The sequence below is a fragment of the Nocardia cyriacigeorgica genome, from assembly GCF_010868145.1.
Taxonomy (GTDB): Bacteria; Actinomycetota; Actinomycetes; order Mycobacteriales; family Mycobacteriaceae; genus Nocardia; species Nocardia cyriacigeorgica_D.
The window spans coordinates 228,686-285,275 of sequence record NZ_JAAGUY010000003.1 but is presented as its reverse complement, the minus strand read 5'-3'; the positions used below and the strand labels follow the sequence as shown (position 1 = coordinate 285,275).

General features: G+C 67.9%; 53 protein-coding genes (1 of these 53 only partly in view). 26 read left to right on the top strand and 27 right to left on the bottom strand.

All coding sequences use genetic code 11. The annotated features are described in order from the left end of the window. Positions 1-64: 64 nt before the first annotated feature. The 6 genes from GV792_RS07750 to GV792_RS07725 all read right to left on the bottom strand — a co-directional run bounded on the left by GV792_RS07750 (position 65) and on the right by GV792_RS07725 (position 5,856). Complete coding sequence (locus GV792_RS07750) at positions 65-841, bottom strand: MHYT domain-containing protein (protein WP_163823085.1); 777 nt, start codon at positions 839-841, stop codon at positions 65-67. A 292-nt stretch (positions 842-1,133) separates the two neighbouring features. After that, the gene (gene eutC / locus GV792_RS07745) at positions 1,134-1,961 is read right to left on the bottom strand and encodes an ethanolamine ammonia-lyase subunit EutC (RefSeq protein WP_163823083.1); all 828 of its coding nucleotides are present in this window, start codon (positions 1,959-1,961) and stop codon (positions 1,134-1,136) included. Next, a complete protein-coding gene (locus GV792_RS07740; protein ID WP_163823081.1) occupies positions 1,958-3,382 on the bottom strand; it encodes an ethanolamine ammonia-lyase subunit EutB in 1,425 nt (474 codons plus the stop codon). The genes eutC and GV792_RS07740 overlap by 4 nt, the downstream gene beginning before the upstream one ends. A 94-nt stretch (positions 3,383-3,476) precedes the next feature. Next, positions 3,477-4,661 carry a cation:proton antiporter gene (locus GV792_RS07735; RefSeq protein ID WP_163823079.1) on the bottom strand — a complete coding sequence of 395 codons (1,185 nt, stop codon included), beginning with the start codon at positions 4,659-4,661 and terminating at the stop codon, positions 3,477-3,479. A gap of 4 nt (positions 4,662-4,665) precedes the next feature. After that, a complete protein-coding gene (locus GV792_RS07730; RefSeq protein ID WP_163823076.1) occupies positions 4,666-5,148 on the bottom strand; it encodes a cation:proton antiporter regulatory subunit in 483 nt (160 codons plus the stop codon). 9 nt (positions 5,149-5,157) lie between these two features. After that, positions 5,158-5,856, bottom strand: coding sequence for a GAP family protein (locus tag GV792_RS07725; RefSeq protein ID WP_309138478.1), 699 nt, complete (start codon positions 5,854-5,856; stop codon positions 5,158-5,160). A 109-nt stretch (positions 5,857-5,965) separates the two neighbouring features. Here GV792_RS07725 and GV792_RS07720 point away from each other — a divergent pair, with 109 nt between their 5' ends. Together GV792_RS07720 and GV792_RS07715 are read left to right on the top strand one after the other, a co-directional pair. After that, positions 5,966-7,180 (top strand): sensor histidine kinase, encoded by a 1,215-nt coding sequence (locus tag GV792_RS07720; RefSeq protein ID WP_309138477.1) that lies wholly within the window; start codon positions 5,966-5,968, stop codon positions 7,178-7,180. Next, positions 7,177-7,824: a response regulator gene (locus GV792_RS07715; protein WP_163823072.1), complete on the top strand. Its 648-nt coding sequence runs from the start codon at positions 7,177-7,179 to the stop codon at positions 7,822-7,824. Before GV792_RS07720 ends, GV792_RS07715 begins: the two co-directional genes overlap by 4 nt. 206 nt (positions 7,825-8,030) lie before the next feature. Here the strand turns inward: GV792_RS07715 and GV792_RS07710 are convergent, their stop codons facing one another. Then, positions 8,031-8,390 carry a DUF952 domain-containing protein gene (locus GV792_RS07710; protein WP_163823070.1) on the bottom strand — a complete coding sequence of 120 codons (360 nt, stop codon included), beginning with the start codon at positions 8,388-8,390 and terminating at the stop codon, positions 8,031-8,033. 273 nt (positions 8,391-8,663) lie between these two features. Here GV792_RS07710 and GV792_RS29520 point away from each other — a divergent pair, with 273 nt between their 5' ends. After that, entirely contained in the window at positions 8,664-8,858 is a 195-nt protein-coding gene (locus GV792_RS29520) for a DUF7455 domain-containing protein (protein WP_029903635.1), read from the top strand. Between the two features lie 177 nt (positions 8,859-9,035). On the opposite strand, the gene GV792_RS07700 is transcribed toward GV792_RS29520, so the two are convergent. Beyond that, complete coding sequence (locus tag GV792_RS07700) at positions 9,036-9,812, bottom strand: TetR/AcrR family transcriptional regulator (RefSeq protein ID WP_163823068.1); 777 nt, start codon at positions 9,810-9,812, stop codon at positions 9,036-9,038. A gap of 130 nt (positions 9,813-9,942) precedes the next feature. On the opposite strand from GV792_RS07700, the gene GV792_RS07695 reads away from it, so the two are divergent. Together GV792_RS07695 and GV792_RS07690 are read left to right on the top strand one after the other, a co-directional pair. Further along, positions 9,943-11,709 (top strand): DEAD/DEAH box helicase, encoded by a 1,767-nt coding sequence (locus GV792_RS07695; protein WP_163823066.1) that lies wholly within the window; start codon positions 9,943-9,945, stop codon positions 11,707-11,709. Next, on the top strand, positions 11,709-12,269 hold the full coding sequence (locus tag GV792_RS07690; protein WP_163823065.1) for a hypothetical protein: 561 nt from the start codon (positions 11,709-11,711) through the stop codon (positions 12,267-12,269). The genes GV792_RS07695 and GV792_RS07690 overlap by 1 nt, the downstream gene beginning before the upstream one ends. 77 nt (positions 12,270-12,346) lie before the next feature. Here GV792_RS07690 and GV792_RS07685 read toward each other — a convergent pair whose 3' ends face one another. Beyond that, the gene (locus GV792_RS07685; RefSeq protein WP_175582955.1) at positions 12,347-12,916 is read right to left on the bottom strand and encodes a class I SAM-dependent methyltransferase; all 570 of its coding nucleotides are present in this window, start codon (positions 12,914-12,916) and stop codon (positions 12,347-12,349) included. A gap of 81 nt (positions 12,917-12,997) precedes the next feature. On the opposite strand from GV792_RS07685, the gene GV792_RS07680 reads away from it, so the two are divergent. After that, a complete protein-coding gene (locus GV792_RS07680) occupies positions 12,998-13,738 on the top strand; it encodes an AraC family transcriptional regulator (RefSeq protein WP_218581189.1) in 741 nt (246 codons plus the stop codon). Here the strand turns inward: GV792_RS07680 and GV792_RS07675 are convergent, their stop codons facing one another. Further along, complete coding sequence (locus GV792_RS07675) at positions 13,739-14,479, bottom strand: SDR family NAD(P)-dependent oxidoreductase (RefSeq protein WP_163823063.1); 741 nt, start codon at positions 14,477-14,479, stop codon at positions 13,739-13,741. A gap of 105 nt (positions 14,480-14,584) precedes the next feature. On the opposite strand from GV792_RS07675, the gene GV792_RS07670 reads away from it, so the two are divergent. Continuing rightward, entirely contained in the window at positions 14,585-15,199 is a 615-nt protein-coding gene (locus GV792_RS07670) for a TetR/AcrR family transcriptional regulator (protein WP_163823061.1), read from the top strand. Positions 15,200-15,220: 21 nt separating this feature from the next. On the opposite strand, the gene GV792_RS07665 is transcribed toward GV792_RS07670, so the two are convergent. Continuing rightward, on the bottom strand, positions 15,221-16,948 hold the full coding sequence (locus tag GV792_RS07665; protein WP_163823059.1) for a DEAD/DEAH box helicase: 1,728 nt from the start codon (positions 16,946-16,948) through the stop codon (positions 15,221-15,223). Positions 16,949-17,115: 167 nt separating this feature from the next. Between GV792_RS07665 and GV792_RS07660 the strand changes: the two genes are divergently transcribed. Next, positions 17,116-18,264: a YihY/virulence factor BrkB family protein gene (locus GV792_RS07660; RefSeq protein ID WP_163823057.1), complete on the top strand. Its 1,149-nt coding sequence runs from the start codon at positions 17,116-17,118 to the stop codon at positions 18,262-18,264. 34 nt (positions 18,265-18,298) lie between these two features. Here GV792_RS07660 and GV792_RS07655 read toward each other — a convergent pair whose 3' ends face one another. Further along, the gene (locus GV792_RS07655; protein ID WP_175582954.1) at positions 18,299-18,535 is read right to left on the bottom strand and encodes a DUF3039 domain-containing protein; all 237 of its coding nucleotides are present in this window, start codon (positions 18,533-18,535) and stop codon (positions 18,299-18,301) included. A 145-nt stretch (positions 18,536-18,680) separates the two neighbouring features. Between GV792_RS07655 and GV792_RS07650 the strand changes: the two genes are divergently transcribed. From GV792_RS07650 to GV792_RS07640, 3 genes are all read left to right on the top strand, one after another. Then, entirely contained in the window at positions 18,681-19,031 is a 351-nt protein-coding gene (locus tag GV792_RS07650; protein ID WP_163823253.1) for a DUF3099 domain-containing protein, read from the top strand. 76 nt (positions 19,032-19,107) lie between these two features. Continuing rightward, a complete protein-coding gene (locus GV792_RS07645; RefSeq protein ID WP_163823053.1) occupies positions 19,108-20,628 on the top strand; it encodes a DUF7782 domain-containing protein in 1,521 nt (506 codons plus the stop codon). Between the two features lie 186 nt (positions 20,629-20,814). Next, positions 20,815-21,783, top strand: coding sequence for a sigma-70 family RNA polymerase sigma factor (locus GV792_RS07640; RefSeq protein WP_163823052.1), 969 nt, complete (start codon positions 20,815-20,817; stop codon positions 21,781-21,783). Positions 21,784-21,957: 174 nt separating this feature from the next. Here GV792_RS07640 and GV792_RS07635 read toward each other — a convergent pair whose 3' ends face one another. Both GV792_RS07635 and GV792_RS07630 read right to left on the bottom strand, forming a co-directional pair. Further along, positions 21,958-24,633 (bottom strand): bifunctional acetate--CoA ligase family protein/GNAT family N-acetyltransferase, encoded by a 2,676-nt coding sequence (locus GV792_RS07635; RefSeq protein ID WP_163823049.1) that lies wholly within the window; start codon positions 24,631-24,633, stop codon positions 21,958-21,960. Beyond that, on the bottom strand, positions 24,626-25,894 hold the full coding sequence (locus tag GV792_RS07630) for an acetoin utilization protein AcuC (protein ID WP_163823047.1): 1,269 nt from the start codon (positions 25,892-25,894) through the stop codon (positions 24,626-24,628). Before GV792_RS07630 ends, GV792_RS07635 begins: the two co-directional genes overlap by 8 nt. A gap of 186 nt (positions 25,895-26,080) precedes the next feature. On the opposite strand from GV792_RS07630, the gene GV792_RS07625 reads away from it, so the two are divergent. Together GV792_RS07625 and galE are read left to right on the top strand one after the other, a co-directional pair. Next, positions 26,081-26,767, top strand: coding sequence for a metal-dependent transcriptional regulator (locus tag GV792_RS07625; RefSeq protein WP_163823045.1), 687 nt, complete (start codon positions 26,081-26,083; stop codon positions 26,765-26,767). A 3-nt stretch (positions 26,768-26,770) separates the two neighbouring features. Beyond that, positions 26,771-27,751: a UDP-glucose 4-epimerase GalE gene (gene galE, locus GV792_RS07620; RefSeq protein ID WP_163823043.1), complete on the top strand. Its 981-nt coding sequence runs from the start codon at positions 26,771-26,773 to the stop codon at positions 27,749-27,751. A gap of 29 nt (positions 27,752-27,780) precedes the next feature. Here the strand turns inward: galE and GV792_RS07615 are convergent, their stop codons facing one another. Both GV792_RS07615 and GV792_RS07610 read right to left on the bottom strand, forming a co-directional pair. Next, positions 27,781-29,229 carry a DUF4192 domain-containing protein gene (locus GV792_RS07615; RefSeq protein ID WP_163823041.1) on the bottom strand — a complete coding sequence of 483 codons (1,449 nt, stop codon included), beginning with the start codon at positions 29,227-29,229 and terminating at the stop codon, positions 27,781-27,783. Between the two features lie 303 nt (positions 29,230-29,532). After that, entirely contained in the window at positions 29,533-30,195 is a 663-nt protein-coding gene (locus tag GV792_RS07610) for a sensor domain-containing protein (protein ID WP_256670458.1), read from the bottom strand. 324 nt (positions 30,196-30,519) lie between these two features. On the opposite strand from GV792_RS07610, the gene GV792_RS07605 reads away from it, so the two are divergent. The 4 genes from GV792_RS07605 (at position 30,520) to speD (ending at position 36,449) form a co-directional block, all read left to right on the top strand. Further along, the gene (locus GV792_RS07605; protein WP_163823037.1) at positions 30,520-31,479 is read left to right on the top strand and encodes a proteasome assembly chaperone family protein; all 960 of its coding nucleotides are present in this window, start codon (positions 30,520-30,522) and stop codon (positions 31,477-31,479) included. A gap of 42 nt (positions 31,480-31,521) precedes the next feature. Then, positions 31,522-34,020 carry a DEAD/DEAH box helicase gene (locus tag GV792_RS07600; RefSeq protein WP_163823035.1) on the top strand — a complete coding sequence of 833 codons (2,499 nt, stop codon included), beginning with the start codon at positions 31,522-31,524 and terminating at the stop codon, positions 34,018-34,020. Positions 34,021-34,119: 99 nt separating this feature from the next. Further along, positions 34,120-35,232 (top strand): type III PLP-dependent enzyme, encoded by a 1,113-nt coding sequence (locus GV792_RS07595; RefSeq protein ID WP_163823033.1) that lies wholly within the window; start codon positions 34,120-34,122, stop codon positions 35,230-35,232. An 8-nt stretch (positions 35,233-35,240) separates the two neighbouring features. Continuing rightward, positions 35,241-36,449, top strand: coding sequence for an adenosylmethionine decarboxylase (gene speD / locus GV792_RS07590; RefSeq protein ID WP_163823251.1), 1,209 nt, complete (start codon positions 35,241-35,243; stop codon positions 36,447-36,449). 12 nt (positions 36,450-36,461) lie between these two features. Here speD and GV792_RS07585 read toward each other — a convergent pair whose 3' ends face one another. Together GV792_RS07585 and GV792_RS07580 are read right to left on the bottom strand one after the other, a co-directional pair. Further along, the gene (locus tag GV792_RS07585) at positions 36,462-36,881 is read right to left on the bottom strand and encodes an SDR family oxidoreductase (protein ID WP_256673778.1); all 420 of its coding nucleotides are present in this window, start codon (positions 36,879-36,881) and stop codon (positions 36,462-36,464) included. A gap of 46 nt (positions 36,882-36,927) precedes the next feature. After that, positions 36,928-37,836 carry a hydrogen peroxide-inducible genes activator gene (locus tag GV792_RS07580; RefSeq protein ID WP_163823031.1) on the bottom strand — a complete coding sequence of 303 codons (909 nt, stop codon included), beginning with the start codon at positions 37,834-37,836 and terminating at the stop codon, positions 36,928-36,930. 132 nt (positions 37,837-37,968) lie between these two features. On the opposite strand from GV792_RS07580, the gene GV792_RS07575 reads away from it, so the two are divergent. From GV792_RS07575 to GV792_RS07565, 3 genes are all read left to right on the top strand, one after another. Next, positions 37,969-38,556, top strand: coding sequence for a peroxiredoxin (locus GV792_RS07575; protein WP_163823029.1), 588 nt, complete (start codon positions 37,969-37,971; stop codon positions 38,554-38,556). A gap of 19 nt (positions 38,557-38,575) precedes the next feature. After that, complete coding sequence (locus GV792_RS07570; protein ID WP_163823027.1) at positions 38,576-39,115, top strand: carboxymuconolactone decarboxylase family protein; 540 nt, start codon at positions 38,576-38,578, stop codon at positions 39,113-39,115. Between the two features lie 140 nt (positions 39,116-39,255). Then, positions 39,256-39,930 (top strand): PhzF family phenazine biosynthesis protein, encoded by a 675-nt coding sequence (locus GV792_RS07565; RefSeq protein WP_163823024.1) that lies wholly within the window; start codon positions 39,256-39,258, stop codon positions 39,928-39,930. A 4-nt stretch (positions 39,931-39,934) separates the two neighbouring features. Here the strand turns inward: GV792_RS07565 and GV792_RS07560 are convergent, their stop codons facing one another. The 3 genes from GV792_RS07560 to GV792_RS07550 all read right to left on the bottom strand — a co-directional run bounded on the left by GV792_RS07560 (position 39,935) and on the right by GV792_RS07550 (position 42,597). Beyond that, positions 39,935-40,627 carry a DUF5134 domain-containing protein gene (locus tag GV792_RS07560; RefSeq protein WP_163823022.1) on the bottom strand — a complete coding sequence of 231 codons (693 nt, stop codon included), beginning with the start codon at positions 40,625-40,627 and terminating at the stop codon, positions 39,935-39,937. A 96-nt stretch (positions 40,628-40,723) separates the two neighbouring features. Further along, the gene (locus GV792_RS07555; protein WP_163823020.1) at positions 40,724-41,947 is read right to left on the bottom strand and encodes an aminotransferase family protein; all 1,224 of its coding nucleotides are present in this window, start codon (positions 41,945-41,947) and stop codon (positions 40,724-40,726) included. Further along, positions 41,947-42,597: a Pr6Pr family membrane protein gene (locus GV792_RS07550; protein ID WP_163823019.1), complete on the bottom strand. Its 651-nt coding sequence runs from the start codon at positions 42,595-42,597 to the stop codon at positions 41,947-41,949. The genes GV792_RS07555 and GV792_RS07550 overlap by 1 nt, the downstream gene beginning before the upstream one ends. A gap of 239 nt (positions 42,598-42,836) precedes the next feature. Here GV792_RS07550 and hrpA point away from each other — a divergent pair, with 239 nt between their 5' ends. Then, the gene (hrpA, locus tag GV792_RS07545) at positions 42,837-46,877 is read left to right on the top strand and encodes an ATP-dependent RNA helicase HrpA (RefSeq protein WP_163823017.1); all 4,041 of its coding nucleotides are present in this window, start codon (positions 42,837-42,839) and stop codon (positions 46,875-46,877) included. Positions 46,878-47,216: 339 nt separating this feature from the next. Further along, on the top strand, positions 47,217-47,447 hold the full coding sequence (locus GV792_RS07540) for a hypothetical protein (protein ID WP_163823015.1): 231 nt from the start codon (positions 47,217-47,219) through the stop codon (positions 47,445-47,447). A gap of 12 nt (positions 47,448-47,459) precedes the next feature. Here GV792_RS07540 and nrdR read toward each other — a convergent pair whose 3' ends face one another. The 3 genes from nrdR to GV792_RS07525 form a co-directional block, all read right to left on the bottom strand. Further along, positions 47,460-47,930, bottom strand: a complete 471-nt coding sequence (gene nrdR / locus GV792_RS07535) for a transcriptional regulator NrdR (RefSeq protein ID WP_163823013.1) — start codon at positions 47,928-47,930, stop codon at positions 47,460-47,462. A 208-nt stretch (positions 47,931-48,138) separates the two neighbouring features. Continuing rightward, entirely contained in the window at positions 48,139-49,395 is a 1,257-nt protein-coding gene (locus GV792_RS07530; RefSeq protein ID WP_163823011.1) for a hypothetical protein, read from the bottom strand. A 161-nt stretch (positions 49,396-49,556) separates the two neighbouring features. Next, the gene (locus tag GV792_RS07525; RefSeq protein ID WP_163823009.1) at positions 49,557-50,081 is read right to left on the bottom strand and encodes a hypothetical protein; all 525 of its coding nucleotides are present in this window, start codon (positions 50,079-50,081) and stop codon (positions 49,557-49,559) included. A 289-nt stretch (positions 50,082-50,370) separates the two neighbouring features. On the opposite strand from GV792_RS07525, the gene lexA reads away from it, so the two are divergent. Together lexA and GV792_RS07515 are read left to right on the top strand one after the other, a co-directional pair. Next, a complete protein-coding gene (gene lexA, locus GV792_RS07520) occupies positions 50,371-51,105 on the top strand; it encodes a transcriptional repressor LexA (protein ID WP_175582953.1) in 735 nt (244 codons plus the stop codon). 31 nt (positions 51,106-51,136) lie between these two features. Then, positions 51,137-51,841, top strand: a complete 705-nt coding sequence (locus GV792_RS07515) for a histone deacetylase (protein ID WP_163823007.1) — start codon at positions 51,137-51,139, stop codon at positions 51,839-51,841. A 135-nt stretch (positions 51,842-51,976) separates the two neighbouring features. On the opposite strand, the gene GV792_RS07510 is transcribed toward GV792_RS07515, so the two are convergent. Then, positions 51,977-52,861 (bottom strand): helix-turn-helix domain-containing protein, encoded by an 885-nt coding sequence (locus GV792_RS07510; protein WP_163823004.1) that lies wholly within the window; start codon positions 52,859-52,861, stop codon positions 51,977-51,979. A 94-nt stretch (positions 52,862-52,955) separates the two neighbouring features. Here GV792_RS07510 and GV792_RS07505 point away from each other — a divergent pair, with 94 nt between their 5' ends. Further along, on the top strand, positions 52,956-53,747 hold the full coding sequence (locus GV792_RS07505; protein ID WP_163823002.1) for an SDR family oxidoreductase: 792 nt from the start codon (positions 52,956-52,958) through the stop codon (positions 53,745-53,747). A 10-nt stretch (positions 53,748-53,757) separates the two neighbouring features. Further along, positions 53,758-54,843: an NAD(P)H-dependent amine dehydrogenase family protein gene (locus GV792_RS07500; RefSeq protein ID WP_163823000.1), complete on the top strand. Its 1,086-nt coding sequence runs from the start codon at positions 53,758-53,760 to the stop codon at positions 54,841-54,843. A gap of 117 nt (positions 54,844-54,960) precedes the next feature. On the opposite strand, the gene GV792_RS07495 is transcribed toward GV792_RS07500, so the two are convergent. Continuing rightward, the gene (locus GV792_RS07495; RefSeq protein WP_163822997.1) at positions 54,961-56,106 is read right to left on the bottom strand and encodes an acyl-CoA dehydrogenase family protein; all 1,146 of its coding nucleotides are present in this window, start codon (positions 56,104-56,106) and stop codon (positions 54,961-54,963) included. A 149-nt stretch (positions 56,107-56,255) separates the two neighbouring features. Continuing rightward, positions 56,256-56,590, bottom strand: partial view of a lysophospholipid acyltransferase family protein gene (locus tag GV792_RS07490; RefSeq protein WP_256667996.1) — the 3' portion only. The gene runs 613 nt beyond the window's last position; only the last 335 of its 948 coding nucleotides appear in the window; the start codon falls outside the window, past its right edge; its stop codon occupies positions 56,256-56,258.

Genomic DNA, 56,590 nt, shown 5'->3' with positions numbered 1-56,590 from the left:
CTGGTGCTGGGCGGAACGCGGGCCGTAGTCGTCGGCAGGGCCGGGGCGCCAGGGCTCGGGTGGGTCAGTCCTGGGTTGGCCAGTAGCGGGCCGGTCGCCGTGACCGTACGGGGCGGGCCTCGGATCCCCCGGCTTCGGTCATGGCGAGATGCAACAGCAGGACGACCGTCACCATGCTGACGCCGACCGTCAACGGGGTCAGCAGTTGCCCGGCACCCGCACCGGATGGCTGATGCATGTGCGCCGCGTGCTGCACGCGCATGGCGAACATGCCGGTGTAGTGCATTCCTGAGACGGCGATTCCCATGACGACGGCGGCGCCGACGGTCGCGAGGGTGCCGCGCACGTGCAGTGCGAACCACAATGCCGCCGTCGCCGCGATCACCGCGATCACGATGGACACGAGGACGATCCACCCGTTGTAGTCGAGCGCGGCATCGGATTTCATCGCATACATGCCGCAGTAGTGCATGGTGCCGACGCCGACGCCGGTGATCGCGCCACCGATCAGGAGCGCGCCAGGCCCCCAGTTGCGCCGTTGGGCCACGCCGAGCCCGATCCACACGACCACCATGGCGATGAGCGCGCTGATCAGCGTCATCGGCACGTTGTAGCGGATCGAGGCGCCCTCGATCGAAAAGCCGAGCATGGCGATGAAGTGCATCACCCAGACTCCGGTGCCGCCGATGGCGACTGCCGCCGCGATCATCCATCCGTCACGCATCGATGTCGACTGCGCCCTGGCCATGCAGCGTAGCCCTAGCAATGACCCGGTGAACGACATCAGGTACGCGACGACGGGTGTGAGCCACCCATAGCTGAAGTGATCGATCGTGGGCACACGAGCTCCCTAGCGTGCTTGGGCTCGAACCATGCGTCAGCATCATCCGAGCCGTAGATGAACAAGGATCCGCAGGTAGGGAATTTACAGTACTAATTTCCTTTTAAACAGGAAGGCGTTCGGCCGAAGAATGGGATGCCGGGAGCGGCGGACTCGGTGAGCGAAACGCCGGCCCACGCGATCCTGCACCCGCCGCCCGTGCGAGATCTACCGGGTGTCCCACGCACGCCACTGGCAACTCACCGGCGCGCGCGCCTGCTGGAATCGAGCACCGCCCAGCCGGCTGTAACGGTCAGGGTTGCGCGTCAGGTAGGACGGCGGGCTCTGCTGAGGTCAGGTCGGGGCCGGACAGATCCTTCAAATCCACACCCGAACGGCCCAACCGGCGCGCACCGGCCACCAGACCCACCACGACGCGTGCGGCCTGTCGGTAACCGAGGCCGTTCGGGCGGTGAATGTTGGATACGCAATTGCGGTCGGCGTCGGCGCAGTCGAGCCGCGGCTGGTGGGTCAGGTAGACGCCGAGGCTGTCGGCGACCGAGAGCCCGGGACGCTCGCCGATGAGGACCAGCACTGTCGCCACGCCGAGGGCGACAGCGATGTGATCACCGAGCGCAACGCGGGCCTGCGTCGCGATCACCGGCGGCGCGAACGACGCGCGCGGGCCGAACTCGGTGATGAGTGCGGCGACCATCGCGGGGCCATGCGCGAGCAGAGCGCTCGGGGAGAGCCCGTCCGCGAGGACGATCCCGATCTCGGCGGTGTCGCTGTCGCTCGCCGAAGCTCGGTCGTCGTCGCCGGTGAACGGCCACGACTCACCTGGCAGACGTCCCAGATCTGGGCGACGCAGATACTCGGCGCGGTCGCGCGCTCGGCTGCGCACCCTGAGCGGTTCGCCCAATCCCATGGTGACGATCCGCTCGTGCAGTGCGTCGACGTCCAGCGGGGTGTGCACCGCGTCGCGGGCGGCGGCGTGGGCCGCACGGAACTCGAGCACGTGCGCGGTGGGCAGGGCGTTGCCCGCGCGGCCGAGTCCTATCCGAGCCTGCGTCGTGGCGCGCAGATCGGTCCAGAATTGCCGCTGGTCGTCGGAGTCGGCCGGCGGGTGATCTCCGCTCATCGCCGCACTCCGGTCAGCGCGCGCAGCGGTGAGCTCAGCGGCGGCACCGCCAGCACCCGGCCCGCGTCGTCGATCATGCCGAGCCGGTGCAGCCACGCCTCGAACTCGGGGGCCGGACGCAGTCCGAATACCTGACGCGCGTAGAGCGCGTCGTGAAAGCTCAGACTTTGATAGCCGAGCATCGCATCGTCGGCACCGGGCACCGCGATCACAAAGGCGCACCCCGCGGCGCCGAGCAGCGTGAGCAGGGTGTCCATATCGTCTTGATCGGCTTCGGCGTGGTTGGTGTAGCAGACGTCCACACCCATCGGCAGGCCGAGCAGTTTGCCGCAGAAATGGTCCTCGAGACCGGCCCGGATGATCTGCTTGCCGTCGTACAGGTACTCCGGACCGATGAAACCGACGACGGTGTTCACCAGCAGCGGATCCAACGCACGGGCCACCGCGTAGGCCCTGGCCTCCAGGGTCTGCTGATCGACAGGGCGGCCACAGGCACCACGATGCGCGCCCGCCGACAGGGCCGAACCCTGACCGGTCTCGAAGTACATGACGTTGTCGCCGACCGTCCCGCGCCGCAACGCCCGCCCCGCGTCGTTCGCCTCCCGCAACAGCGAAATGTTCACACCGAAGCCGGCATTGGCGCCCTCGGTCCCGGCGATCGACTGGAAGACCAGGTCCACCGGCGCGCCTGCCTCGATCAGGGTGAGTGTGGTGGTGACATGGGCGAGCACACAGGACTGCGTGGGGATGTCGAAGCGGGTGCGCACCTCGTCGAGCAAGGCCAGCAGGTCGGCGGTGGCGCGCGGTGAGTCGGTGGCGGGGTTGATGCCGATCACCGCGTCACCACAGCCGAGTAGCAGCCCGTCGAGGACCGCGGCGGCAATGCCGCGCGGATCGTCGGTGGGGTGGTTGGGTTGCAGTCTGGTCGCCAGCGTGCCGGGCCGCCCGATCGTGGTACGGAATGCCGCGTGCACATGGACGGCCCGCGCGACGGCGATCAAATCCTGATTGCGCATGATCTTGCTGACCGCGGCGACCATCTCCGGCGTCAGCCCGGGCGCGAGGGCCCGCAGCGTCGCGGCCGCCTCGGTGCCGTTCGCGCCTGCCGCGACCTCGAGCAGCCGGTCCCGTAGACCGCCGACGGTCAGATGCGCGATGGTCTGGAATGCCGTCCGATCATGGGTGTCGATGATGAGCCGGGTGACCTCGTCGGTCTCGTAGGGCACTACCGGCTCGTTCAGGAATACCGTCAGCGGCAGATCGGCCAGCGCCCACTGGGCCGCGGCCCGTTCGGCATCGGATTCGGCGGCGCAGCCGGCCAGTTCGTCACCACTGCGTAGTGGCGTGGCCTTGGCCAGCAGATCGACGAGCCCGTCGAAACGGTAGGTCACGCCACCGGCGGTTGCGGCGTAGGACGCCATACGATTCCCTTCCGGCAGCGGGGGCGGCGCACTTGTCGTCGGGTGGAAGTAGAACATGCCACCGCCGGTTTCGGCCGATGCCGCGGCAGGGATGTCAGGGCTGAACAGCCGGCCCGGCGGATGCGGCCGGGAATCGGCTCAGCACCGGCTCCACGACACGCGCGGCGATGGGCCCGACAATCGCCATGATCAGCACGTAGGCCGACGCCAATGCAGCCAGTTTGCCGTCGATGGCCCCGGTGCTGACCGCGAGCCCGGCGATGACGATGGAGAACTCGCCGCGCGCGACCAGCGCCACCCCCGCTCTGGCCCGGCCGAGGCGGCGGATGCCCTGACTGCGCGCACCCCACCAGCCGGTGGCGATCTTGGTGATCGTCGTGACGACCGCCAGTGCGACCGCCCAGCCCAGCACCGGCGGGATGGCGGTCGGATCGGTGTTGAGGCCGAACGCCACGAAGAAGATCGCGGCGAACAGATCGCGCAACGGTTCCAACAGTCGCACCGCCTCCCGCGCGGTGGAGCCGGAGATCGCGATTCCCAGCAGGAACGCACCGACCGCCGCCGAAACGTTCAACGCCGAGGCCACACCCGCCACCAGGAGTGCCGCGCCGAGCAGCTTGAGCAGGAACACCTCGCGGTCGGTGCTGTCGACCACCGCCGAGACATAACGTCCGTAGCGCAGGGTTACCACCAGCACGATGGTGATCGCGATCAACGCCACGCCCAGTGATTGCACCCCGCTCACGAAACTCAGCCCCGCCAGCACCGTGGTCAGCACCGGCAGGTACACCGCCATCGTCAAGTCCTCGAACACCAGGATCGACAGCACCACCGGCGTTTCCCGGTTACCGAGCCGCCCCAGGTCGTTGAGCACTTTGGCCGCGATTCCCGACGACGAGATGTAGGTGACGCCACCGAGGGTCAGGGCGCCGACCGGTCCCCAGCCCAGCAGCAGCGCCACCACCGCACCGGGCGTCGCGTTCGCGACGATGTCGAGCAGACCGACCGGCCAGGAACGGCGCATCCCGGTGACCAGCTCGGCGGCGGTGTATTCCAGACCGAGCAGCAACAGCAGTAGAACCACACCGATCTCGCCGGCAATATGCCCGAACTCGTTGGCCGCGCCGAGATTGATCAATCCCCCTTGACCGAAGGCGAGGCCGCCGAGCAGATAGAGCGGTATGGGCGAGAGCCCGAACCGGCCCGCCACCCGCGCGAACACCCCGAGAGCGAACAACACCGCGCCCAGCTCGATGAGGGCGAGCGCGGTCGTGGCCACCGGATCAGCCGTGCGTGAGAATCTTCGCCGCGGCGTCAAGGCCGTCGGGTGTCCCGACGACGACGAGAAGATCACCAGTGGTGAAGGTGAAATCCGGCCCCGGCGAGGGGTGCAGCTGCCCCGCCCGCATCACCGCAACGATGGACACCTTGGTGCGAGTGCGCATCGCGGTTTCGCCGAGGGTCCGACCGCCGTAGGGCGATTCGTCCGAGATCGGCAGCTGGCGGGTGGTGATGCCGGGCATATCGCGATGGTCGTCGTTGAGCCGGGAAACCAGCTGGGGCGCACCGAGCAGATTGGCCAGCACGGCGGCCTCGTCGGTGCTCAACGCGACCTGCGCGGCACAGGCGTCCGGGTCCTCGACCTTGGACACGATCAGATCGATATCGCCGTCGCGATGGGCGACGACACCGATCCGGCGCCCGGACCGCACCTCGAAGTCTTTTCGCACCCCGATCCCGGGTAACGCAGTGACATCGACATTCACAAGTCCAGGCTAACCGCCCCCGAACAATCCGCCGAGCGCGCCACGAGCCACCACGATTCCGGCGATTGCCAGCGCCCATCCGGTGGCGCTGTCGGCATGGCGCGACAGCCAGTCGTTCAGCCGGATGAGCAGCGGTTCCACCTGCCGATGGGCCAGATTCCTGACCCCGATCAGTACCAGCGCGGGCACCACCATGACCGCGCAGTAACCGGCGAGCAGCGCCACCGACACACCACCGGGCAGGTCGGTCGAGACCAGCAATCCGATGGCGGCCAGATACGGAACCATCGACAACACTTCCAGCGTGCCCGCACTGACCGCGAGGACGGCGAGCCCACGACCCGAGGACTGGGTCTTCAGGGCGCGGTCGCGCCAGGCCGCGGTGCGATCGGCTTCGCCGCGTTCGCGTCGCTTCCTGGAATCGAACCGCCACGACACCGCGAACAGCGCGATGCCGAGCGCCAGCTGCGGCCACAGCACCCAGGGGCTGTCGGCGAGGTCGCCGAACCGAGCCAGGCCGGCCGAAGCGCCGAACAGCAGCGCCACACCGACCACGAAATAGAACCCCGCGATGGCGAGCAGATACACCAGCATGCGTCGTAGCGGAGGCCGGTCCGGCGCGAGCAACAACCACAGCGGGACGACGAGAGTACCGATGGAGGTGCTGTCCACCAGGGCGAGCGCGGCCAGACCCAGAATGAGCGTCACCGGCCGAGCTTCGCGCGGATCGGTGCTCACGCGCGTCGGTCGACGGTGGGATCGCCGCTCATCACTTCGGTGGACCCGCACCGGAGGTGAGCTGTGCTGAGATGGGTGCGTGAAGTGGTGGACGGCGTTGTCGGCGACGGCGCAGGAGGCGCTGATCGTCGCGTTCGTCTTCACCGTCGGCGCGGCGCTGTACGGCTTCGGCATGTACGCGATGACCGGACACAGTTCCGACACGCCGCTGACGGTGCGCATGGCGTTGCTCGGGTTGTTGTGCGCGACGAGCATGTTGCGCCGCCGCAAGCCGATGTGGGCTCTCTCGGCCGGTCTGGTTCCGCTGCTCATCGACTTCGCTCTCGGTCCGACCATCCCCATCTGGCTCGTCTACTCCGATCTCATCTATGCGAGCGTGCTGTACGGGACCCGGCGCCAGTCGCGGTTCGTGGTCGGCGCTGCCATCGCCGTCACGGCCGTCGGTTCGGTGGCCGCGTGGATCATCAGCGGCGAGTGGCGCGCCATGCTGATCGCCCTGCTTGCCGCCTCCGCGTTCGTCGGCACGTCGATCTGGTGGGCGTTGACCGTGCGTGCGCACAAGGAGACCGCACAGGCCGAACGGGCGAAGGCGCGCGCGCTGGAACTGGTGGCCGAGCTGGACCGCAGGGCGGCGATCGCCGACGAACGCAAGACCATGGCCCGCGATCTGCACGATGTGATCGCCGGGCATCTCTCGGCCATCGCCATCCAATCCGAGGCCGCGCTCGGGCTGCTGTCGCGCCGCGACGATGACGATCCCGCCTTGGCCGGCGTGGTCGAATCCATCCGGTCCAACAGCGTCAGCGCGCTCCAGGAGATGCGCATCATGATCGGTTTGCTGCGTCGCGACGACGGCGCCGAGGATCTCGCCGCGCCGCGCGGTCTTGCCCAACTGTCGTTACTGGTCGACGCAGCCCGTTCCGCGGGAAGCACCGTGCGAGTGCACGGTGCGGTAGACGGCGACCCGCTGCCGAGCGCGGTCGATCAGGCCGCCTACCGGATCATCCAGGAAGCGCTGACCAACGCCATGAAGCACGCCCCCGGGCAGGAGGTCGACATCGACATCGCCACCGAGGCGACGACGCTCACCGTCGCGATCCGCAACCCTCTGCCGCCGCAGCCGAACGGATCCGCCGCCGACCCGGCGGGCCTGTCGCACCGAGGCCTGACCAACATGCGCGAGCGAGCCGCAGCCCTCGGCGGCGAGTTCGCGGCCGGCCCCGCCGCCCGAGTGTGGACGGTGCGGGCGGATCTGCCGACCACCGTCGCTGTCTCCGGAGGTGAACCGCGATGACGATCCGGGTGCTGATCGCCGATGATCACAGCGCGATTCGCGCGGGCCTGCGCATGATCCTCGACGCGGCCGACGGTATCGAGGTGATCGGCGAGGCCGCCGACGGCGATGTGGCGGTCGCGCAGACCAGGGCACTGCGACCGGATGTCGTGCTGATGGACGTGCGCATGCCCGGCGTCGACGGCATCACCGCGACCGGCCGCATCACCGCCGACGGTTTGGCCAGGGTGCTGATCCTGACCACCTTCGATCTGGACGAATACGTCTTCCGTACCTTGCGCGCGGGTGCCTCGGGATTCGTGCTCAAGTCGGTGTCGGGGCAGGATCTGGTGGCATCCGTGCGCGCGGTCGCGGCGGGCGACGGTGTGCTCGCCCCCGAAGTGACTCGCGCGGTGATCGCAGCCTTCGCCGCTGCCCCCGACACACCGGCCGACAGCGCGCCCGACGGCCTGGCCGATCTCACCGAACGCGAACGTGAGGTGCTCGACTGCCTCGGCGACGGGCTGTCCAACGCGCAGATCGCGGGGCGACTGTTCATCGGCGAGACCACGGTCAAGACGCATGTCTCGCGGGTCCTCACCAAGCTGGGAGTTCGCTCACGGGTTCAGGCGGCGATCCTGGCCAGGGAGCTGCGCGGCGGTTAGGCGTACCTCCGCATTCGCTCCGGCCGTGCGCGGTCTGAAGACGGACTGCGTCCGGCAGCGCCCAACGTGCGTACCTCCGCATTCGCTCCGGCCGTGCGCGGTCTGCAGGCGGACTGCGTCCGGCAGCGCCCAACGTGCGTACCTCCGCATTCGCTCCGGCCGTGCGCGGTCCGACGACGGACTGCGTCCGGCAGCGCCTCTCGGGCTCAGTGGTCGAGCTCGGCGAAGACTCCGTCGGCGTCGGGCTGGAAGTCCTCGACGGCCACGACCGCGGCGGCGGGTAGTGGTCCGTACAGGTGGGGGAACCGCAGCTCCGGATCGTCGGACGGAACGCCCGGCTCCCATTTCACCGGTGACCCCAACCGGGCGGGATCGAGCCGCAGCAGAACCAGGTCGCGCCGGCCCGCGTAGAGCCGGTTGGCGGGCAGATGCACCTGCTGCGGTGTGGACAGGTGCACGAACCCCTCGGTGTCGAGCGAGGCGGGCCGATGCGCACCGGTGTGCCCGGCGGTCTGCCATTCGGTGGCGGTGCAGATATGAACCAGAGTGTGGGTGTCGTAGGTCACGGGTAATCTCCCGGTAGACAACTGGATCGGCCTTTCGAGTCGGTGATTCGAGTGACTTCCCAGCCATGACCAGTGAGGTTCGCGCAGAGCGAAAAGCGCTGGTCGTGTTAGGGAAAACACATCGATTCGCTTGCGGGAACAAAGCCCCCGTCCCGAACGTCTGACAGAGTAGTCATACCACTGCTGGGAAGTAGCGGTAGCGAGCCCGCGGAGTGACCACGGGCCCCACACCAGGTGAACGGTCTGTGTGCCGGGAGCCAGGACGGAGGAGTCATGCCAGGAACCCTGACAAGCACCCCACTGACCGCGGTCGATCGTTGCGACCGCTGCGGGGCGGCTGCCCGAGTGCGTGCCGTTCTGCCCGCAGGTGGAGAGTTGCTCTTCTGCCAGCACCACGCGAATGAACACATGGACAGGCTGCGCGAGCTCGAGGCCGTGATCGACACGGAATCCGCTCCCGCCCTCTGACCGCTCCTCGCGTCCGACACAACAGCATCGAACAACCGAATACCGCGTAATCCGCAGCGGGCGACCCGAACGGTCGCCCGCTGTGGTGTATCCGGGAGGGCATTTTGCCGACGGCCCCGGCACGTCGCCCCCGAACACGTCGGCGCCGGGCAGCGCATCGGACCTCAGGAGCGAGCCTCAGTCGCCCTTGACACTGCGGGCGGTGCCGAGAATTCCGTCCAGCATCGCCGCCAACCCGAACTCGAACGCACCGTCCGGATCCGCAGGTGCCTGGTACAGGTCCCCCACGGCCGCACCCACGCGCGACGCCAGCGGAAACGCCTGCGCGGACATGACCTGAGTCAACAGCGGACCGTGCACCTCCCACCAGCTGGCATCGCTCATCTCGGCCGCCTCCCGCGCGGCAGCCACCGCCATGCGCGCGTTGCCGGTGGCGAATTCGGTCAGCACTGCGATCGCCCGATCCATCTCGACATCGGTCAGCCCGATCCCGTCCAGTGCCGCGAGCTGACGTTCGTAGCGACGCATTCGCCCCGGCCCGAGCACCACGCGCCACGGCGAGACCTCCAGTAGCCACGGGTGTGCGATCACCTCGGCGCGCACCTGGCGCGCGATGGCCGCCATCCGCGTACGTGGCGGTGCATCGGTAGGCAGCGGCGCATCGGCGGCGGCCACGGCGTCGACCATCAACGCAGTCAGCGCCCGCATGCTCGGCACATAGGTGTAGAGGCTCATGGGGCGCAACCCCAGCTCACCGGCGACGGCGCGCACCGACAGTTTCGCCAGCCCGTCGCGGTCGGCCAGCGTGATGGCGGTCTGCACCACCTCGTCGACGCTGACCGTCTGCTTCGGGCCGCGGCCGCTGGGACGCGGTGGGAGCTCCCGGCGCCACAGCAGGGCGAGCAATGCCCGCGCCTGGTCGGCGGGCTCCTCCGATGCGCGACGATCGGCCATCGAACTCCTCGTGCCAACTGCGGAACAATTCCGGTACGGTATGCGTTACCACAATACTCCGTACACCATACGATGATTTGAGGGGTTCGCTCTGCCCAGCACACAGGCCACCTACCTGCCCGACCGGAACATGTTCGCGGTGTGGACCTGGACCGGTCACGGCCCGGGTCGCCCACCGCGCGATCTCGGCGTCGCAGCGATCCAGGCCCTGGCCGTCCCGACCGGGACCGCCGCACAGGCTGTAGCCGGCAGCTCGACGGTCGAGGTCGCCGACGTCGACTGCACACTGCTCGAGCCCGAAGAGTTCGCCACTGCCACCCTCCCCGAGCCGGGCGCCTCGGTCACGGCCTGGCGGCAGGCACTCTCGGACGCCGATCTCACGGGCGAAGACGTGCCGCTCCCCCGTGCCGCGCACGCGGTGCCGAACGCCACTGGCACCGCGATCATCTCGGCCCACCATGCGCTCACCGCGTACGCGGCAACCCAAGCGGTCGCCACTGGCCTACGGCAATCGCTGAAGGCCGAACTTCGCCCCTACCAGGCTCGCGGCGTGAGCTGGCTGCGCGCGACCACCGCCGAACACGGCGGCGCGGTCCTGGCCGACGAGATGGGGCTCGGCAAGACCGTCCAGACCATCGGCTTGCTGCTGGGCAGGGCCACCGAGGGGCCACAGGTCGTGGTGTGCCCGACCTCGTTGGTGGGCAACTGGGTGCACGAGATCCATCGGTTCGCACCCGGCCTGCACCCGATCGCCTGGCGCGGTGGGGAATTCGACGTCGAGGCGGGCACGGTCGTGGTCACCGGATATCCGACGCTGCGGCTGCACGGTGCCGGTCTGCGCGAGACCCGGTGGGCCACCGCCGTCTTCGACGAGGCGCAAGCGCTGAAGAACCCGCGGACACAGGTCTCCAAGGCCGCCCGCGCCATCGATGCCGCCGCGGTCGTTGCACTGACCGGTACACCGGTGGAGAACCATCTCGAGGAGCTATGGGCTCTGCTGAACCTGGTCGCGCCACGACTTTTCGGGCATCGCACCCAGTTCCGGCGTCGTTTCGTCCGGCCGATCCACGAAGGATCCGCGACGGCGGCCGCCCGGCTGCGTGAAGCCATCGAGCCGGTGGTGCTCGCCCGTCGGAAGGATCAGGTCGCCGCCTCGCTACCGGCCAAGATCCACACCGATCTGCTCTGCGATCTGACCACCGAGCAGGAACAGCTCTACGATCAGCTGCTCGACCGGGCCATCGAGGACGGATTCGGTCATGGTGTCCAGCGGCAGAGCCGGGTACTTGCGGCGCTGACCGGCCTCAAACAGGTCTGCAACCATCCAGGCCTGATCACCGGCGACCTCGACGAGCTGGCAGGGCGGTCCGGCAAACTCGACCTGTGCACCGACATCGTGGCGAACAATCTCGACCTCGGCGCGCCGACATTGGTATTCACCCAGTACCGCAAGACCGGTGAGCTGCTGGTCCGGCATCTGGCCGAACAGTTCGGGATCACAGCGCCGTTCTTCCACGGCGGGCTGAATCAGTCCGAGCGCGCGCAGATCGTCAGCGGATTCCAATCCGAGGACGGGCCGCCTGTGCTGATCCTGAGCCTTCGGGCGGCGGGCACCGGGCTCACCCTCACCCGCGCGGCCGATGTCATCCATTTCGATCGCTGGTGGAATCCCGCGGTGGAAGCCCAGGCCTCGGACCGGGCACACCGCATCGGGCAGACCCGCACCGTCACCGTCACCACCCTCACCTCGGGGACGACCGTCGAGGAGCACATCGCCGCCATGCAGCGGCGCAAATCGGCGCTGACCGACCTCGCCGACGCGGCAGGCATCGCCGAACTGGCTCGACTCGACGACGACCAGCTGATCGAGATCCTGCGCCGCAAACGGGAGAACTGATGGCCGACAACGAATTCGGGTACACCCTATGGGGTAAGGACTGGGTGCGCCTGGCCGAACCGCTGCGCCAGACCCGGCCCGATCCACTGCTGCCGCGGGCACGCAGCATCGCCCGCAACGGCGGCGTGCGAGCCACCGACACCGGCCGGATCGTGCGCGCGCATATCCACAGGGGCGGCCAGGCCTCGGTGACCCATGTGGAGGTTGCGCCGATGCCACGCTCCACCATCGACGCGATCGCTGCGATCATCCCGGCCGACCCGGTGACGCTCACCGACGAGATGCATCGCGCCATCGTCGCCGCGGGGATCGCTCCCGCGCCGGTCCTTGCGGCCATCGACTGTTCGTGCTCGGCCCGCACGGATCGGTGCGTGCATGTGCTGGCCGTCCTGTACGACGTGGCCCGCCGAGTCGACGAATCCCCGCGCCTCGCCCTGGAACTCCAGGGATACTTCGCTTCTACCGACGCCGCGGCCGGCGCGGAGATCACGACGGAACCCGCGCGCTGGATCCCGATCAACACGCTCGCGGCCACCGGGTGGTTCGATCCACCGAGCTGAGTTGAATCCCGCGCGATCGCGGGTCGAACCACGGCGCACCAGATAAGCCCACAGACTCGTGCCCGCCGGCGGCCGGATCAGGCCGGCCTGCGTGCACGGAACCGGAAACTGCCGGAACCGGTCTCGATCTCGATATCGGTGAAGCCGGCCAGGGCGAGCCGTTGTGCCGCGGCATCGGGCGGCACCGGCACGCAGGTGTCGCCGAGGTGGATCAACCGGAAGGCTCGGCTGTCGAGCCCGTCGCTGCCTGCGAAGACGCCACCGGGTCGCAGGACCCGAAACGCCTCGGCGAAGACCGCGTCCTGCTGCTGCGCCGACGGCACGTGATGCAGCATGGTGAAGCACACGACCCCGTCGAACCTGTTGTCCGGTAGGGGCATATCCGCGCCGTCACCGGTGATCACGGTCATCGCGGCACCGTGTCGCCCACGTAGCCGTTCGGCGAGTTCCGGATCTATCTCCACGCCGGTCAGCGTGTCGGTGCGCGCGAGGAGTGCGCCCACATTCGCGCCGTACCCCGGCCCGATTTCCAGTGTGTCGCCGCCGAGCTCGGTTCCCGACAACGCCCACGGGACGATCCGGGTGGCGCTGGCGCGCTCCCAGAACGCGGACCGGCACAGCATTCGATGGAAGAGGTTCATTGCCATGACCTCACGCTAAGAAAAACCATGCACGACCACGACCGGCTACGGTGACAACCTGTGTCGCGAGACGGACAACCGGTGGTGATGCCTGTCGCGCCCGGCGCGACGGCCATGGTCCTCGGCGCGGGCGCCCTGCCACGCGGACACTGGTTTCCGCTGCATCAACACCCACAGCACCAGATCGCCTGGGCCGCAGGCGGCGTGCTGACCGTCGAGACCCCGGGTGGGCGCTGGGTGCTACCGACAACACGGGCGCTGTGGATCCCCCGCGACACCGCGCACCGCACCGGAACCACCGAGGGTGCGCAGATGCGCGGGATCTACATCGACCCCGACCGCTGTCCGATCGAGTACCGCGAGCCCACCATGCTGCGGGTCACCCGATTGATCCGGGAGCTGTTCGAACATCTCACCGCACCCGATATCGAGCCCGCCCGGCGCGCGCGGGCCGAGGCGACGGTGTTCGACCTGCTGGAACCGGTGGCGGTGATTCCCGTCGGAGCCACCGCGCCAAGCGACCCACGCGCCGCCGAAGTCGCCGCTGCCCTGCTGCGCGATCCAGCCGACCAGCGCACCCTTGACGAATTCGCCACCGCGGTCGCCACCAGCACCCGCACCCTTGCCAGCGCGTTCACCGGCGATACCGGGATGACCTTCGGTCAGTGGCGAACTCAGATCCGGCTGGCCGCCTCGCTACCGCTGCTGGCCGACGGCCTGCCGGTCTCCCGGATCGCCGGGCGGGTCGGCTACGGCACCACCAGCGCCTATGTGGCCGCGTTCCGTCGCGCCGTCGGCATCCCCCCGGGGCAGTACTTCGCCGAGTGATCAGGCGTTGGTCCCTCCGTCGACGGTGAGGAACGCGCCGGAGATGCTGCGCCCGGACGGGCCCGCCAGGAAGGCGACGGTGGCAGCGATGTCCTGCGGGTCACCGAATCGGCCGAGCGCGTTATGGGCGAGCTGATCCGGCGCGTGCGCGTCGTCGGCCGGGTTCATATCGGTATCGGTGGGCCCTGGCTGCACCAGATTGACGGTGATGCCGCGCGGACCGAGTTCGCGGGCAAGGGCTTTGGTGTAGCCGTTGAGTGCCGATTTGCTCAGGTTGTACAGAGTCAACCCGTCGAACAACGCCCGCTCGGACAGGTTGGAGCCGATGCTGATGATGCGCCCGCCCGCGCCCATATGCTCGAGTGCGGCCTGTCCGGCCACGAACGCGGCCCGCGCGTGCACATTCAGCGCGTGATCGACCTCGTCGAGGGTGAATTCCTGGTACGGCTTGCTGGGGAAGATGCCCGCGTTGTTGACCAGGATGTCGAGCCCGCCCAGCTCGGCAGCGGTCCGATGTACCGCGGCCACCACCGCCTCCGCATCGGCGCTGTCGGCCTGCACTGCGAGGGCTCGGCGCCCCAGCGACTCGATCTCGGCGACCACAGCCTTCGCCCGATCCTCGGCGAACTGATAGGTCAGTGCCACGTCCGCACCACCGGCGGCCAGTTCCCGCGCGATGGCCGCGCCGATCCCCCGGCTACCTCCGGTCACCAGCGCCACGGTCCCGTGCAGATCCGGCATGAGCTTCCTCCATTTATGTGTCGGTCAGTACATAAAGATCTAAACCGACGGAACTCCATCGCGTCAAGGGGTATATTTAACGATCGACACAGAAAGGGGTCATCGATGGCCGGACGAGGACGTCCCCGCGCTTTCGACCGCGACGTCGCCCTGCATCGCGCCATGGAAGTGTTCTGGGAACACGGCTACGAGGGCTCGTCGATGACCGACCTCACCGCCGCGATGGGTATCAACTCCCCCAGCCTCTACGCGGCCTTCGGCGACAAGGAAACCTTGTTCCGGGAGGCGATCGAGCTCTACGGCCGCACCGAGGGCGGGCTCACCGCACGCGCCTTACGCGAAGAACCCACCGCACGCGCGGCGATCGAGGCCATGTTGCGCGACAACGCCGCCTCCTACACCGCACCGGATAAACCGCACGGGTGCATGGTCGTCCTCGCGGGATCGACCTACACCACCCGCACCGAGAGCATTCGCGCATTCCTCGTCGACAAGCGCAAAGAGACCAACGCCGACCTCTGTGCGCGGCTCGACCGCGGCGTCACCGACGGCGACCTGCCGCTGGGCACGGATACGTCCGAGCTGGCCGCCTTCTACACGACCGTGCTCTACGGGCTGTCCATCCAAGCCCGTGACGGGGCGGACCACGACGAGCTGATGCGCTCGATCGATCGCGCCATGGCCGCGTGGCCCGCGACCGAGCAGGCAACCGCTACCTGATCCCGTCACCGACTCCCGAGATCACATACGGCGCAGGGCCGCGATGCGCTCACCCAGCTGATCGGCACTGGCCAACGCCGTCGGCGGACCACCGCACTGGCGGCGCAACTCACCGTGGATGACGCCGTGCGGCTTGCCCGTTCGGTGATGATGCATGGCCACCAGGCTGTTGAGCTCGCGACGCAACTCACCGAGCCGATCGGCGGTCGCGACCCGCTCCGCCGCACCCGCCGCCTGCGGCGCTGGCTCCTGCACCGTCGCCACGGGCGCGCGATCGGCGACCTGCCTGGCCTGACGTTCGCGCAGCAGCGCACGCATCTGCTCGGCGTCGAGCAGGCCGGGGATACCGAGATAGTCGGCTTCCTCGGCACTGCCTGCGAAAGTCGCGGTGCCGAAGGAGGAACCGTCGTAGATCACCTGATCCAGTTCGGCGTCGGCGGCGAGCGCCACAAAGGGCTTCTCGTCCTCGCCCGGCTCGTCCTTCTGCTTGTTGGCATCGATGAGCAGCTCGTCGTCGAGGCCGTCTTTCTCCCGATGCGGTTTGCCGATGACGTGGTCGCGCTGCAGTTCCAGCTGAGCGGCCAGATCGAGCAGCACCGGCACCGATGGCAGGAACACGCTCGCGGTCTCACCAGGCTTGCGCGCGCGCACGAATCGGCCGATGGCCTGGGCGAAGTACAGCGGAGTCGAGGCGCTGGTGGCATAGACGCCGACCGCGAGTCGCGGCACGTCGACGCCCTCCGACACCATGCGCACCGCGACCATCCACGGCTGCGTGCCCGCACTGAACTCCCCGATCCGGGCCGAGGAGGCCGGATCATCGGACAGCACCAGGATCGGGGGCGTTCCGGTCAGGTGTTCGAGCAGTTCGGCGTAGGCGCGGGCCCGTTCCTGGTCGGTCGCGATCACCAGCCCACCCGCGTCGGGCATACCCGAGGACCGCAACTGGCCGAGCCGCATATCGGCGGCCCGCAGCACCGCCGACATCCAGTCGCCCGCGGGGTCGAGCGCGGTCCGCCATGCCCGTGCGGTCTGTTCGGCGTTCAGCGGCTCACCCAGCCGCGCGGAATACTCCTCCCCCGCGCTGTCACGCCAGTGCGCCTCACCGGAATAGGCGAGGAACACCACCGGGCGGACGACGCCGTCGGCGAGGGCCTCGGCGTACCCGTAGGCGTGGTCGGCGCGCGAGCGCGGGAAGCCACCCTCGTCCGGTTCATAGGTGATGAAAGGGATCTGGCTGTCGTCGCTGCGGAACGGTGTACCGGTGAGCGCGAGCCTGCGGGTGGCGTCACCGAACGCTTCGGCGGCGGCATCGCCCCAGGTCTTGGCGTCGCCCGCGTGGTGGATCTCGTCGAGAATCACCAGAGTGCGGCGGTTCTCGGTGCGCACCCGATGCTTGAACGGATGCGAGGCGACCTGGGCATAGGTGACGACCACACCGTGATAGTCGCCGGAAGTGCCGCCGGTGCTGTTGGAGAACCGCGAGTCCAGCGCGATACCGGCGCGGGCCGCCGATTGCGCCCACTGATGCTTGAGGTGTTCGGTCGGTGCGACCACGGTGATCTGGTCGACCGTGCGATCGGCCAGCAACTCCGCGGCGACCCGCAGCGCGAAGGTGGTCTTACCCGCGCCGGGCGTCGCGACCGCGAGGAAGTCACGGGGTTTCGTCGCAAGGTATTTGGTGAGTGCGCGACGCTGCCAGGCGCGTAGCGCTCCTCCCGCCGCAGTGGCGCCACCCGAACCGGTCACGGGAGAGAACACTATCGGTCGATCCCCGTGTGTCGCCAAACCGACGCGACGGGCGCGACCGGAGTCACAACAGCCGTACAGGTAACCAGCGGTTCACCTGCTGCCCGCCGACACGACGCCCGACCGGTCGGGCCGATTCGGCGCGCGTGCGCGATGCTTGTCACACCATGAGCAACCTGTCGGATACCCGCGTCACCGCGGCCAGCACCTCGCGGCGCGCCGCCGCGGGGGTGGCGCGGGCGGGTCGGCAGACCTGGCGGCTGGTGGCAAGGGTGGCGGTCAAGGCCTGGCGGGATTCGATCTTCGCCAAGTCCGCAGCGGCGGCATTTTGGCAGACCATGTCGTTGGCGCCGTTGTTGCTGGGTGTTCTCGGCAGCCTCGGTTACGTCGGCGGTTTGTTCGGTCCGGACACCGTCGAGATCGTCGAGTCGAAGATCCTCACCTTCAGCCGGGACCTGTTCAACCCGACCGTGGTGCACGACCTCATCGAACCCACCGTCCGCGATGTGCTCGGCCGGGGACGGGCGGCGTTCGTCTCAGTGGGTTTCGTGCTGTCGCTGTGGGCCGGTTCCTCGGCCATGTCCACGTTCGTCGACGCGATCGTGGAGGCGCACGATCAGCAGGACGCCAGGCATCCGGTCTGGCAGCGCATCTTCGCATTGCTGCTCTACGTGCAGTTCCTGGTGGCGGCGGTCTTCATCCTGCCGTTGATCGCGCTCGGCCCGGTGCTGATCGGGCGGGCACTGCCCGACGGCTGGCGCGAGCCCGGCCTTCGGCTGATCGACACGTTCTACTACCCGGGCGTCGGCCTGCTGCTGATCGTGGGGCTGACCACGCTGTACAAGCTGGCGCTGCACACCTCGCTGCCATGGCATCGGCTCTTCGGCGGCGCCTTGGTGGCTGGCGTGTTCTTCATGGCGGCCAGCGAGGGTCTGCGCCGGTATCTGGGATGGGTAACCCGAACCGGCGTCAGCTATGGCGCGCTGGCGACGCCGATCGCGTTCCTGCTGTTCACGTTCTTCCTCGCGTTCGCCGTCATCGTCGGCGCGGAGTTCAACGCGGCAGTACAGGAATTCTGGCCCGCGCGCGCCACCAGGGTCGAACAGGTGAAGGCATGGCTGGCCGAACAGGTACGCGGCGATTCCACCGAGCAGGCGCCGGAGACGACCAGCGCGTCCGCGGGCATCGAACCCGCGTGGGCGCAGGCATCGTCGGATGGCGCGGTCCCCGGCCTACCGCACGATGACGCGGAGAAGGCGACCGGACCGCCGGCACTCGACAGCCCACCACCCTCACGCACCGGGCCCGAACGATGAGGGCCCGCCGTGCGCGAGTGGAGACGAACGCGGGTCAGTCGCCCTTGCGCAGCTGCTCGTAGACCTTCTTGCAGTCCGGGCAGACCGGGGAGCCGGGCTTGGGCGAGCGGGTCACCGGGAACACCTCGCCGCACAGCGCCACGACATGGGTGCCCATGACCGCGCTTTCGGCGATCTTGTTCTTCTTCACGTAGTGGAAGAACTTGGGGACGTCGTCGCCGGTGGTTTCGTCGGTCGTCGTATCCGGGCGAACCAGAGTGTCGGTACTCACGCCTTCCATGATGCCGTATCCCGATCGCGGCGTCGTGACCACCGGGTGTGCGCCTCGGTGTCGACAGTGGAAGACTCGGGGTATGCAGCAGCACGGCGATTCTTCCGACGAGAGCGTCGGCCGTGACGACCCGACCGGCGCGCCGATGCCGCCCCGGCCCCGCCGTTCTGCCGGCTACTTTCCCGGTGACGACAAACATCCGGCACTCATCACCGAGGCCGCGCCCTCACTCGATGACCAGCACCGGGCACGGGTCCGCCGCTACACGATCATCATGGCCTTTCGCATTCCGGCACTGGTGCTTGCGGCGATCGCCTACGGCGCGTTCAGCAACGCCCTCATCTCGATCCTGATCATCGTCGCCTCGATTCCGCTGCCGTGGATCGCGGTGTTGATCGCCAACGACCGCCCGCCCCGCGACAAGAACGAACCCAGTCGCTGGGATCGGCCGCGCACTGCCATCGAATCGCGGGCGCACAACGCCATCGACGGCTGAGCCGACGACCACATGCCCCGGTGACATCACGGGGTAGCGGGACAGTCGCAGGTCGGTGCGGTGGCAGAGTACCGATGTGCCTACGAATCGTTCGACCACCACGGGATCGCTGCTGACCGCCCTGTGCCCCGCACTGCGGGCCGCGTTGATCCGGGTCGGCTACGACGCCGACACCTTGCTGGAGGTGCTCGGCGCCGACGTCCACGCCGCGCTCGGCCGTTCCGAACCGGTGCCGGTACGCCGCGCCGCGCGCGAGGCGGGCGAACTCGGCACGCTGATCCGGCTGCTGCTGCTCGGTGATGCGCTGCCGGAACCCGCGGTCGCGGCGGCGCTGGCGCCGGTCGACCCCGACCTGGCGGTGGCGGCAGGGCTGCTGGAACGCGACGGCGATCAGCTGCGGGCCGCGCTGGACCTGCGCCCGCTGGATCCTGGTACGGGCACCCGTTGGATCCTCTCCGATCTCGACGATTCGATGCGCAGGCGCGCGCTGAGCGCCGACCATGTCCTCGGTGTCGGTCACGCGTCGCTGTCGTTGCTGCGGGCCACCCCGACCAGCCCGGTCGGCTCGGTACTCGACCTCGGCACCGGATGCGGCGTCCAAGCCGTCCACGCCGCCTCCTACGCCGGGCGGGTCACCGCCACCGATGTGAATCGCCGCGCCCTGTGGCTGGCCGAGGCCACCGCGGCGCTCAACGAATTGGATCTGGAGCTGGTGGAAGGCTCCTGGTTCGAGCCGGTCGCCGGTCGCCGCTTCGACCAGGTGGTGGCCAATCCCCCGTTCGTGGTCGGGCCCGCGCGAGTCGAGCACACCTACCGTGATTCCGGTCTCGCCCTCGATGGCGCCAGCGAGCTGGTGATCTCCCAGGCCCCGCAGCTGCTCGCACCGGGCGGCACCGCCGCGATGCTGGCGGCGTGGGTGCACAGGGACGGCGAGGACTGGCGACAGCGGGTCTCCTCCTGGCTGCCTGCCCACGGCGTCGACGCCTGGGTGGTGCAGCGCGATGTCGCCGATCCTGCCCTGTACGTCGGCACCTGGCTGCGCGATGCCGGTTTGGACCCGCGTGATCCCAAGGCCCAGCAGCGCGCCGAACAGTGGTTGGACGCCTTCACCGGCGCCGATGTCGAAGGCATCGGGTTCGGCTTCGTCTACCTGCGGGCCATCGACGGGCACACCGAGCTGCTCGCCGAGGATCTCACCCACGGCTTCGACGACCCGCTCGGCGAGGAGGCGACCCGGTATTTCGAACGCTCGACCTGGCTGCGCGCGGTCGCTGCCGACAACGACCTCGCGTGGTCGGCTCGCTTCACCGTCGACCCGGCGACAGCGCTGGAACGGGTGTTTCTGCCCGGGCCGGAAGGCTGGGCACAACGGGTGGCGCGGCTGCACCGCGGAGACGGTCCGTGCTGGCAGCACGAGGTGGACGAGACGACGATCTCCCTGGTAGCGGGAATGCGGCCGGATGGGCTGCCGTTGCACGAACTGATCGAACTGCTGGCCATCGCCCACGGATCCGACTCCGTCACGCCCGAGTTCGCGGCGGATGCTCTTGGGGTGGTGGCCGGACTGGTACGCCATGGGCTGATCCTGCCCGGGTAGCGCACACGACCGGCCCGCGACCACCACGGGCGCGGATGCGTTCCCCTGCGGGGTGTTCTCAGGAACTTCTCAGCCGAACGTTGTGAAAACCGCAGTTCAGAAGCGGTTTACCGGCGCCCGGTCAGGGAACTTTCCCTATGTCGGGTCCGTTGATCGGAGTGAGACACCACCGACAGGAGGCAAGTCATGACAAGCCCCGCCACCACTCGAGTGCGCGCCAGCGATTCCGATCTCGACGCCCAGAGCCCCGCAGCCGACCTGGTACGCGTGTACCTGAACGGGATCGGCCGTACGGCGCTGCTCACGGCGGCCGACGAGGTCGAGCTGGCCAAGCGCATCGAGGCGGGCCTCTATGCCCAGCATCTGCTGGAGACCGGCAAGCGATTGTCGGCCGCGCGTAAGCGCGATCTGGCCGTCATCGTCCGCGAAGGCCAAGCCGCACGCTCGCATCTGCTGGAAGCCAACCTGCGTCTGGTCGTGTCCCTCGCCAAGCGCTATACCGGACGCGGAATGCCGCTGCTGGATCTCATCCAGGAGGGCAACCTCGGCCTGATCCGCGCGATGGAGAAGTTCGACTACGCCAAGGGCTTCAAGTTCTCGACCTATGCCACCTGGTGGATCCGTCAGGCCATCACCCGCGGCATGGCCGATCAGAGCCGCACCATCCGCCTGCCCGTCCACCTGGTCGAGCAGGTCAACAAGCTGGCCAGGATCAAGCGCGAACTGCATCAGCAGCTCGGCCGCGAGGCCACCGATGCCGAATTGGCCAACGAATCGGGCATCCCGGTGGAGAAGATCGCCGATCTGCTCGACCACAGCCGCGATCCGGTGAGCCTGGACATGCCCGTCGGCAACGATGAGGAAGCACCGCTCGGTGATTTCATCGAGGATTCCGAAGCCACCTCCGCCGAGAGCGCCGTCATCGCGGGTCTGCTGCACCACGACGTCCGCAGCGTCCTGGCCACGCTGGACGAACGCGAACAGCAGGTGATCCGGCTGCGCTTCGGCCTCGACGACGGCCAGCCGCGCACCCTCGACCAGATCGGCAAGCTGTTCGGCCTCTCCCGTGAGCGGGTCCGTCAGATCGAGCGCGAAGTGATGTCCAAGCTGCGTAAGGGTGAGCGCGCCGACCGGCTGCGCGCCTACGCCAGCTGAACCTGCCGTGCCGGTGCTCCGGCACGAGGCATACCCGGTGACCACAGCGTCACCTTCCCGACGCCGACCGGTGTCCGCACGCACCGTCCCCTCCGGAGCGTGCGAACCGGTCGGCGTAATCGTGTCAGTGTGTGGTGATCTCGCACGTCCGGGAATCGGCAGCGCCCGGCCGGTTCACCCGAGTCTCCGCGGTCCGGTGTCGAAACGACTGGGTTCGGGGCCGATTCTGGCTCGCGCATAGAGGATTTCGGCCGATGATGGCGAGGCGAGCACTGGATCGAAGGACAGTTCCCGCATCTCCGGCAGATCGTCGAACAAGGCCGAAATACGTTGCGCCAGCTCGATCAACGCCGCCTTGTCCACCCGTGGGCTGGCCGGGGTGCCCGACAGCAGCGGCGCGGCGCGGGGTGCATCGATCAACGCGGCCGCCTCATCCTGTGACAATGGCAGCGCCCGATAGGCACGGTCGCCCAGCATCTCGATGATCAACCCCGACAAGCCGAACTCGATCACCGAACCGAACGACGGATCATCCTGCACTCGCAGCACACATCCGACGCCCTTGGTCGCCATCCGCTGAATGTGTAGCGCCGGCTCACCACTGAGCGCCACAAGATCGGTATACGCCTGCCGCACCGCCTCGGGGCGCCATAGATCCAGCCGCACCCCGCTCAGATCGGGCCGATGCCGCCATGCGTCGCTGGTGGCCTTGGCGGCCACCGGATAGCCGAGCTCCTCGGCCGCCGCGACCGCGGCATCGGCATCATGCACCTCTCGGAAATCCACCACCGAGATCCCGTAGCACTCCAGTAGCGCCACCGTCTCCAGGTCGGTCAACCGGCGACCACCGGATTCTGCTATCCAGCCGGCAACCAGTTCGGTGGCCCGCACGCTGTCGATGCCGTCCGGCCGTGCTACCGCCGATACCGGCCGATCGCGCCACTCCGCGTACCGGCGTACCCGGGCCAACGCCCGCGCAGCCCGCTCCGGATCCGGGTAGGACGGAATGGATCCGCGCACCGCCGCCGCACCGCTGCCCCGCACCGCCAGCAGATTCGGGATTCCCTGCTCGGCGATGAAGGTGGTCAGAATCGGTTTGCCCACCGCGGGCACCGCGGCCGATGCCGACCGGATCGCGTCCGCGAACTCACCGGTCGGCAACGGTACCGGTGGTGCGAACACCACGATCACCGAATCGACGTCCTCCGAACGCAACTGCGCGACCACCGCGTCGAGATAGTCACCCGGCGTGGCCTGCGGTCCCAAATCCACCGGCTCACCGACGACCAAACCCTCACCGCGCGCGGCGTCGACCGCCAGCCAGCCCAGCGCCGCACTGTTGCCGATCACCGCGAGCCGCGCGCCCACGGGCAACGGCTGATACCCGAGCAGTGCCGCACAGTCGAACAGCTCGGAAATCGAATCGACCTGCACGATCCCAGCCTGCGCGAACAGGTCTCGCACAATCGAACGATCCATATCGCCTGCCGGTTGCGCCCGCGCCCCCAGCCTGCCGCTGCTGACCGCCACGATCGGCTTGCTCCGGGCGACCCGGCGCGCGATACGCGAGAACTTACGCGGATTACCGAAACTCTCCAGGTACAGCAACACCACATCGGTGTCGGGATCGGTGTCCCAGTACTGCAACAGGTCGTTGCCCGACACATCGGCGCGGTTGCCGGCCGACACGAAGGTCGACAACCCCAGATTGCGCGCCGCTGCCTCACCCAGGATCGCCGCACCCAACGGTCCTGACTGACAGAAGAATCCGATCCGTCCGCGCCCAGGGAGAACCGGCGCCAGCGTGGCATTGAGCGCGATCGCCGGATCGGTATTGGCGATGCCGAGCGCACTGGGACCGACCACCCGCATGCCGTGCCCCCGGGCGGCGGCCACCAGATCGCGTTCGGCCGCCATCCCGGCCACCCCGGTCTCACCGAAACCTGCGGTGAGCACGACCAACCCCTTGACGCCCTTCGCCATACAGTCGTCGAGAACCGAATCGATGGACTCCGCTGGCACCGCCACGACGGCAAGGTCGACTTCATCGGGGATCTCGCGCACCGTGGCGTAGGCCCGGACACCGCGCACCGAGCTGCGGGCCGGGTTCACCGGAAACACCGGCCCCTGAAATGCGCCCGACAGCAGGTTGGCCAGGACCGCACCACCGACGCGTCCCGCACTGGGTGTCGCGCCGATGACGGCGATCGACCGGGGCGTCAGCAGATTCCCGACGCTGCGTGCCTCCGAGGCCCGTTCCCGGGCATCACGCACCGACAGCAGTGCCTCGGTCGGGTCGATGGCGAATTCCAGATGCAGGACCGATCCGTCCCTGCTGCGCTCGACCTGATAGCCGGCTTCCCGGAAAACCGTCACCATCACGGTGTTCTCGGCCAGCACCTCCGCGACGAAGGTCTCGATCTCGTTCTCGGCCGCCGCGCCCGCCAGATGTTCCAGCAGAATCGAGCCGAGGCCGCGGCCCTGATGCCCGTCGGCCACCACGAACGCGACCTCCGCCGCGCGCGGTCCGGTGCGATCGAGCAGCTCGTAGCGGCCCACCGCGATGATCGACTCCCCCAGCTCCGCCACCAACCCGACGCGGTTGTGATGATCGACATGGGTGGAGCGGTACAGATCCTTCGGCGAGATCCGGGGGTAGGGTCCGAAATAGCGCAGATACCTCGTCCGATCCGAGAGCGCGGCGTGAAACTGCTGCAACCGGTCGGCGTCCTCGGGCGTGATCGGTCGCAACCGCACCACACCACCGTCGGAGGCGAGCACATCGGCGAACCAGTGCTGCGGCGGCGGTGGCGGAACCGCGGGGGTGTCCGGGGTATCGATCTCAGTCACGGGGATCCTCCGGGTCGAGGCCGAGCGGGCCGAAGCACGCACGGCGGGTTGCCAGCACGGCGGTATCGATGGCGCGCTGGGCTCGATCGACACGCGCATCGCCGGTTTCGGCAGTGCCGCCCGGGCCATCCCAGCGGCGGAACGACACATCCGCGCCATCGCCCATCGCGTCCGGTGGTTCGACGCGTGGCGCCGCGGCACGCACCATATCGATCCAGCCCTGCGGGATGGCGGTCTCCGGTGCGACGTCGCGGTCCAACGCCGCTGCCAGCAGATGCGTCCACGCTCGTGGCACCACCCGGACCAGGCCGTATCCACCGCCGCCCACAGCGAGCCAGCGCCCTTCGGCGTACCGATCGGCCAGCTCGCGCATGGCAAGAAAAGCGGCGCGCTGACCGTCGACGCTGAGTTCCAGATCCGCCAGTGGGTCTTCTCGATGGCTGTCGACCCCGCACTGGCTGACCACGATCTGCGGGCGGAACGCCGCCACGGCACCGGGAACCACCGCATGAAACCCGCGCAACCACTGCGCGTCCCGAGTGCCGGGCAGCACCGGCAGGTTGATCGATGTACCTGCTCCCGCACCGCTGCCCGTCTCCTCTGGCCAACCGGTGTTGGGCCACAACGTCGCCGGATGCTGATGGATCGAGAGGGTGAGCACCCGCGGATCCGCGTAGAACGCGCGCTGCACACCATCGCCGTGGTGGACGTCGACATCCAGATAGGCGATGCGGTCGAAACCGTGATCGAGCAGCCAGGAGATGGCCACGGCCGCATCGTTGTAGACGCAGAACCCCGCCGCCGAAGCAGCCATCGCGTGATGCATGCCACCGCCGATACTTACCGCACGCCGAGTACGGCCCTCGGCGATCGCACGCGCAGCGGCCAGCGTGCCACCGACGATCACCGAGGCGGCCCGATGCATTCCCGGAAACACCGGGTTGTCGGCCGAGCCCAGACCGAACGGCGGTGCGACGGGCGGCTCACCGTGCAGCATCGGCGGTTGCACAGCGCGCTCGACGGCCTCCACGTATTCAGCGGTGTGGATCCGTAGCAGGTCGGCCGTGCCTGCCGCGGCCGGCTCGAGCAGCTCTACGCCCTCGAGGACACCGAGACCGCGTGCCAGCGCCATGGTGTACGCCAGCCGGGCCGGTTTCATCGGATGCTGCGGGGTCCAGGTGTAGTCGAGGAAACGGTCGGTCCACACGACCGTTGCCTCGTTCGTGGGACTCGGACGCGCGCCGGACACTGGAGTGGCCATGCTCGCAACGCTAGCGGGAAGCTGACGGCCCCGTTGAGCGTTCACATGCAGTAGAAATACATGCATGAGCGAACACGGCGGTATGCCGTGCGCCGACAAGGTTCCCGACGCGCGCCGCGTGCTGCGGTGGCGTGCGCTAAACGAGACATCGCGTGGGTAGAATTCGTGCCGACGAAGGGGTAACAGGTGAAGGATCTGGTCGACACCACGGAGATGTACCTCCGTACCATCTACGACCTCGAGGAGGAGGGCGTGGTGCCCCTGCGCGCGCGGATCGCCGAGCGCCTCGAGCAGAGCGGGCCGACGGTCAGCCAGACGGTCGCCAGGATGGAACGCGACGGTCTGTTGCTGGTGGCCGGTGACCGTCATCTCGAGCTGACCGACAAGGGCCGCAGCATGGCCGTCGCGGTGATGCGCAAGCACCGGCTCGCCGAGCGGCTGCTGGTCGACATCATCGGGCTGGACTGGCAGAACGTGCACGCCGAAGCGTGCCGCTGGGAACACGTGATGAGCGAGGACGTCGAACGCCGCCTCGTCGAGGTGCTCAATCACCCCACGACCTCCCCGTACGGCAACCCGATCCCCGGCCTGGACGAGCTCGGTGTGGCGCCCATCGCCTCCGCCGACGAGAACCTGAGTCGGCTGTCGGCGCTGCCGCACGGCCAGGTGCACGCGGTCGTGGTCCGCAGGCTCGCCGAGCACATCCAGACCGATCCCGAGGTCATCAACCAGCTCCGTGAAGCGGGTGTGGTGCCCGATGCCAGGGTCACCGTCGAGACCAAGCCCGGCTCCGTGGTGATCACGGTGCCCGGCCACGACGGCTTCGAGCTGTCGGACGAAATGGCCCACGCCGTCCAGGTGAAGCTGGTCTGACCGGTGAAACTTCTGGTTACCGGCGGTGCCGGTTATGTCGGTGGAGTGTGCGCACAGGTCCTGATCGAGGACGGTCACGATGTGGTCGTGGTCGACGATCTGTCCACGGGCAACGCCGATGGTGTCCCTGCGGGTGCACGTTTCGTCGAGGGCGATATCGCGGACGCGGCGCCGGATCTGCTGGCCTCCGAAAGCTTCGACGGCGTCCTGCATTTCGCCGCGCAGTCGCTGGTGGGCGAATCGGTGCAGCAGCCGGAGAAGTACTGGCACGGCAATGTGGTGAAAACGCTTCGGCTGCTGGAGGCGATGCGCGCCACCGGCACGCCGCGGCTGGTGTTCTCCTCCACGGCCGCGGTATACGGCGAACCGGAGCAGGTGCCGATCACCGAGAACGCGCCGACCCGGCCGACGAATCCCTACGGCGCTTCCAAGCTGGCGATCGACCACGCCATCACCTCCTACGCCGTCGCGCACGGCCTGGCCGCTACCAGCCTGCGGTACTTCAACGTCGCGGGTGCCTACGGCGGGCTCGGTGAGAACCGCGTGGTGGAGACCCATCTCATTCCACTGGTGCTGCAGGTCGCGGCGGGCCATCGCGAGTCCATCGCCGTCTTCGGCACCGACTGGCCGACGCCTGATGGCACCGCCATACGCGACTACATCCACATCCGTGATCTCGCCGACGCCCATTTGCTGGCCCTGCGCACAGCGGAGGCTGGCACCCACCGGGTGTTCAACCTGGGTAGCGGTACCGGGTTCTCGGTGCGCGAGGTGATCTCGGCATGCGAACGCGTCACCGGGCTGCCTATCGCCGCCAAGGATTCGCCGCGGCGTGCGGGTGATCCCGCGGTGCTCATCGCCTCCAGCGATCGTGCCGTCGCGGAGCTCGGCTGGCGGCCAGAGCACAACGACCTCGACGAGATCGTCACCGACGCCTGGAACTTCCTGCGCGAGCTCGGGCCCCGGGCGCACAGCGCGAGTTAGGGCCCTTCCGGCCTGTACCCGCCCGAGGATCATCGCAGCGCGTCGAGGTCGATGCCGAGGTCGGTGGCGGTCTCGCGGCCGCAGGCGATCAGGCGGTGCAGCTGGTCCGGGTGCATGCCGGAACCCAGCGCGGTATCGAGCAATACCGCTATCGCATGATCGGGTTCGGCGTCCAACGCCGCGGCGAGCGCGATCCCGGCGAAGGGGCCGTCACCGCGGGCGTAGGCGTAATAGCCGAGCAGGGTGGCGGCTTCTCCGCGATCGGTATCGGGCAGACCACGCGTCATCATCGCCCACAGCTGCTCGGCGGCATCGGCGTGGTCGGTGCCCGCGAGCCCGAACATGGTGTCGCGGACATCGCGATCGCGCAGTGCCGCAGCCAGTTCCGCGAGTTCCCGTGCCGACATCCGCACACCCGACGCCACGTTCGCGATCTGCCACAGCACATATTCGACTGCGCGCCTGCGGTATCCGATGCGATCGTCGCCGCAGGCCGCCTCGGCGAATCGCCGATGTGCCCGCGCGAGCGCCGCACCCATTTCCGCGGCGACCAGTTCCCGCATCCGCGGATCCACCGCCACCAGGGCGATGAGCTCTGATCGCGACCGCAGGACCTGCTTGCCGTCGAGCACGTGACTGAGGGTGATCGGTGAGGCGGCCGGATCGGGCACCACGCCGCGCCGATCCGCGCCGAGCACACTCCACCATCCGTGGCCTGGCGCGATCGCCCGCACCGCCCACGCACCGCACAGCGCGATCTCACGCAGCCTCAATCGGGCAGCCAACGCCGTGATCAGCCGATCGCGTCCGGTCGCGCCTGCCTCGGGTTCGGTGCGGCGATCGTCGATGACGCACGCCAGTACGCCCACCACTCCGTCCTGTTCGCATACACCGGCCACCGTGGACGCGAGGGGCATCGGCGGGCCCGGTGTCCGGGTGGCGGGCGAGTCCAGGTCGAATCGCGCCACCACGTCGATCACCGCGCTGTCGGGGTCCAGTGGTGCGGCCCGCAACACGGCCACCACCAGTGATCGCACCGGCACGAACCCGAGAATGGCCGGAATACCGGCGAGGAATTCCCCCGGTTCCGCGAGCCTGATCTCCCCGAACCGCATCTCGACCCGGCCGTCCTCCGGATGAACGACGTCCTCCGGACCGTCGGCGCTGGTGCGCCGCCGGTCTCGATCACCTCGGCGTTCGGCATCATCGTCGCTGTCCGCGCAGAACAGGACGCCCGCTCGACCACCTTCGTCGCCGGCGCAGAGCGCTGCTTCGCATGCGGTCGACTCGGCGTCTCCGCACTCGATGTCGTACGGTTCGTCCTTGCCGGGGCCCGCTACCCCCGACCTCCCTGGCGCGACATCGAGCCCTCCGGCACCGGCGCTCCCTGGCCCGATCGGATCCGGCGCACTGTGCGGGTCCCGCACCGGGACAACCGGACCGAGCACGACGGGATCGGATGTGATGTCCGACTCCACGTTTCGAGGTGCTTCGCCGGGCACATGGCGGTGGCACGGGCCGCATACGCGTGGTCCACCTGTGCCGGAACGCAATTGGCGGGAGACGCCGGGCCTTCCGGGGCGAACGCATACCGCAGCGGAATCGTTTGTCGGTACTGCGGGTTCGGCCGTGCGGACCTGCCGATGCAGTGTGGGTTCGGAGGGGGTCGCGGGAGTCGTCATGGATGCAGCCTGCCGCAACAGCGGCGCGGCGGCGCGAACGCGACCTGGGCTTTCAGAGGAGCCTGTGGATAACTCTCCCCTGTGGACAACTCTCGCGTTTCAGCTGTTCGCGACCCTGTCCACGGTCGTCCGGAACAGCTGTTCCAGCGCTTCCACATCGGGCTGCGCATCGCTGAACGACATGTAGGTCACCGCGATCCGCACATCCCCGACCTGCGCGAGCAGACTGCTCATCGACTGGGTGAGCCCCGCACCACCGACATCGGGGGCGACCGTACGCCGCAACGCCATGGCGTCATCGGCGTCGACCTGCGGCGCCTGCTCGAGCTCGGTGGTCACCGTACTGGCCGTACCCGAGCGGGACACACGAATCCGCTCACACTGCTGCACTTGATTGCGCAACCGCACCAGTGGCTGATCGGTGCGGGTCAGCTCGACGGTGAGGGTCGCACGCGCGGCATCATCGGTCCCGACGGCCACCGCCAGCCGATCCGGACCAGGGTAGGTCTCGGGTGGTGTGCATTCGGCCGGCGACACACTCGCGCCTGCGCCGACGCCGTCCAGATCGCCCGCGGCCTGTCCCGCGGCTTCCGGTGGCAGCACCACCGCGGGATACCGGTCCGGAAACTCCTGCGGATCCGGGAGCAGGGTAGCCAATCGGTCCTGGACCTGCCTGGTCACCGCCGTCGGCTCGGCCGACACCGCGTGACCGGTGAGATTCGACCCGCAACCTGCCGTCAGCAGCGCGACAACCGCCAGCATGCCGCTCGCCGTCGCGCGGCCGAGCGACATCCTGTGCGTCGAATCCGGCACGCCCACAGGCCCTACTCTGCCAAACTCGCCCAGCCGCCCGCCCTCGCCACGCCGACCGTCCGCGAGGCGGGGGTCCGATGTCTTCGCCGGGGAATGTCTGTGGCATCGACGCTGTTGCCCCCACGTATGGGTCGATGTCCGGCCGTGCGTGACGGAGTACATCGCCCATGGGGGACAATGGACTGTGGTACACCCAGCGACGCGGCCAACGGTGCGAGATACTTGCGCGCCGGCGTCGGCACGCCGGGTGCGCCGCGCAGGAAGGAGTACGCGATGGACTACGAGTCGCGAATGTACGAACTGGAGTTCCCCGCTCCACAGCTGTCGTCCGACGATGGCTCGGGTCCGGTCCTGGTGCACGGGCTGGAGGGCTTCACCGATGCCGGTCACGCGGTACGGCTGGCCACCACGCACCTGCGCGAGAGCCTGGAAAGCGAGCTGGTCGCCTCGTTCGACGTGGATGAGCTGCTCGACTACCGGTCGCGACGGCCCCTCATGACGTTCAAGTCCGATCACTTCGCCGACTACGCCGAACCCGAGCTGAACCTGTGGGCACTACGGGACACCGCGGGCACACCGTTCCTGCTGCTGTCTGGGATGGAGCCGGATCTGCGCTGGGAGAAGTTCACCACCGCCGTGCGACTGCTCGCCGAACAACTCGGGGTGCGCCGCAGTATCGGCCTGAGCGCCATCCCCATGGCCATCCCGCACACCCGACCGCTCGGTATCACCGCACATTCCTCCGATCGCGATCTGATCGAGGACAACCAGCGCTGGCCGGGCGAGTTGCAGGTGCCCGGTAGTGCCTCATCGCTGCTGGAATACCGGATGGCCCAGCACGGTCACGAATCGCTGGGGTTCTCGGTGCATGTGCCGCACTACCTGGCACAGACCGCGTACCCGGAGGCCGCGCAGACGCTGCTCGAACACGTCAGCGACAACGCGGGCCTGCAGATTCCGCTGGCCGCGCTCGGCGAGGCCGCCGCACGGGTCCGCGAACAGGTCAACGAGCACATCGCGGGCAATTCCGAGGTCGAGACGGTCGTGCACGCGCTGGAACGTCAGTACGACACCTTCGTCTCCGCACAGGAGCGTCAGTCGAGCCTTCTGGTCGGCGACGGTGAACTGCCAAGCGGTGACGAACTCGGCGCCGAGTTCGAGCGGTTCCTCGCCGAACAGGGCGGTTACGAAGGCGAGGGCTTCGACCCAGGCAACGGCAACGACCCGCGCTGACCTGGATCGGCCCGGCCGCCGGCGGCCCGTAGGGTTGTCGGAGTGGATCTGACCGAACTGCTCGAGATACCGGGAACCGACGCCGACGCGCTGTACGAGTCGTTCGGGACGTGGGCGGCCGAGCAGGGAACGCCGCTGTATCCCGCGCAGGACGAGGCGTTGCTGGAGCTGGCCTCGGAGTCCAACGTCATCTTGGCGACGCCGACCGGCTCCGGTAAATCTCTGGTGGCGGTCGGGGCGCATCTGTTCGCCCTGACCCGTGGGCAACGCACCTATTACACCGCTCCGATCAAGGCGCTGGTGAGCGAGAAGTTCTTCGCGCTGTGCGAGGTGTTCGGCGCCGACCGCGTCGGCATGGTCACCGGTGACGCCGCGGTCAATCCCGAGGCGCCGATCATCTGCGCCACCGCGGAGATCCTGGCCAATCTGGCGTTACGTGAAGGCGCGGACGCCGATATCGGCCAGGTGGTGATGGACGAGTTCCATTTCTATGCCGATCCCGATCGCGGCTGGGCCTGGCAGGTGCCGCTGCTGGAGCTGCCAAGGGCGCAGTTCCTGCTCATGTCGGCCACCCTCGGCGAGGTCGATTTCTTCGCCGCCGATCTGCACAAGCGCACCGGCCGCGCCACCGCGGTCGTCGCAGGCACCGAACGTCCGGTGCCGTTGACCTTCTCGTATGCGCGCACTCCCATCACCGAGACGCTCGAAGAACTGGTGACCACCCATCAGGCACCGGTCTACGTCGTTCATTTCACCCAGGCCGCCGCGCTCGAGCGCGCTCAGGCGTTGACCAGCGTCAACTTCGCCAGCCGAGCGGAGAAGGACGCCATCGCCGAGGCCCTCGGTGGTTTCCGGTTCTCTGCCGGATTCGGCAAGACTCTCTCGCGCCTGATCCGGCACGGCGTCGGCGTGCACCATGCCGGAATGCTGCCCAAATACCGCAGGCTGGTGGAGAAACTGGCCCAGGACGGGTTGCTGAAGGTGGTGTGCGGTACCGACACGCTCGGGGTCGGGATCAATGTCCCGATCCGCACGGTGCTGCTCACCGGTCTGACCAAGTACGACGGTGTGCGTACCCGCCGGCTCAAGGCCCGCGAATTCCATCAGATCGCCGGTCGCGCCGGTCGCGCCGGATACGACACCATGGGCACCGTAGTGGTGCAGGCTCCCGATCACGAGGTGGAGAACACCCGGATGCTGGCCAAGGCCGGTGACGATCCGAAGAAGCTGCGCAAGGTGCAGCGGCGCAAGCCCCCAGAGGGATTCGTGTCCTGGAGCGAGGAGACCTTCGACCGGTTGGTGGCCGCACCGCCGGAGCCGATGGTGTCCCGGTTCGCGGTCACCAACTCGATGCTGCTCAATGTGATCGCTCGACCCGGCAACTGCTTCGACGCCATGCGGCATCTGCTCGAAGACAATCACGAACCGCGCCCGGCCCAGCGAAAACACATACTGCGCGCCATCCGCCTGTATCGAGCGTTGCGTGATGCCGGTGTGGTGCAACAGCTTTCCGAACCGGACACGCAGGGCCGCCGGGCTCGCCTCACTGTGGATCTGCAGCGGGATTTCGCTCTCGATCAGCCGCTGTCACCGTTCGCCCTTGCCGCGTTCGAGCTGCTCGACGCCGAATCCCCCGGTTACACACTGGAGGTGGTCTCACTCATCGAGTCCACTCTGGAGGACCCTCGCCAGCTGCTGATGGCGCAGCAGCACAAGGCGAGGGGAGAGGCCGTCGCCGAGATGAAGGCCGACGGTATCGACTACGACGAGCGCATGGAGTTGCTCGAAGAGGTCACCTGGCCCAAACCACTGGCCGAATTGATCGAACCCGCCTTCGAGACCTACCGCGCAGGCCACCCGTGGGTGTCGGAGTTCGCACCGTCACCGAAATCGGTGGTGCGCGACATGATCGAGCGTTCGATGACCTTCGCCGAACTGATCTCGCACTATGAGCTCGCCCGTTCCGAGGGTGTGGTGCTGCGCTACCTGGCCGACGCCTACCGCGCACTGCGGCGCACCGTGCCGGAATCGGCGCGCACCGAGGAACTCGGCGACATCACCGAATGGCTGGGCGAGCTGGTCCGGCAGGTGGATTCGAGCCTGCTCGACGAATGGGAGCAGCTGACCAGCCCCGGTGCCGAAACCGACGCCGATCAACTGGCCTTCGGGTCGGAGACCATCCGGCCGATCTCGGCCAATGAACGCGCTTTCCGGGTGCTGGTGCGCAATGCCATGTTCCGGCGGGTCGAGTTGGCGGCGCTGCGACGCTGGCAGGCGTTGGAGGAGCTCGGCATCGGCCCGGACTGGGAGACCGAGCTCGAGCCCTACTTCGCCGAATACGACGCGATCGGCACCGGTCCAGACGCCCGCGGCCCGCAGCTGTTCCGGATCGAGACAAGGCCGGGGTTCTGGCAGGTGCGCCAGACGCTCGACGATCCGGCCGGCGACCACGGCTGGGCACTGGTCGGTGTGGTCGATCTGGCGGAGTCGGATGCCGCGGGCGAGGTGGTGTTCGACGAGGTCACGGTGAACGCGGGATGACCGGAATTCGACCACCGATACTCGAGGTTTGACGGATTAGTTTCTGGGTACCGGCCGCTGATACTGTTCTCCTCCGCTGCCCGACCGAAAGATCCACCGATGCCCGAATCCCCGTACCTTCTCGTCGACCCCGAGCGTGTGCGCGAGAACTACCGCGCGCTCGATGCCGCCCTGACCCGAGCGGGTCGGCGGGCGCGGATCCGGTTCGCCGTGAAGGCGAGTCCGGTTCCGGAGATCGTGCGGATTCTCGACGGCGAAGGCGCGCAGTTCGACGTAGCCAGCGTGGGCGAGATCGAGATGTGTCTCGGCCTCGGCGTCGAGCCCGGACGGCTGTACTACGGCAATCCGATCAAGAAGGCGGCCGATATCGCTCGCGCACACGCGATGGGGGTGCGCCGGTTCGCCTTCGACACCGAGGATGATCTGCTGCGGATCGCCGAGCACGCGCGCGGCGCCGAGGTCGAATGCCGTTTCCTGTCGGCTGCACCGCAGTCGCAGACACCGTTCGGCACCAAGTTCGGCTGCTCGCCGGTCGAGGCGCTGCGGCTACTGGCACGTGCCCGCGATCTCGGCCTGGCGGTCGCGGGCCCGTACTTCCACGTCGGCTCACAGCAGCTGGACCCGGGTGCCTGGCGTATCGGCATCGAACAGGCCGCACGGATCGTGCAGGCCTTGTCCGACAAGGACATTGCGGTGACGTCGGTGAACATCGGTGGCGGCCTGCCGGTGTCCTATGTCGAGCCGGCGCCACGCATCGACGAGATCGCAGCGGTCGCGATCGGCGCGGCGGTGGACCTGCTGCCCGAGACCGCCGAGCTGATCGTGGAGCCGGGCCGCGCATTGGTGGCCACGGCCGGAGTCGTGCACGCCGAAGTGGTTGGGGTGCGGATCGCGCCGGACGGGCGGCGCTGGGTCTATCTCGACATCGGCCGCTACAACGGTATGGCCGAAACCGAAAACGAGTACATCGCTTACCGTTTCGTCACCGAACGCGACGGAGATCCCGTCGACGAGGCGGTGGTCGCGGGTCCGACCTGCGATGGCGACGATGTACTGTACCAACGCACGCGGGTCCTTCTGCCGACCACGTTGCGAGCCGGTGATCGCATCCAGATTCTCGACACCGGCGCCTATACCGCGAGTTATTCGTCGGTGTCCTTCAATGGTTTTCCGCCCTTGACCGTGCATGTCGTGGGCGCTGAGGGAGAGTGAGTGTGTCCATGACGGCGGAATTCACCGGTTGGCATGTGCTGGCCGAGTTCGGTGGCGTCGATGCGGAGCTGTGCAACGATCTGGAACGGCTCGATGACGCGCTGCGTCGGTCGCTGGTCGGCGCGGGTGTGACCATTTGCGATGTGGTGCGCAAACAGTTCACCCCGCAGGGTGTCACTGTGCTCGCGCTGCTGTCGGAATCGCATGCCTCGATCCACACCTACCCCGAATCCGGTGACATCTTCGTCGACGTCTTCACCTGCGGCAGCATCGGCGCAGGCGCGGAGAAGACGGTGGATCTGCTGCGCGACGCCCTGTCGCCCAAGCAAGTTCGTATGACCACCGTGCGCAGGGGCCGGGCCGGTCAGCGGGTCGAGGAACCCCTCGGAACCGGCCTGACCCGGATCTGGGACCTGTCGGACGTACTGGTGGACACCAAGACCGATTTCCAGCACCTGCTCATCGCGCGGACCGCACAGGGCGTCAGCCTGTTCTCCGACAATGACCGGCAGTCCACCGAGTTCTCCCAGGTCACCTACCACGAGGCAATGATGGTGCCCGCCTTCGTGCTGGCCGAGAAGCTCGACAATGTGCTCATCATCGGCTCCGGTGAGGGCGTGGCCAGTCAGATGTCGGTGGCCGCAGGCGCCACCAGGGTCGACCACGTCGACATCGATCGCGTCGCGGTGCAGTTGTGCGCCGAGCATCTCCCCTACGGCTACACGACCAGCGAATTGGCCGCTGCCGTGGAGGGTTCGGGGCCGGTCCGGGTGCATTACGCCGACGGCTGGGACTTCCTGGCCGGCGCCTCCGCCGAGGGTGTCCGCTATGACGTGATCGTGATCGACCTGCCCGACGAACGCGTCGAAGACGCCCAGCACAACCGGCTCTACGAGGCCGAATTCCTCCAGCGATGTCGCACACTGCTGGCTCCCGGCGGTGTGCTGAGTGCGCAGGCGGGCTGCGCGACGATGTGGCGCAACGCGACTCTCGAGCGTTCCTGGCGGCGTTTCCACGAACACTTCGGCACCGTCGTGCATTACGGCAGCGACGAGCACGAATGGTCGTTCCTGTTCGGCCTGGTCGATCGGATCGACGATCCGGTGCCCGGTATGACCGACCGGCTCACCACCCTGCCCTACCGGCCCACCACCATCGACGCCCGCGCCCTGGTGCGCGGCGCGATCGAACCCTACGCACTGCGTACAAGGGACTGAGGCCTTCGGCGGTCAGACCACCCTTCCCGCCACGAATCCACTGTCGACGGGAAGGATATGGCCGGTGGTGAAGGTGGCGTCGATCAGGTGCAATACCGCGGCCGTCGTGTCGGCGACCTCACCGACACGGTCGAGCAGCGCGAGCCCGGCCGCGGCCCTCTCGTCGCCGTCACCGAACAGCGGCGTCCGGATGAAGCCCGGCGCAACGGCATTGACGCGAATGTCGTGTGCACCGAGTTCGGCCGCGAGACTCACTGTCAGCGCGTGAATCCCGCCCTTGCTCACCAACGGCGCCGTCGCGGGCAGTCCGGCCATGGCGTGATCGACCAGAACCGTGCCGAGATCGACGATCGCACCGCCACCACCTGCGCCAGCAGTCGACGGACCATTGGCTCCTACCTTCGGCTGAGACGACCAGTCGCCTCGAGCCAATACAGGTCTGGGCGCCGGTATTTCACCCCGGCTGGGCCGAGACGGTTCAGGCGGGCCGTTGGGTACGGATGATCTCGGCGAGGTAGGCGTAGTCGTCGGCACGGGCGGTCGATGCTCGGAACACCAAGCCTAGGGTGCGGCCGGGGGCCGGGGTCGCGAAGCGCGCGGTGTCCAAGGTGCCGCGGCCGGTCTCGGCCGCCACCGCCATCTCCGGGATCAGCGTGATGCCGAGCCCGCCTGCCACGCACTGCACCACGGTCGCCAGCGACGCCGCGCGTGTGTCGCCGACCGCGGCGGGGTGCGCGTCGGCCGAGCGGCACAGCTCCAGGGTCTGATCACGCAGGCAGTGCCCCTCGTCCAGCAACAGCATGGGCAGCGCGTCCAGCGCGGCGGGTTCGATATCGGTGCGCCCGGCCAGCTCGTGTTCGCGCGGCAGGACCAGCACGAACTCCTCGGTGTACAGCGGAATCTCGATCAGCCCCGACGCCTCGGTCGGTAACGCGAGCACAGCGACGTCGAGGACTCCGGTACGCAATCCCTCGAGCAGCCGTGCGGTCTGATCCTCGACCACCTGCGGCACCAGCGCGGGCAGCTTCCGGCGCAGCGCGGGCAGCAGCGACGGCAGAATATAAGGGGCGGCGGTCGGGATGATGCCCATCCGCAGTGCGCCGCCGAGGCCGTCGCCGGTCGCCGAGGCCAGGAACCGGTCGGCCGCCTCCAGCGTCGCCATGGCCTGCGGCAGCAACCGCATTCCCGCCGCGGTCACCAACACCCGGCGGGTGCTGCGCTCGATCAGCTGCAATCCGAGGCCGTGTTCGAGCGCGGCCAGCGCCTGCGATAACGTGGGCTGGCTCACATTGAGCCGGGCCGCGGCCGTGCCGAAATGCCGGTACTCCGCGATCGCTACGAACGCACGCAGCTGCGACAGGGTTGGCTGATAAGTCTGATCAGTCACGCCTATCAGTGTAGTGCGACCTATCACCTTTACCTTTTACCGGTTCTTGGGCAAGATCACAGTTGAGCTTTATTGCACCCGCCGGCTGGTCATTCCGACCACGCCGGCCACCGACATGACGAGGAGATGAGCATGGCCCTGCTGACCATCGGCGACCAGTTCCCGGCGTACAACCTCACCGCGGTGATCGGCGGTGACCTGTCGAAGGTCGACGCTCAGCAGCCAGACGACTACTTCACCCAGATCACCAGCGACGACCACGCGGGCAAGTGGCGGATCGTGTTCTTCTGGCCGAAGGACTTCACCTTCGTGTGCCCGACCGAGATCGCCGCGTTCGGCAAGTTGAACGACGAGTTCGCCGACCGTGATGCCCAGGTGCTCGGCGCCTCGGTCGACAACGAGTTCGTGCACTTCCAGTGGCGGGCCCAGCACGAGGAACTCAAGACCCTCCCGTTCCCGATGCTGTCGGACCTCAAGCGTGAACTGGCCGCTGCCACCGGCGTTCTCAACGCCGACGGTGTCGCCGACCGCGCCACCTTCATCATCGACCCGAACAACGAGATCCAGTTCGTCTCGGTGACCGCCGGATCCGTCGGCCGCAACGTCGACGAGGTGCTGCGCGTTCTTGACGCACTGCAGTCCGACGAGCTGTGCGCCTGCAACTGGAAGAAGGGCGACCCGACCATCAACGCCGGCGAGCTGCTGGCCGCGAGCGTCTGAGGTTCGAGGTAGATAAGCCATGAGCATCGATAACCTGAAGAACTCGCTACCCGAGTACGCCAAGGACCTCAAGCTCAACCTGTCCTCGCTCGCGCGCACCACGGTGCTGAACGAGCAGCAGCTCTGGGGCACCCTGCTGGCCACCGCGGCCGCGACCCGCTCGGCGACCACGCTGCGCGAGATCGCCGAGGAAGCCGCCGACACCCTGTCCGCGGAGGCCTACAACGCCGCCCTTGGCGCCGCGTCCATCATGGGTATGAACAATGTGTTCTACCGCGGCAAGGCGTTCCTGGACGGCAAGTACGACGACCTCCGGGCCGGTCTGCGCATGCAGATCATCGGCACCCCCGGCGTCGACAAGGCCGACTTCGAGCTGTGGTCGTTCGCGGTGTCCTCGATCAACGGCTGCCAGCACTGCCTGGAGGCGCATGAGCACACCCTGCGTGAAGAGGGCGTCTCGCGTGAGGTGATCTTCGAGGCGCTGCGTGCTGCCGCGATCGTGGCCGGTGTCGGCCAGGCCGTGCAGTCCACCGAGGCATTGGCGACCGCGACGGTCTGACCTGCACTCTCTGCCGATCCGATGGCCTCGACCCGCACGGTCGGGGCCATCGTCACCCAGTAATGTTTGCCAACTATTTGCTGTGATGTGTGACATGGACGCCGCTACGGCGGCCCTCTCGCCTAGTACGCTCAGCTGACATGGGCACACAGGCTGAAGTGTTGCGAGTATTCACCGATCCGGCGGGACGATTCGGCAACCAGTTGGGTGTCGTGCGGGCCACGGACATCGAGGAGTCGCAGCGGCAGGCCGTCGCATCCCGTCTCGGCTACAGCGAGACGGTGTTCGTCGCCGAACCTGTCGATGAGATCGCTCGCGTACGGATCTACACCCCCAAGGTGGAGTTGCCATTCGCCGGACATCCGTCGGTCGGCACCGGATGGTGGCTGGCCGAGCGGGGTTTGCCGACTCACACCCTCGACGTTCCGGCAGGGCCGGTGCCGGTGGAGCTGGCCGACGGACTGGTGTGGGTGAGGGCTCGCGGTACCTGGGCCCCCGACTTCACCTTCCATCAGCTCGGGCAGCCCGACGAGCTCACCATGGTCAACCCCGACGATTTCCCCGAGGGCTCGCACTATCTATGGTCCTGGACCGATGAGCACCGCGGCGCGCTGCGTTCACGGATGTTCGCGCCCGCCATGGGAATCGCGGAGGACGAGGCCACCGGCGCGGCCGCTGTCGCGCTGACGGCTTTGCTACGCCGAGGCCTGATCATCACCCAGGGCCAGGGGTCGCAGATCTTCACCGAATGGGATTCCGACGGCTGGGTCCGGCTCGGTGGACGTGTGGTCGCCGATTCGATCGTGGATCTGTAGGCGTTCATCCGGCTGCCGCGGCCACAAGCATGTACACCATGCCCAGATCCATCACGACGTGCGGAACCAGCGCGGCGGGCCGCGATCCAGCATGGACGAGCCAGCGGTGGTGCCTGCCGGTGATCGCGCAGACGAACATCATCGCGGCGTCGGCCAGGAACAGCACTGCCAGGCCGATCGCGGGAGCAGTCCCCGGCCCGCCCGAATGCCCGCTCATCGTGTGACCGGACATCGCGTACAGCATCACCGTTGCCGCCAGCAGGTGGTATCCGAGAGCGCTCATCCGCGCCACCGGTAGCACCCGGCCACCGGCGTGCCACTCCGCCGCCCGAACCATGAGCAGCGTCCCGAACGCCACCGCCATCGCGATCAGCACCCCACGCATCGCGTGCGCATGCGCGTGCGCCGGAAACACCAGCATCGCGAGCATCACCGCGCACATGATCAGATGCGCGGCATCGGATTCCCGATCGTCTGCGCCCACGCGCAGCCCGAGTGGAGCCGCCCGGCTATCGACCTCGACGTGCACCACCCGGCCGACAGCGCAGCCCTGATCGACGGCGCCCGCGGACCCGGCGGGGGCGACGTGCACCGGGACCGTTGCCATCACTCGCGCGGCCACGACCGCCCCGGCGACTACGAACGCGGCCACCGCCATCCACCGCACCGTCGCGTACTCGAGCACGAATTCCGCCACACCCCACCACCTCTCGCCACGGCGACGTGGACACCGCCATCCATCGTCGCATCGCGCAAGCTCGTTGCGCGCCCTTTCGAGGCGGATTCGACCCGATCAGCCGAGGGCGCGGGTGAAGGCGGTCGCCAGTTCGGTGAGCTGAGCGTCGGTGATGACGAACGGCGGGGAGATCTGCAGGGCGCCCGCACCGGCGGCTCGGGACGAGACACCATGGGTACGTAGCGCTTTCACCATGGCAGGGGCTTCGGCGGGATCGGCGAGCTGGATCGCGGCCACGGCACCGAGCCCGCTGCGGACCTCGGCGACCCGCGGATGTTCGGCCAACGGCGAGAGGTGTTCGTGCAGCGCCTTTTCCAACTGCGCGGAAGCGGTGAGCAGGGACTCGCGTTCGATGATGTCGAGGTTGGCCATGGCCGCGGCGGCGGAACCGGCGTGACCGCCGTAGGTATAGCCGTGGCGCCACCACACGCCCCCGGCGAAGAACGGTTCGGCCACATGCGGTGCGATGAAGACCGCACCCATCGGCACATAACCGGAGGTGAGGCCCTTGGCGGCGGTCATCAGATCAGGTTCGAGGCCGAAACGGGTGGAGGCGAACCAGGATCCGCCGATCCGGCCGAATCCGGTGACCACCTCGTCGGCGACGAACAGGATGCCGTGATCGCGGCAGATGCGGCGTACCTCGTTCAGGTAGCCCTCGGGCGGCAGATAGATCCCGCCCGCACCGATGATCGGCTCACAGAAGAACGCCGCGATGCGTTCGGCACCGAGGTCCTCGATCAGCGCCAGCAGTGCCTTGGGGTCGTTCCATTCGACGGTGCGGGCATCGGCCATCAGCTCGCCGTAACCTTCCCGGTTCGGCGCCAAGCCCGACAGTGCGGTGCCCGCGACGTGCATGCCGTGGTAGGCCAGGTGACGCCCGACGATGATCGATTTACCGGGCTTGCCGAGTTCGTGCCAGTAGCGGCGGGCCAGCTTGGCCGCGGTATCAATCGAGTCCGATCCGCCCGAGGTGAAGAAGATCTTGCTGCCGGGCACCGGGGCCAGCTCGGCCAAACGCTCGGCCAGGTCCCGGGTGACCGGCGCGGCGAGGTCACCGAAGTTCGAGTAGTGGGCCAGCCGCGTCAGCTGCTCCGCTACCGCGTCGGCGATCTCGCGGCGGCCGTGACCGACATTGGCGAACCACAGACCCGCCGTGGCGTCGAGGTAGCGGTTGCCCGCCTCATCCCAGATGTAGGCGCCCTCACCCCGTGCGACGACGAAAGCGCCGTCGCGTGCGACGGCGCCCATATCGGCGAAACCGTGCCACAGTGATCCCATCAGGCGCTCCTGGGTTCGGCGGCTGTTCGTCCATCCTGCCAGCGGTGTGCGAGTCCGCCGAGCGCGACGACGGCCACCGCGAGCAGCGCGAAGACTCCGGCGAGCACCACAAGACCGATGACCAGCGAGGCATAGCCCTGCTCGCGCGGATCGAGGAACGGGTATGGATACCAGCCGACGATCGGGCCACGGATCAGCGAGTACGCGCCGTAGACCGCCGGATAGATCAGCAGGGCGCCGAGCAATCGACCGGTGAGCCCGAGGCTCACCGGGACCAGGACCCAGTCGAGCATCATGACCAGCGGAAGCAGCCGGTGCAGCACATCGTTGATCCACCGGTCGGTGAGCATGACGTCGATATTGGCCAGCAGCACCGCGTACACCACGCCGGTGATCAGCAGATACAGCGTGCTCGCCCCGCGCACGGCCTGCCAGCGGTCGTCACGCGGATCGACCAGCGCGCCGATCAGCAGCACGACGACGCCGAGCACATTCGATTGGATGGTGAAGTAGCTGAAGTAGTTGGCGGTCGAGAAGTCGGCTTCACCGATAGCGCGTATCGGAATCCAGGCCAGTGCGACCACACCCAGCACACCGAAGGCAAGTCGCAGCACCCGGATCCACGCCGGTGTACCCCAGCTGGTGATCATGGCGCCGATCGTCGCACACCGGCCGGCTGTGCACCGGCCGAATCGCAGGCGCGCATCCACCCGGCAATCACCATCCAGGAGTATGTCCGCGGCGGTTGGCGCAGCCTGCCGATGTGAACTGGGCGACGGTCGTGCCGCGCTCGATCACCGATACGCTGGGCATATGCCACGCCACCCGCTGTCGCCACACGAAAATGCGCAGCCCCCGCCGGTGGGTGTCCACTAGGCTGGATGGCGCAATGACCAGGACCGCAGCCAGCCCGCGTGAGCTTCGCACCCGCCTGGCCACTCTCACACTCCGCGACGAGCATCGGCTGCGCAGACAGCTGGACCGGGCACGCGGGGGCGACCTCGGACGCATCGAGACCGAGATCGCGGTGGCCGAGCAACGTATCGACAACCGTCGTACGGCCGTACCCGAGATCCACTATCCACCGCAGCTGCCGGTCACGGCGCGGCGCGAAGATATCGGCGCCGCCATCGCCGCCAACCAGGTCGTGATCGTCGCGGGCGAGACGGGCTCGGGTAAGACCACCCAGATCCCGAAGATCTGCCTGGAGTTGGGTCGCGGCATCCGCGGCATGATCGGCCATACCCAGCCCCGCAGGCTCGCCGCACGGGCGGTCGCCGAACGTATCGCCGAGGAATTGGGCACCGAACTCGGCGACGCCGTTGGCTACACGGTCCGCTTCACCGATCAGGCCGCCGAACACACGCTGGTCAAGCTGATGACCGACGGCATCCTGCTCGCGGAGATCCAGCGTGACCGGCTGCTGCGCGGCTACGACACGATCATCATCGACGAGGCCCACGAGCGGAGCCTCAATATCGACTTCCTGCTCGGCTATCTCAAACAGCTACTCCCCCGCAGGCCCGACCTGAAGGTGATCATCACCTCGGCGACCATCGATCCGGAACTGTTCGCCCGCCATTTCGCCGATGCCGAAGGCAAACCCGCGCCGATCGTCGAGGTCTCGGGCCGGTCGTATCCGGTGGAGATCCGCTATCGGCCGCTGGCGCTGCCGGTACCGTCCCGCGACGAGGATGACGAGGACCGTGTCCTCGACCGCGATCCGGTGGACGCCATCGGCGACGCGGTCACCGAACTGTTCACCGAAGGCGACGGCGATGTGCTGGTCTTCCTCTCCGGTGAACGCGAAATCCGCGATACCGCCGATGCCCTGCGCGAGCTGAAATTGCCACGCACCGAGATCCTGCCGCTCTACGCGCGGCTCTCGGCGGCCGAACAGCATCGAGTCTTCGCCTCGCACACCGGACGCCGGGTCGTACTGGCCACCAATGTCGCCGAAACCTCGCTGACGGTGCCTGGCATCCGGTACGTCGTCGATCCTGGTACCGCCCGGATCTCCCGCTATTCGATGCGCACCAAGGTGCAGCGGTTGCCCATCGAGCCGGTCTCGCAGGCCTCGGCACGTCAGCGTTCCGGGCGCTGCGGCCGGGTGGCCGACGGCATCTGTATCCGCCTGTACTCCGAGGACGATTTCGAGTCCCGCCCTCTGTTCACCGATCCGGAGATCCTGCGCACCAACCTCGCCGCGGTCATCCTGCAGATGACAGCGCTCGGCCTTGGCGATATCGAGAAGTTTCCGTTCGTGGAGCCGCCCGATTCCCGCGCGATCCGCGACGGCATCGCGTTGCTCGAAGAGTTGGGTGCGCTCGCCCGACGGACCGCCGATGACAAGAATGGCCTGTCACTGACCCCGATCGGCCGCGAGATGGCCCGGCTACCGGTGGATCCGCGGATGGCGCGGATGTTGGTGGAGGCCCATCGCAACGGATGTCTCGGCGAGGTCCTGATCATCGTCGCGGCGCTGTCGATCCAGGATGTGCGCGAACGCCCGGCCGAGCAACAGCAGGCGGCAGACACCAAGCACGCGCGGTTCGCCGTCGAGCACTCCGACTTCCTGGCGTATCTGCGACTGTGGGACTACCTGTCCGGGCAGCGTAAGTCGCTGTCGTCGAACCAGTTCCGACGCATGTGCCGCGAGGAATTTCTGCACTACCTGCGGATCCGGGAGTGGCAGGATCTGCACGGGCAGCTGCGTACCATCACCAAGGGCCTTGGCTGGTCGGCGCACGGCGAACATGCGGCGCAGCCGGATAAGGGCGAACCGAAGCGCGGCGCACCCGAACGCTCTCGTGGCCGAGGGTCGGGCAAGCCCGTGAAGGCAGCCGCCGCCTCCGTCAGCGAGGACGACACACTCCCGTGGGATGTGACCGCGATCCACCAGGCCTTACTCGCCGGCATGCTCTCCCATATCGGTGTCCGGGAAGCCGAATCACGCGAATTCCTTGGCGCGCGCGGCGCGAAGTTCATGATCTTCCCAGGCTCCTCACTGGCGAAGAAACCGCCGCGCTGGGTGATGGCCGCCGAACTGGTGGAAACCTCACGTCTGTGGGGACGGATGGCGGCGCGAGTGGAACCGGAGTGGGCCGAACGCCTGGCCGGCGATCTGGTGAAACGCACCTATTCCGAACCGCATTGGTCGTCCAAACGCGGTGCCGCCCGCGCCTACGAGCGCGTCACCCTCTACGGGGTTCCGCTGGTGACTCAGCGCCCGGTCGACTACGGACGCATCGACCCGATCATCTCGCGTGAGCTGTTCCTGCGTCATGCGCTCGTGCAGGGCGAATGGCAGACCAAACACGAGTTCTTCCACCGCAACCGGGAACTGCTCGACGACGTCGCCGACCTCGAGCATCGCGCCCGCCGCCGCGACATCCTCGTCGACGACGAGGTGCTGTTCGAATTCTACGACCGGCGCGTACCCGCCGATATCGTCTCGGTCCGCCATTTCGACAGCTGGTGGCGCACGGCCAAACGCACCGATCCCGCGCTGCTGGATTTCACCTCCGACACCGTCGTCAACGAGGGTGCCGCGACACTGAATCCGACCGACTTCCCTGATACCTGGCGTCAGGGCGAGCTGAGTTTCCCGCTCACCTACCAATTCGAACCCGGCAACGACGACGACGGCGTCACCGCACGGATCCCGGTCGCGCAGCTGGCCCACGTGCGGGCCATGGGATTCGACTGGCTGGTACCCGGTATGCGCGAGGAGCTGGCAACCGCGCTGATCAAGACGCTGCCCAAGAATCTGCGCCGCGCGGTAGTGCCCGCACCGGATTTCGCCGCGGGCGCCCTGGCCGCACTGACCCCGCGCGCCGAACCGCTACGCACCGGACTGGCGCGGGAGCTGTCGCGGCTGGGCGCGGTGCCGATCACACCGAACGACCTCGATCCCGCGGCGCTGCCGGATCACCTGCGGATGACCTTCGCCGCCGTCGATGACCGTGGCACGGTACTCGCCCGCGAGAAGAGCCTCGCACGTTTGAAAACGCGGCTGGCCGAGCAGGTGTCGAAGTCGGTCGCCCGCGCCACGGCCGGCGCGGAGCGGGCACCCGCACTGGTGTGGACCGCCGAGTCGCTCGGCACGGTCGCGCCGACGGTCAAACGGGAGGTCGCCGGACAAACCATCACCGGCTATCCGGCGCTGGTAGCCGAAGACGAGGGTGTCGCGGTGCGGGTGCTGAGTTCGCCGGCCGAGCAGGCCACGGCCATGCGCACGGGTACAAGGGAGCTGGTGTTGCGCGCCATCCCGACCTCGCTGCGCACGGTGACGGCAGGTCTGCCACCTACCGACCGGCTGGTGGTGAGCCAGAATCCCTACGGCTCACTCGATGGCCTCGTCGCCGACTGTCGTTCGGCTGCCGCCGATGAGCTCATCGCTGCGGCCGGTGGACCGGTGCGCGGTCCCGAACAGTTCGAGGCACTGGTGGCCACGGTCCGACCGGAGCTCGCCGCCGCGGCCGCGCGCCTGGTGCGCCTGGCCGTGCCGGTACTGGCCGAAGCACATCGGGTGTCGTCGGCGTTGGCGAATACCGCTGAACGCGATATCGCCGACGATGTCCGTGATCAGCTCGCCGACCTGGTCTTCGACGGCTTCATCTCCGAATGGGGTAGCGCGCGCCTGCGTGAGCTGCCGCGATACCTGCGCGCCGCGGTGGCCCGGCTCGAGGCCCTGCCCGGCTCGGCGGTGCGCGATCGGCAGGGTATGGCCGAGATCGACACGGTGCTGGCCGCCTATGACCGGTTGCTGAGCGGGCTGCCCGAACCGCGCCGCCGCGCGCCGGAGGTGGCCGAGATCTGGTGGATGATCGAGGAATTGCGGGTCAGCCTGTTCGCCCAGAAGCTCGGTACCCCATACCCGGTGTCGGCCAAGCGGATCCAGAAAGCGATCGGTGCGATCCGGCGGTAGGTGATCGGTGCGGCTCGAAGGCTCGTCGCGGGCCCCGTTGTCATGCCGAGTGCGAGCCGGGACCGTTGGACGCCTGGCCCGAGGGTGTCGCCAGCAGGCTGGGCACACGACGAATGCCGCCGGTACCCCACAGGCGCGGTCGCGCGGTGCAGTGGCCGGCCGTCGGTGTCGTGCCCCGTGAATCGATGGCGGCGAATTCCGGGGCGCGCCGACGGACGGGGCACCCGGCTACCGTTATCGGGGTACCGCGTTCGGCGAGCGGGATCCCCACTCGGGAATGCCGCCACTGCGCCGCCCCACCCAATAAGCCGGGTGGCATGTGATGAGGAAGTGTTTGCCATGCGAAAAGTACTCGGCGGCATCGGAATCGGAGCCACACTGCTGCTATCGACGGCACTCGGCGCGGGCCCGGCGGTAGCCGAGGCGCCCACGCCCGCCTCATCGCCGTCCAACCACACACTGTGGCTGCGGCCGCTGGCGAGCCTCATCGGCTCGGGTTCGGTGACGATCTGCCCGGGCCAGCACATGGGCAGCTTCAGTTGCTCCTGCCCGCCGGGGATCTGCTTCTGAGCGGTGTGACCCTCAGTCCGCGGAACCGACGGCGGCCGCACGCGCCTGACGCATGCCCTGGATCTCGCGCTCGAAATCCTCGGCCGAGGTGAACGACCGGTAGACCGAGGCGAACCGCAGATAGGCCACCTCATCGAGGTCGCGTAGTGGGCCGAGAATGGCCAGCCCCACCTCATGGCTCGGGATTTCCGGCGAACCTTTGGCCCGGACCGTATCCTCGACCTGCTGCGCGAGCAGGTTCAGCGCGTCATCGTCGACTTCGCGGCCTTGGCAGGCGCGGCGCACCCCGCGGATGACCTTTTCGCGGCTGAACGGTTCGGTGACACCGCTACGTTTGACCACGGACAGGATCGCGGTTTCGACCGTGGTGAAACGGCGCCCGCATTCCGGGCACGAGCGTCTGCGGCGGATCGCCGCGCCTTCATCGGCCTCGCGCGAGTCGACCACCCGGGAGTCAGGGTGCCGGCAGTACGGGCAGTGCATCCGAGATCCTTCGTCGATGCGTACGCTCGCGTCCGGGCCGATTGCCGATCGGGGCCAACCGTCCGGCGAGCGCGTGGGCCGGGACGGCGCCCGGCACCGGGTACACCCGTGGTGAACTCCGGTATACCTCCATAGCACTTCGAGAATACCCGCGTGGGGTTCGACTCGGTGGTGCTCACCCCGCGATTGCCGCAGCTACCTCTCGAACTCAACCGGTCAGCTGCCACTGGCTCGCCATATCGGCGATGACGTCCGGCAGACGCTGGAGCAGGCGTCCCCGCGCCAATTTGTCCCAGAAAGGCTCGGCAAGGACGGCGGCCGCCAGCGACGCATCGGACTTCATATCGATATGGCGCGGCACCAGATCTCCGGTGATGTAGGTCCAGCGGGTATCACGATCGGCCCAGTTCCAGGCCGGGAGCGGGGTGCGCAGCGACAACATCCGCCCGCCCAGGTCGGCGGTGACGGTGGCGGGCCCGAAAACGCCGGGGGCACGCACACCCGGGACGCCTGCCTTACCGGCCACGGTGCTGACGTAGGTGAGCACGCGCCCCATCGACCCACGGCCGCCCGCCGTGACGTCCCATTGGTCGGCGACGACATGATTCTGCTCCCGGTCCGTCATCCGGATCAGCGCGTCGACATATCCGGCGCGGGTGCCCGAGGCCACCGAGTCCCAGGCGGTGCGCAGCCCGTCGTCGAGGATTCCGGCACGGTGCATCTCATCGATGCCCGCCAACCCCTGCGCGAGGTAGGCCTCGTGCATCGGCACCAGGTCGACGAAAATGTGCTTCTGCATGGTCATCAGCCGGATCTGGTACCAGACCAGATCGTCGACCGTCAGTCGCGGCCCCTCGGTGGCGAGTAGGTGGATGTCGCCGGGGAGGCCGCGCACGAGTTCTTCCGGAGTGTTGCGCAGTAAGCCGGCGACCGCCGTGCCGAGTTGATGGATGCCCGGTAGGTCGATCACCCGGCCGACATCACTCATATCGAAGTATCCCGACGCGAACGACCCGCCGGCGATTCCGGCCAGTCCGGCCCACCAGAACTCCGGATGCCCGGACGCCAGGCGCAAGTAGTTGACGTAGACCTGGTTGAAGGTCCGCTCCCCCGCGGCGGGTCCGCGACTCGGATCCCATGCCGCGAGGTCGATTCCGGCATTGTCCACCGCCACCACCAGCCAGTACTGATGCAGTAGCGTCGCGTAGCGGCTGGGCGCCACACCATCGGCCCTTGCCTGATCGAGTGCGGTCCGCAGCGTCGGTTCCTCCAGCGGCAACGCCGGATTCAGCCCGCCACCCGCGGAGCCATCGTCGTTGACGGCGGGCAGATCGAGGTAGGGGGTGTATGCCGGTATTGCGTGCGCGGCCGGAACGGAGGCGAACCCGAACAGCAGACAGAGAAGAACAACGGCGGTCCTGGCGAGAAACCGGAGGCGGTATCCGGCGGTGTGCTGAGGCGTCATGCGGTCCCGGTTCAGTTGTCGGCGGCGTTGCCGGATTCAGGTGTTCAGCACAGTAGCAACGCGTTTCCGTTGTCGATCAACATATTCGGCCACGGGTGGTGGCCGATCCTCGATGTCGCCGCGCATTGCCGCCCGCGCGCCGCCTTACGGCATCAGATCACTCAACGCGGAACGCCGGACAGACCACCCGCGGGCATCGGCGCCGGCTCCACGATGACGGGACCATCCGGATGATGCTGCGGGACCACCGCTTCCGCACGGAGATGTGCGATACCGATCAGCACGGTGACCACCAGCGCGCTCAGCAGCGCAGAGATCGCGAGGACAGCGAAACCCACCTGAGCGCGCTCCACCCGCTCCTCGGGTCGCGTCGCGTATCCGGACGGCGCACGCCGGACCGGGCGTGAGTCGTAGCGGACCACACCGGCCCGCGGGCCGGCTCCGCGCGGACGCCGATCGGCGGGGCGATAGATTGCCCCGCGAATGGTCCGAGCACCGCGGGCCGGACGGACCCGAACCGCCGTCACGGATTCCCGCCTGCCGCCATGGAGAACGTCGGGCAACGACCCGCGCGCCGCATGCCCCTCCTCGCCTTCACAGACGAGCCCGGCTCGCGCACCCACGGCGCCACCGGACTCCCCATCCTCGACTGCGGCCGTATCGATTTCGCTGATCGCTGTGCTCATCGGACAAACCTCCGTGGTGATACCCCGTCGTTGCTGTCACCCGCCGCACATCGCGGCGGCCGGTCGCTCTACCAGCGGCCTTGCCGGCCGATCGACCCTCATTCGATCACCTGTTCGAAAGAACTGATGTTCGATTTCTACCACGGCGCACCGACAAAGTCAGCAGAAACGCCGGACATGCGTCGAACAGATGTTTGATACATCGCGCCGACCGGACTAGATTCAGAGAACGACATCGACTCCGGTACGGCGCGGTCGAGCCGGGCACCGACACGAAAGGGCGGCAACGGTGAGCCAGACAGACGGCACGGGCGACGGGGGCGGTCTCGGCACCGAAACGGCCGGGACCGGAACGGATCTCACCGTGCGTCAGCGGAAGGTGCTGGAGGTGATCCGCACCTCGGTGAGCGAGCGCGGCTACCCGCCGAGCATCCGCGAGATCGGTGATGCGGTCGGGCTCACCTCGACGTCCTCGGTGGCGCATCAGCTACGCACCCTGGAACGCAAGGGCTATTTGCGCCGAGACCCGAACCGGCCGCGCGCGGTAGATGTGCGCGGCTTGGACGAGGCCGTTCGCGCGGTCACCAGCCTGACCGCGGTCGGCGGGGGCACCGGCGCCGATATCGCTTCCGCAGACCCGGACCGCCCCACCCCGACCTTCGTTCCCGTACTCGGCCGGATCGCCGCCGGTGGACCGATTCTGGCCGAGCAGGCCGTCGAAGACGTCTTCCCACTCCCCAAGGAGCTGGTCGGCGATGGTTCACTGTTCTTGCTGAAGGTCGTCGGCGAATCAATGGTCGACGCAGCCATCTGCGACGGCGACTGGGTCGTGGTCCGCCAGCAGAACGTCGCCGACAACGGCGATATCGTCGCCGCGATGATCGAGGGCGAGGCGACGGTCAAGACATTCAAACGGTCGGGCAAGGATGTCTGGCTGATGCCGCACAACCCGCACTTCGAACCGATCCCCGGTAACGACGCCCAAATTCTCGGCAAGGTCGTCACGGTCATCCGCAAGATCTGAGAACCATGTTGTGTTTCCCGGCGGTCGCGTGATGTCGGATGCGGCCGCCAGGGATTCGCAAGGCCCCTCGACGGAGCTGGTCTGGTACGCCAGCTACGGCTCCAATATGAATCCGCAGCGTCTGGGTTGCTATCTGCACGGCGGTGCACCCGACGGTGGCGTCATGACCCTGCCCGGCTGCCGCGACATCACACCGCCACGAAAGTCGGTGCCGCTACTGCTGCCCGGCCTGCTGTACTTCGCCACCGAGTCCGCCGTCTGGACCGGTGGACGCGCCTTCTACGACCCGGACATCGCCGACCACACCGCAGCACATGCCTACCTGCTCACCGCGGCCCAGTTCAGCGATATCGCCGCACAGGAGATGTATCGCGAACCAGGCACGGATCTGGACATCTCCACCGCACTCGGCACCGGGCGCGCCCGCTTCGGTCCGGGACGGTACGAAACTCTCGTCTATGCCGGGACCCGCGACGGCTATCCGATCCTCACATTCACCGCTCCCTGGGGATGCCGCGACGTCCCGGGCAACCCACCGGCGGCTGCCTACCTGCAGCACCTGGCCCGCGGGTTGATCGCCTCCCACGGATGGACCGTCCAGCGCACCGCCACCTACCTCGCCACCCGCCCCGGCGCAGACCTCACGTGGACCACCGGATCCGTAGTCGCATTGTTGCCCGAAGACACAGCGGCAGCCCGCACCGCAACCGAGGGCACTGACGGGCCGTACCCGTGATGAGTGCCGAACCGAGCCCGAGCATCTGTTGTACAGGAACCCGATACACGGCCCGCGACTGAACACGTCGAACGCCCACCACATCGATCGCATTGCCGACACGGCCCGACCCGCACGGTCCGGCTGCCGCCGCACTCACACTCCTCGGGCTGGCTCCCCCAACGCAGTCGAGATCGCCTGTGCACCCACCCGAATCGCCTCGATATAGCCGGCCCGTTCGACCCGACCGACCGCAGGGCGCAAGGGCCCGATCTGCACCTCGTACGGTGCTGTCGCACCGTCGAATACCGGCGCGGACAGGTAGCTGACCGGCAAAGACTCCTCCGAGACGATATCGGCGTCGGTGTAGGGCCGCGCCGTCAACCGCGACAACTGCCGCAAGACCCTCGACCGTAGTTGCGGCTGCAGCACCTCGGCGCCCACCGCCCCGAGGAGATCGGCGAGCACGTCGACCAGACCGGCATCGTCGGCATCGGGCCGAAACACCGCATAGCCATTGCCCGCAACGAACCGCAGCAACGCCGGTGCGGCACGGCGGCCTGGTCCGGATGCCGTCGCCAGCCACGCGCGCCGCTCGGCATCGGTGCGCCACGGCATGACCGCGGCGCCGGCCGGATACGCCAGCGGAAGCGATTGCCCGATATGCAGCCCCGGCACCACCCGGGCATCCGCGTACTGCTTGGCCACCACGGTGAGCCGGTCACTCTCGATGCGACTGAGCGTGGCACCACAGCCCGCGGCCGACGCCAACGCGGCCAGTTCGGCCTGCACGGCCGCACCGGAGGCGCCGGGCGGAGCGGGCGACAACCTCGCCAACGCGGGACCCGGTCGATACCGCAGGCCCTCGTCGCGGCGTACCCATCCCGCGACGGTGAGTTCGGCCAGTACCGCACTGACGGTGGCACGCGCCAGCGACAGCGAGGCCGCGATGTCCGATGCACTCAGCCCGCGATCGGATTCGGTGAGCAGCTCGACTACCGCGATGACGCGTCGCGTCGGCGGCGACCCCGCTGAAGACATCGTCACCCCTTGTCGCCCGGCACCGAGCGCCCTACACTGCATCGACTATTCGCCGAATGATAGTCGAGTATTCGACACCTAGGAGGATGCGGCGATGATTCTGGATCGATTCCGGCTCGACGGCCGGGTAGCGGTCGTCACCGGCGCCGGACGAGGCCTCGGGGCGGCGATCGCGGTCGGATTCGCGGAGGCCGGCGCCGACGTGGTGATCGCGGCGCGCACCGAATCCGAGCTGCGCGAAGTCGCCGAACGAATCGAGGCGACCGGGCGGCGCGCACACGTGGTCGTCGCCGATCTCGCCGATCTCGACGCCTCCGCCGCGCTGGCGGATGCGGCCGTCGACCAGTTCGGCCGCCTGGACACCGTGGTGAACAACGTGGGCGGTGCGATGCCGAAACCGCTGCTGGACACCAGCGCCGAGGATCTGGCCAAGGCGTTCACCTTCAATGTCGGCACCGCACACACCCTGGTGCGCGCCGCCGTACCGAAGATCCTCGACACCGCAGGGACCGGCTCGATCATCAATGTGACCTCGACGATGGGCAGGCTGCCCGGCCGCGCGTTCGCCGCCTACGCCACGGCGAAAGCAGCGCTCGCGCACTACACCCGTAACGCCGCACTCGATCTGTGCCCGCGCATCCGCGTGAACGCGATCGCGCCCGGATCGATTCTCACCTCGGCTCTCGAAGTCGTCGCGGGCAACGACGAGATGCGTACGAAGCTCGAACAGGCCACCCCGATGCGCCGGTTGGGCGATCCGGCCGATATCGCCTCGGCCGCGCTGTTTCTCGCCTCCCCCGCAGGTGATTTCCTGACCGGCAAGGTGTTAGAGGTCGACGGCGGCCTCATCGCACCGAATCTCGACATTCCCCTTCCCGATCTGTGAGGTGACGACGATGGTCTATCGCGTAGTGCACTGGGGCACCGGCAATGTCGGGCGGCACGCGCTCGCCGGAGTGCTCGACGATCCACGGCTCGAACTTGTCGGAGTGCGAGTCTCCGGACCGGACAAGGACGGCCGCGACGCCGGTGAGCTGGTCGGCGCGGAGCCGACCGGCATCTCGGCGACCACCGATACCGAGCGGATCCTGGCGTTGAAGCCGGACTGTGTGGTCTACACGGCCATGACCGACAACCGGCTGATGGAGGCCCTGGAGGATCTGCGGGTGCTGCTGGCCGCGGGGATCAATGTGGTGGCGAGCGCACCGGTGTTCCTGCAGTACCCGTGGGACGTCATCCCGGACGAGCTGCTCGTTCCGCTGGAAAAGGCTGCCGCCACAGGCAATTCGTCGTTGTTCGTCAACGGGATCGACCCCGGTTTCGCCAATGATCTGCTGCCGCTGGCCCTGTTGGGAACCTGTCGGCGGGTCGATCAGGTGCGGTGTATGGAGATCGTCGACTATTCGACCTACGACAATCCGGCCGTCATGTTCGACATCATGGGCTTCGGTAAGCCGATGGACGAGACTCCGCTACTGCTGCAACCTGGCGTGCTGTCGCTGGCCTGGGGCAGCGTTGTCCGTCAACTGGCCGCGGGCCTCGATCTGGAACTCGATGCTGTCACCCAGACCTACGAGCGGGTGCCGGCTCCGGAAACCTTCGCGATCGACTCCGGCACCATCGAGAAGGGCACCGCGGCCGGTCTGCGCTTCGAGGTCCGCGGCATGGTCGGCGAGCGTGTGGTCACCGTGCTCGAACACATCACCCGGCTGCGTGCCGATATCGCCCCCGACTGGCCGCAACCGGCGCGCGAGGGCGGGTCCTACCGAGTGGAAGTCACCGGCGAACCGCATTACACCCTCGACCTGGCCATGTTCAGCGACAACGGCGACCACAACCACGCCAGCCTCGTCGGTACGGCGATGCGCCTGGTCAACGCCATTCCCGCAGTCGTCGCCGCCCCGGCGGGCATCCGCACGACACTCGATCTGCCGCTGGTCACCGGAGCAGGCCTTGCCGCACGGGGCAGGCACATCAGCTGATACTTTTCCGTCTTCGTCGACGACGACACCGCCGATCGGGACGACAACTGTGATCGCACGCGGCCGACGACGCCCGCACATGACGGTCACCGTCGGCCGGAGCCGGACAGGTGGTGATCAGGCCAGTTTCAAACCGCGGCCGATGATCTCTTTCATGATCTCGGTGGTGCCGCCGTAGATCGTCTGGATGCGAGCATCCATGTACGCCTTGGCGATCGGGTATTCCTTCATATAGCCGTAGCCGCCGTGGAGCTGCAGGCAGCGGTTGATGAGGTCGAGCTGCTCCTCGGTGCTCCACCACTTGGCCATGGCGGCATCCTCGACCGACAGCTTGTCCGCGTTCAGGTCCTCGATGAACCGATCGACCATGATGCGCACGGCGGTGGTCTTGGTGGCCAGTTCGGCCAGCACGAAGCGGGTGTTCTGCAGGGCTCCGATCGGCTTGCCGAAGGCCTTGCGGTCACGCACGTACTGGACCGTCATGTCCAGGCAGCCCTCCATGGCGGCGGCGGCCATCACGGCGATCGACATGCGCTCCTGCGGGAGGTTCTGCATCAGGTGGATGAAGCCCATCCCCTCGGTGCCGAGAAGGTTGGCCGCGGGCACCCGCACATCGCTGAAGCTGAGCTCGGCGGTGTCCTGCGCCTTGAGGCCGATCTTGTCGAGGTTGCGTCCGCGTTCGAAACCGGCCATACCGCGCTCGACGACCAGCAGGCTGAAGCCCATCGCGCCCTTCTCGGGGTCGGTCTGCGCGACCACGATGATGATATCTGCGTTGATGCCGTTGGTGATGAAGGTCTTGGAGCCGTTGAGCACCCAGTCGTCGCCGTCGCGCACGGCGCGGGTCTTGATGCCCTGCAGATCCGATCCGGTGCCCGGCTCGGTCATGGCGATCGCGGTGATGATCTCGCCGGAACAGAATCCGGGCAGCCACCGCTGCTTCTGCTCCTCGTTCGCCAACTCCAGCAGATACGGCGCGACGACGTCGTTGTGCAGCGAGAAGCCGAGCCCGGAGTACTGCCCACGCACGGTCTCTTCGGTGATCACCGCGTTGTAGCGGAAATCCTTGACCCCGCCGCCGCCGTACTCCTCCGGTACCGCCATGCCGAGGAAGCCTTGCTTACCCGCCTCGACCCACGCGGACCGATCGACAATGCCCTGCTCTTCCCATTTCGCATGGTTCGGCGCGACGTGAGTGTCGAGAAACTTGCGGAACGACTCCCGGAACAGGTCGTGCTCGGGTTCGAACAGTGTGCGCTCCACACCAACCTCCTAGTGACCACACGAACCGGCCCGCACCGGTTCGTCGTTGTCACCCACCGTACCCGGGATGAGAATCGCTGTTCACTTCACTCCCCGAATTCGCCGTCTCACCTGCTCGAGTGGCGACGCCGACCATGATCAGAGGAGATTCACGACAAACGAAACCGCCGTAGCCTGTCGATGGCACCGGAGGTGAACGCGGCCAGATCGCCGCGCACCCGGCCGGTCAGGGTTCGACCGGAATCGCGGTCACGTTCGGCGAACAGGAACCGCAGCTCCTCCTCCAGGCTCTTGCGCACCACCGCACGCAACTCGACGGCGGCGGCACCGAGGTCAGGGGCGTCGCGCCAGGGCGCCGGATCGATCGGCGCTCCCGCGGCGAAGTAGAACCGTTCCGGCCGTGGCAGCGGAGTCGGACCAAGGCCGCGCACCAGCGGCGGGGTGAGTTCGCGGTGGAGACCGAGCGCTTCGACCGCCCACCGCA

What these genes read in the sequence shown, in the direction of transcription:
- GV792_RS07515 (WP_163823007.1), top strand. Translation starts at nt 51,137, where the DNA reads ATGTCGGATGCGGCCGCCAGGGATTCGCAAGGCCCCTCGACGGAGCTG.
- GV792_RS07550 (WP_163823019.1), bottom strand. Translation starts at nt 42,597, where the DNA reads ATGATCACCAGCTGGGGTACACCGGCGTGGATCCGGGTGCTGCGACTT.
- GV792_RS07555 (WP_163823020.1), bottom strand. Translation starts at nt 41,947, where the DNA reads ATGGGATCACTGTGGCACGGTTTCGCCGATATGGGCGCCGTCGCACGC.
- GV792_RS07740 (WP_163823081.1), bottom strand. Translation starts at nt 3,382, where the DNA reads ATGGCGTCCTACGCCGCAACCGCCGGTGGCGTGACCTACCGTTTCGAC.
- nrdR (WP_163823013.1), bottom strand. Translation starts at nt 47,930, where the DNA reads ATGCACTGCCCGTACTGCCGGCACCCTGACTCCCGGGTGGTCGACTCG.
- GV792_RS07595 (WP_163823033.1), top strand. Translation starts at nt 34,120, where the DNA reads ATGCCCGAATCCCCGTACCTTCTCGTCGACCCCGAGCGTGTGCGCGAG.
- GV792_RS07610 (WP_256670458.1), bottom strand. Translation starts at nt 30,195, where the DNA reads ATGCTGGCGGTTGTCGCGCTGCTGACGGCAGGTTGCGGGTCGAATCTC.
- GV792_RS07575 (WP_163823029.1), top strand. Translation starts at nt 37,969, where the DNA reads ATGGCCCTGCTGACCATCGGCGACCAGTTCCCGGCGTACAACCTCACC.
- GV792_RS07680 (WP_218581189.1), top strand. Translation starts at nt 12,998, where the DNA reads ATGCCTGTCGCGCCCGGCGCGACGGCCATGGTCCTCGGCGCGGGCGCC.
- GV792_RS07530 (WP_163823011.1), bottom strand. Translation starts at nt 49,395, where the DNA reads ATGACGCCTCAGCACACCGCCGGATACCGCCTCCGGTTTCTCGCCAGG.
- hrpA (WP_163823017.1), top strand. Translation starts at nt 42,837, where the DNA reads ATGACCAGGACCGCAGCCAGCCCGCGTGAGCTTCGCACCCGCCTGGCC.
- GV792_RS07505 (WP_163823002.1), top strand. Translation starts at nt 52,956, where the DNA reads ATGATTCTGGATCGATTCCGGCTCGACGGCCGGGTAGCGGTCGTCACC.
- GV792_RS07690 (WP_163823065.1), top strand. Translation starts at nt 11,709, where the DNA reads ATGGCCGACAACGAATTCGGGTACACCCTATGGGGTAAGGACTGGGTG.
- GV792_RS07715 (WP_163823072.1), top strand. Translation starts at nt 7,177, where the DNA reads ATGACGATCCGGGTGCTGATCGCCGATGATCACAGCGCGATTCGCGCG.
- GV792_RS07685 (WP_175582955.1), bottom strand. Translation starts at nt 12,916, where the DNA reads ATGGCAATGAACCTCTTCCATCGAATGCTGTGCCGGTCCGCGTTCTGG.
- GV792_RS07540 (WP_163823015.1), top strand. Translation starts at nt 47,217, where the DNA reads ATGCGAAAAGTACTCGGCGGCATCGGAATCGGAGCCACACTGCTGCTA.
- GV792_RS07640 (WP_163823052.1), top strand. Translation starts at nt 20,815, where the DNA reads ATGACAAGCCCCGCCACCACTCGAGTGCGCGCCAGCGATTCCGATCTC.
- GV792_RS07525 (WP_163823009.1), bottom strand. Translation starts at nt 50,081, where the DNA reads ATGAGCACAGCGATCAGCGAAATCGATACGGCCGCAGTCGAGGATGGG.
- GV792_RS07510 (WP_163823004.1), bottom strand. Translation starts at nt 52,861, where the DNA reads ATGTCTTCAGCGGGGTCGCCGCCGACGCGACGCGTCATCGCGGTAGTC.
- GV792_RS07700 (WP_163823068.1), bottom strand. Translation starts at nt 9,812, where the DNA reads ATGGCCGATCGTCGCGCATCGGAGGAGCCCGCCGACCAGGCGCGGGCA.
- GV792_RS07695 (WP_163823066.1), top strand. Translation starts at nt 9,943, where the DNA reads ATGTTCGCGGTGTGGACCTGGACCGGTCACGGCCCGGGTCGCCCACCG.
- GV792_RS29520 (WP_029903635.1), top strand. Translation starts at nt 8,664, where the DNA reads ATGCCAGGAACCCTGACAAGCACCCCACTGACCGCGGTCGATCGTTGC.
- GV792_RS07630 (WP_163823047.1), bottom strand. Translation starts at nt 25,894, where the DNA reads ATGGCCACTCCAGTGTCCGGCGCGCGTCCGAGTCCCACGAACGAGGCA.
- speD (WP_163823251.1), top strand. Translation starts at nt 35,241, where the DNA reads ATGACGGCGGAATTCACCGGTTGGCATGTGCTGGCCGAGTTCGGTGGC.
- eutC (WP_163823083.1), bottom strand. Translation starts at nt 1,961, where the DNA reads ATGAGCGGAGATCACCCGCCGGCCGACTCCGACGACCAGCGGCAATTC.
- GV792_RS07650 (WP_163823253.1), top strand. Translation starts at nt 18,681, where the DNA reads ATGCCGCCCCGGCCCCGCCGTTCTGCCGGCTACTTTCCCGGTGACGAC.
- GV792_RS07605 (WP_163823037.1), top strand. Translation starts at nt 30,520, where the DNA reads ATGGACTACGAGTCGCGAATGTACGAACTGGAGTTCCCCGCTCCACAG.
- GV792_RS07500 (WP_163823000.1), top strand. Translation starts at nt 53,758, where the DNA reads ATGGTCTATCGCGTAGTGCACTGGGGCACCGGCAATGTCGGGCGGCAC.
- GV792_RS07670 (WP_163823061.1), top strand. Translation starts at nt 14,585, where the DNA reads ATGGCCGGACGAGGACGTCCCCGCGCTTTCGACCGCGACGTCGCCCTG.
- GV792_RS07675 (WP_163823063.1), bottom strand. Translation starts at nt 14,479, where the DNA reads ATGCCGGATCTGCACGGGACCGTGGCGCTGGTGACCGGAGGTAGCCGG.
- GV792_RS07565 (WP_163823024.1), top strand. Translation starts at nt 39,256, where the DNA reads ATGGGCACACAGGCTGAAGTGTTGCGAGTATTCACCGATCCGGCGGGA.
- GV792_RS07570 (WP_163823027.1), top strand. Translation starts at nt 38,576, where the DNA reads ATGAGCATCGATAACCTGAAGAACTCGCTACCCGAGTACGCCAAGGAC.
- GV792_RS07660 (WP_163823057.1), top strand. Translation starts at nt 17,116, where the DNA reads ATGAGCAACCTGTCGGATACCCGCGTCACCGCGGCCAGCACCTCGCGG.